Raw genomic sequence first — 57336 nt, 5'->3', positions numbered from 1 at the left:
GCGATTGTGTTTTCTATCCCTGCTTTGTCGCTGGCGGTTTCTGCCATGTTCATCTTATTGATGTCTGGCATGATCCTGTTCCAAACTAGCCAAATGGTTCACGGTGGGGAAACCAACTACATCATGGCAACCGTTAGCCTGTATGTCAGCCTTTTTAATCTGTTTACCAGCTTATTACAAATGTTGGGTATTTTTGGTGGTGACGATTAATCGTTGCTAACCGGTTCACCACAAAAAGCCCGGCTTACGCCGGGCTTTTTGTTTATGTCGCAAAACAATTTAAAGGTTCAAACGTTAAAAAATTTATCTTACCGCCTGAAATTGGCCTTAGGGCAGCAATTCCCATGTTTTTCTGTAAGTGGTTTCTTTTTTCCAGTCTTGCCAAACAAAGCCAGGTTGTACGATAGGTTTGGTGGGGATGAAGAAGGTTGCCAAATCGGCGGCGCCACTTAAGGTGCGTCCAATGGTGTGGAATAAGCCTGTGACAACACCAGCTGTTGCTGCGTAGGCAACACCGTCGGTTTTGCTGGTGACCATGACAGTTTTAGGCAGCTCACCAATACCAGTGGCGGAGTTCATAATGCCGTAACCGATTTTGGAGCCTAAACGTGAAGCGTAAGTGGTGGCGGAAGCGGTGTGAGGAACGCATAAACATAACGTTAAGGCGATCAACAGCTTTTTAAAAGTTGTTTGCATAGGACACTCCTAAAAATAAAATTATATAAAAATGCTATACATGATAATAACATACAATACATATTTTATATACATTCGAGCTTAGGGATTTGTATTGATGCTCTTATCACCCGTTAGTTTTGAAACGTCCAAAGCGCACTAACAGGCCAGGCAAAAGCAATAAATTCAATCCCGTTGATGATGCCAGTCCGCCGATAATAATCGCCGCCATCGGCCCCATAATTTCCCGACCTGGATTATCGCTGTTAAACGCAATCGGGAACATCGCCAAGGCCGTCACCAAGGCGGTCATCAAAATTGAAGGCAAGCGTTCTTGCGCGCCTTGGATTGCGGTTTGCGGATTCCAATGCAAACCTTCGACAGCCAATAAATGCTGGTAATGCGACAACAACATAATGCTGTTGCGGACGGTAATGCCAAATAAGGTGACAAAGCCCACAACCGACCCTACCGATACGCTGGCGCCAGTCAGCCAAACCGCCGCCACGCCGCCTAATAAAGCAAACGGCAGGTTCGCCAAGGTTAACAGCGCATGGCGCAAATTGCCGATTGCTATATAAATCAGCATCAGCACACCCGATCCCGCCAATAATGAATGGACAATCAGCGCGTGGCGGGTGTCGGCCTGTTCGATGGCGGCACCGGTAAATTCAGGATAGCTGTCGACAGGGAAGCTGACTTGTTTAAAGACATTTTCTTTCAGCGTCTGCATAAAGCCTTCCAAATCGCCTCCGGTTACTTGGCAGGTCACGGTCTGCAAGCGTTGCCCGCCTTGGTGCAAAATATTGTAACGGCCCGCGCTAAATTGCACGTCGGCGACTTGCTCCAGCTTGACCAAGCTGCCGTCAGGGCTGCGTAGCGGCAATTCTCCGATGGCTTCGGTGTGGTGTTTAAGTTCCGTGGGCAGGGTAACGGCAATATCGACCACTTTATTGCCTTGCAATTGTTTGCCAACCACGCGGGTTTCGTAGGCCGTTTGGATGGCGTCGGTCACTTGTCCTGGGCTAATGCCCCATAGGGCCAGTTGCTCAAGATTCAGATGGATTTGTAATAACGGCGTACTGGCGGGCGAGCGCACTTGCACCGCTTCCGTACCCGTCATCCCGCGCATGATATTGGCGATTTGCTCGGCTTTTTGGTCAAGGTCGTGCAAGTCATTGCCGTAGATGTTGACAACCACTGGCGCGGTGTAGCCGGAAATGGTTTCGTCAATGCGTTCGGTCAAAAAGGTGTTCACCTCAAAGCCCACGCCCGGAAATTGCGCCAGTTTGGCGCGTATCTGGTCTTTGATTTGCTGTTGTTTGTAACCTCCCATCGGTTTTAGCCGCACTTCATATTCACTGTAGTGGCTGCCGTAAGTATCCGCACCGCGCTCAGCCCGCCCCGCCCATTGCGATACCGATTCCACGCCCTCAATTGCCAGTACTTGCTCGGTAATCTTGCTGCCGATGCGCAACGATTCTTGCAGTGATGTGCCGGGCAGATTGCTGGTGTGGATCATGTAATGGCCTTCGCGCAATTCCGGCATGAATTGTTTGTTCAGTGCTGAAAAACTCAGTGTCCCTATCAGGCAGATTGCGCACGTGCCGAGCATTACCGCGTTCAGATACCGGAAAATCCATTGCAAGCATTGCTTATAAATAGGTTTTAGCCAACGGATCAGCGGCGGATCGCTAATATCTTCGCTTTGTTTGCCCAGCAATACCAAACACAAGGCAGGCGTTAAGGTTAAGGCGACCAGCAATGACACTAAAATCGCCAAAATATAAGACAGCCCCAGCGGCGCGAACAGGCGGCCTGCAACGCCGTCCAGCGTCAACAACGGTACAAAAACCAAGGCGACGATAAAGCTGGCGTACACCACTGAGCTGCGTACCTCAAGCGAGGCCTGATAAACCACTTGCGCGACCGGCAAGGCTTGCGGCAACAAACGGTTTTCACGCAGGCGGCGGAAAATATTTTCGGTGTCGATAATGGCGTCATCAACCACTTCGCCCAAGGCAATGGTCAAGCCGCCCAATACCATAATATTAAGGTTAGTGCCGGCTTCCAGCAAAACCAGCGTGGCGCCCATCAGCGACACCGGAATCGCCAGTGCCGAAATCAGAGCGGTGCGGAAATTGAACAAAAACAAAAACAAAATAATCAGCACAAACAGGCAACCGATCAGCAAATGTTCGCTTAAGTTGTCCAGCGAACGTTCAATGTAGTCGGCAGGGCGGAACAGGTGCGGATAAAAGTTGATGTCGGCGGCACGGAAAATGGGTGCAAATTCTTGCAAGGCTTGTTCGACTTGTTTGGAAACGGTCAATGTGTTCGCGCCCAATTGTCCGATCACCATCATCACAATGCCGGATTTGCCCATGATTTGCGCCGCGCCGATGGGCGGTTCGGGGGCGTAGCGGATGCTGGCGACTTCACCGAGCGTGAGGTTGCGCGTGCCATCGCCATTGGCGATCGGGATAATGGCTTGGGAAAATTGCTCCGGCGTTGCGGGGTAGCCTGTCACTTGTAAGGTGAAACGCTGGTTGGCATTTTCAATGAAGCCTCCCCCTTGTTGGTTGACGGCTTGCGTGGCAGCTTGGATGACATCGTCTAACGATAAATTAAAGCGGCGCAACTGCACCGGATCGACCTGAACCTGCAATTGTGCAATATCGCCACCAAACACGTTGACGTCCGCCACGCCCGGTACGGACAGCAAACGCGGTGCAATGGTCCAATCGACCAAGTTGCGTAACGCCAATAAATCTTTGTTATTGGCGTTTAAGCCTATCGTCAAAACCGTTGCCGATGAGGACGACAAGGGGATCGCCACGGGTATTGCGCCTTGCGGCAATTGCGCCGTCAAACGGGCCAAGCGTTCGCTGACCAACTGCCGGTTGCGGTAAATGTCACTGTTTTCGTCGAAATTTGCCGTGACTATCGACAAACCTTGGATCGATTCCGAGCGCAACGAACGCAAACCTACCAACCCGCTTACGGCGGATTCGATTTGTTTGCTGACCAAGATCTCCACTTGTTCGGGTGAAAGTCCGGGCGATTCGGTCTGGATGATGACCCGCTTGGGTGAAAACTCAGGAAAAATATCCAGTCCCGCTGTACTAAAACGATAAGTGCCGTACAGTAAAACCAAGCAAGCCAAGCCAATGACAATGCCGGCGTAACGGATGGAAAAACGGACGAGAGTGGCTAGCATGGGCGGGTCATTTAAAAATCCTAAAGACAGAAACCGCATATGGGGCAGGTTTCTGCTGTCCTTGTTTGAAAAAAGGGGAGGGCTGATAGTTTGCTAACTGACGTTACGCAGTAACGTGTTTTTCTCCCGTTTGCCGCGTCGAGTACCGCAGCATTTGTCGGGAACAGCCCGAAGGGGTGCGGCAAGGATGCCGCACGGCGGCAAATGGGCAGGAAGCCCATTGTGCCGTCCCCCGACAAATGCGAGGAGCGCAAGACATCAGCGGCAACAGGGCCGCATTTTCTTTGGGTACTTTCTTTTGGCGGTGCAAAAGAAAGTACCTCGCCTTCGGGTGCGAGAACCCGATGGGAAAAACTGTCGTGATAACGACTCATCATTATTTGTTTTTTATATCGCAGGATATGTCTGCGTAACATCAGTTGCTAAGACCGTTAAAATAATGCATTTCCAGTTAGAGTTTAAGCATTATCTTGGCTATGCTTGGAGTAGCTTTGCTTTTTTAAGCCTTTTTCCGCCAAGTTAACTTTCTGATGTTACGCCCCACCAGACCAAAAACGTATCATTTCAGGGTGGATAAAAAACAGAGCTATACACAGGTGGCGGTCAGCTAACCCATTTTCCACCACCTTACAGCCATTGCTCAATCAGGCAACGGCTCCACTGCAATCGACAACAGGAGCGACTGAGATGGTCTGGTTTGCCGAGCCACCTACTGAACCCCATTCTTCTACAGCCACGGTGTTGATTGCTGAAGTCAATACTAACCAACTCATGGCTAGAAATAATGCTGCAAAAAAGAGAGTTATTGGTGCTTGCGAAATTGTTAATGGTGCTGGTCAGTCAGTGAATGCTGTTGGTCAACCTTATATCCCGCGGGGTGAAATCTTTTTTGAAGGTACAGCATCTACCTATATGAGTTACTTTGAAAACCGAATTGTCCAGTTTAATAGCCAGGATAGCAAAACCACCATTACCCAGCCGCCCAAGCATGGTCGTTATGAGCAAGGTTATTATTATCCGGATAAAGGCTATTACGGCAGAGATGAAATCGTTGCCGAGGTGTCGAATGGCGATCTCGTGGTGGAAGTGCGCTACTTTATTGTCATATTGGAGGAATATGTTTCTTCTTCGGATGAGCCTTACAACACTTATTGCCTTGGCGATGGAGGGGTTTGGAAAATCTCCTAATTATCCTTATGTCTTTCGATAGTATCCTGGCAATTTTATCTGCATCATGGGGGTTGTTTTTATGTTGGAATTTATGCGCATAAAGATGGTATTTTACCTATTTGCACTGTTTTGGTTCTTTTTGGCTGTTTTCTGTTTTAATAATTGCTTGAATCTATTTGTTTTTATAAGAGGTATATTTTTTGCATACCAAAAAAAACGGTCATTTTCCTGCCATTTTAAGTCCTTTCACTTTTTCCACTGCTGGTAATTTTCTCTCTAAGTAATGACAATCAATCTTAGCCCCAGCCTTAAGAAGCTACTAGAAGATCGTGAGCGCATGCTGAGCGCTTTGATGAGTAATCTCAATGGCATGGTTTATTGTTGCCTGATCGACGCCTATTGGACAATGGTGTTCGTCAGCGATGGCTGTTATGGATTGACCGGTTACACGCCTGATGAATTGCTGTTCAATCAATCCGTTAATTATGAGGACTTAACCTACGACGACGACCGTGTTTGGGTGCGCGAGGGAATTGATAAGGCCATAGTAGCCAACCAGCATTTCGAATTGGAATACCGGATTGTCCATGCTGATGGCAGCATCCGCTGGGTGCATGAAAGCGGCTGCCCCATTTATAACGAGCATGGTGAATTGGAAGCGTTGGAAGGTTTTATCCATGATGTCACCGCCCGCAAACAGAGTGAGCAATTGGCAAGGGAAGCTGAAGAACGTTACCGCTCAATCTTTGAAAATGCCATCGAAGGCATTTACCAAACCAGCCCGTCAGGCCAATACCTGAACTTTAATCCGGCGCTTGCCAAAATATACGGTTATGACTCGCCCCAAGATTTGGTCAATGGCATACACGACATCCAGCGACAGCTGTATGTTGACCCGCACAAGCGCGTCGAGTTTATCGCCCTGATGACCGCTTATGGGCGGGTGCAGAATTTTGAGGCACAAGTTTTCCGCAAAGACGGCAGCATTATTTGGATTAGCGAAAACGCCCATGAGATCCGCAACGCCGATGGCCATTTGATGTTTTACGAAGGCACGGTGGAAGATATTTCCGAACGTAAAAATTACGAAAGCCAAATTGCTTATCAGGCCACGCACGACAGCTTGACCGGTTTGCCCAACCGCACCATGTTGTCCGATCGCTTGCAACAGTGCATGGGTTTTGCTGATCGGGATGGCAACAAAATGGCGGTGGCGTTTGTTGATCTTGACCAATTTAAGTTGATTAACGACAGCATGGGCCATCATATTGGCGACGAATTGTTGGTCACGATGGCAACGCGCTTAACATCTTGCGTGCGTGATTCCGATTCGGTGGTGCGTTTAGGGGGAGACGAATTTGTTTTGTTGCTGACCAGCCTTAAAAAAGTCGAAGACATTGCCCAAAGCATGCAACGCATTTTATCGGCGGTTGCGGAGCCTTGTGTGATTGAAGGCCGGGATTTTGTCGTCTCGTGCAGTATTGGCATCAGCATTTATCCCGATGACGGGATTGATCCGAATACGCTGCTTAAACATGCCGATTCCGCCATGTATAAAGCCAAGCAATCAGGCCGCAATAACTTCCAGTTTTACACGCGCGAGCTTAATAAAATCCTGATTAAGCGCATGGAGCTGGAATATCGCTTGCGCCGTGCCTTGGAGCAAGATGAGTTTTTGCTCTATTACCAACCCAAAGTGGTTTGCTCCACCGGTAAAATTTGCGGTGCCGAAGCGTTAATCCGTTGGCAACCCCAAAACAGCGCGATGATCCTGCCCAATAGCTTTATTGGTATCGCCGAAGAAACCGGCTTAATTGAAGAGATTGGCCACTGGGTGCTGGAAACCGCTTGCCGCAAAGCGGGTGAATTGCAAACTTTGCTGGGTAAGCCCCTGCCTATTGCCGTTAATGTCTCGACACGCCAGTTTAGACACCGTAATTTTGTCAACACCGTGCAATCCGTGCTGAACGAGACGGGGCTTGATCCGCAATGCTTGGAATTGGAAATCACCGAAAGCACCTTGGTGCAAGATACCCGCTCATTTATCAAAACGCTTCACGACCTTAAAGCCTTAGGCATTAAATTGGCGATGGACGATTTTGGTACAGGGTATTCCAGTATGGCGTATTTAAAAGACTTTCCCATCGACCGCTTGAAAATCGACAAAGTTTTTGTCGGCAATTTGGAAAACGAAGCCACCAATATCGCCATCCTGAAAGCGATTGTCGCTTTGGGCCATAGCTTGGATTTAAAAGTGATTGCCGAAGGCGTTGAAACAGCTTACCAGCAAGCTTTTTTACATGGCATTGGTTGTGATGAATTGCAAGGCTATTACTTTAGCAAGCCGTTGCCGGAATTGGACTTTATGCGTTGGCTATCTTAGCTGCGCCGCAATCTCTACGCTATTTCTTCATCGAGATATTGAACAGGTTCTTATTGCTGGCCTAAAACCTACAGACCAGCCGATAATAGCCTTTGTGATTTAGCCTATTCCAAGCGTAGATGCATAAGCCTATCTTTAAATTCTTCCAAGACGATATTTGGCTGTTGCAGGAGCAGAAATTGCCTGCACCCCATGCCTTCTTCATAAAATGCCTAAAAATCGCCTTATTATCACTGCAAGGTTTTGTGGGGGATTTGTGCGTGCTGCGCGCATCAGCGTTAACGTTGTACAGCATTTTGGCGATTGTGCCGGTGATTGCCATGCTGTTTGGCATTGCCAAAGGCTTTGGCTACGAAATAATTTTGCAGGAGCAATTGCTGGGGCATGTTCCCGCACAAGAAAAAACCATCTTGCAAATCATCAGCTTTGCGCAAAACTTGTTGGAGAGTACCAAAGGCGAGGTGATTGCCGGTATTGGTGTGGTGGTGCTGTTTTGGATCATCATCAGCCTGATTGGCAATATTGAAGAATCGTTTAATGCTATCTGGAAAATTGACAGCAACCGCCCGATGAGCCGTAAATTCAGCGATTACTTGTCGCTGATGCTGCTGGCGCCGGTGTTGCTGATTGCTTCTAGCAGCATGACGGTGTTTCTGAACACCAAGATAACGTGGCTGATAAACGTCATCCATTTACCGGCCTTCGGCACGGCAATCGTCCTAAAGCTGCTAAGCTTTACGCCTTTATTGCTGATGACCGGTTTGTTTGCCTTTACTTTTATTTTTATGCCCAACCATCGGGTCAGCTATCGGGCAGGTATTATTGCTGGCATCGTCACGGGTTTTTTATACGATTTGACGCAATGGGCGTATTTTGCCCTGCAAATTGGCGTATCTTCTTACAATGCCATTTACGGCAGTTTTGCGGCATTGCCGTTATTTGTCGTGTGGTTGCAAACCGGCTGGATGATTGTGCTGTTTGGCTGCCAAGTTTCATTTTTTCTGCAAAATTACCCCATCTACCGCAATAACAACCGCTTTGCCGACTTAAGCTTCGCCCTAAAAAAAGTGATTGCCCTGCAAACGCTGCATTTAATCATCAAGCAATTTATCGCCCAAGCCAAGCCATTAACGGCGGCGGAAATGGCAAGCCGTTTGCTGATCCCTATTGCCGCCATCCACTCGGTGCTGGCGGTTTTGCAGGCCTGTCACATTATTCTCGGATTCAAAAACGCCAACGGGCCGGACGAGGTTTACCAGCCTGCCGTCGATGTCAATATCTTGTCCGTGGTTTATGTCGTTAAGGCACTGGAATATCATGGGCAGAACCAATTGCCGGAAATTAAAGAAGAGCCTTTGTTTTTCAATAAATTAAACAATATGATGGGGATGATTGAACAATCTGGGGATAATGTCTTGCTGAAAGATATTTAGGTTTGGCAAGCTAAAAAGCTACTAAAAATCAAACAGTCGTTTAAGCTATGCGCGCATTTAAGGCGGCTGGGCGAATTCGGCCTGGCTTAATAAGCGGCCTTAACATCAGTTATTTATTAAAAATTCCGTCTTCATCATTTTGGAAATACGCTTCATGACAGAAATAAAAGACAAATCCATCCAGCTATTCCTTGACGAATTGGCAAGTAAAGCGCCAACGCCAGGCGGTGGTAGCGTGGCTGCGCTGATGGGTGCGCAAGGGGCTGCCTTGCTGGCAATGGTGTGCAACTTAACATTAGGTAAGCCGCAATACGCTGAAGTCGAAGCCCAAATGCAAGACCTGCTGGAAAAGGCCGAAATGCTTCGCAGTACCTTAACGGCAATGATAAAAGCCGATGTGGATGTGTTTGACCGGCTGATGGCAAGCTACGCCTTACCCAAAGCGACCGACGACGAAAAGCTTCAGCGCAGCGCAGCCATTCAAGCCGTGTTAAAAGACGCAACCGATGTGCCGCTTGCTTGCGCCCGTGCTTGCCATGAAGTGATCGAACTCAGCGAAACGGCTGCAAACCTTGGCTATCTGGGCGTTATCAGCGATGCTGGCGTGGCGGTGATGGCGGCCTACAGCGGATTAAAAAGCGCCGCGCTTAATGTTTACATCAATACAAGCAGCCTAAAAGACCGCGCTTTTGCGGAAGCCAAGTTAGCAGAATTGGAACAAATTATGGCGGGTGCGGAAGCAAAAAGTGAGTCTATTTTTCAATTGGTTAGAAGCAAGCTTTAATTTATTGCCCGCGCATTTTTAAAAATGTGTTGACGATATTAATAATTGTGACTATCATATGCAGCTCTTCAAGAGTGGTTGAGATTTTAACAAGCCATGAGTCGAAGATTGTCGGGATATAGCGCAGTCTGGTAGCGCGCCTGCTTTGGGAGCAGGATGTCGGGGGTTCGAATCCCTCTATCCCGACCATTTTGCGCTTGTAGCTCAGCCGGATAGAGCATCGGCCTTCTAAGCCGAGGGTCGCAGGTTCGAATCCTGCCAAGCGCGCCATTTCTTGAATCATCCGTAATGGTGAGCGTAGCTCAGTTGGTAGAGTGCAGGATTGTGATTCCTGTTGTCGCGGGTTCGAGCCCCGTCGTTCACCCCAATATTGTCAATCAGTTAGTTGTAATTCATTAGGCTTCCTTTTTTGAGTGTAGTAAATTTGTCTTAACAGGCCTATTTACATAAGACGAGTTTCTCGCATACGCATTCAGATGATCCCCAGATAGGTGTGCATATTTCATCACCATCGACAAATCAGCCCATCCTCCAAGTTCCTTCAGTACGTTAATTGGTGTACCATTTTGGACATGCCATCTCGCCTATGTGTGCCGTAAATCGTGCCAAGTAAAATCTTCAATTTCAGCCATTCAAGTGCGTTTTTGTATGCTTTCGTGTTGGCTTTAGTTCATTCTTAATAGTGTTTCCCTGAAAGCAGAAAACATGCGTTTGATGCTTTCCGATTTGCCCTCGAATAACTTCCAGTGAGTCATCATAAAGCTGTACGACAAAGGGTTTTTGCCTTTGGGATTGGTCGGAGCATAAATCTACGCGCCTGTGGTGCGCTCGACTTGTTAGCCATGATGTACGCGCAGCATATGTACTTAACGCTTGCCATAACCTCTATGATTCAGTTATCGACGCCATTAATAATGGCTAAATGGCCTATTTTTCCCTAACTGGCAGATATTTAGTGCTAAAGCCTGACGTCGGATATGTATGCATTTTCTAAATGCTGTTAACTATTTCATTACACTGGTATATAAATAAACGGTTGCTGTTTTTACAGATATAGCCGCTGCTCGAATTGCGTAAATGGCTTTCTGTGGCGGATTAAAACCATTGATTTCTGTTTTTGCATGTCTTGTTTGGATGTTTCCGTGCTTATTGCCTTGAATTAACGGATAGAGGAGCGTGGTTTTTTCCTCATTAAAAACCCTAAATATGGTATCTTTCCGCAACATTTGTTGGGCGTTTGCTTTGCGTTTAAAGCATGGCATGCGACCACCTGCTGAGTTATTGAAAGGAGAGCCTGTTTGGCAGATAAAATAATAAGGATTGCCACCCGACAAAGTCCTTTGGCTTTATGGCAAGCAGAGCACGTTGCGGCGCTTTTGGAGCAAACCTATCCTGGCCTTAAGACCGAGCTGGTGAAGATGGTGACCCGTGGCGACAAAATATTGGATGCCCCTTTAGCTAAAGTGGGCGGCAAGGGCTTATTCGTTAAAGAGTTGGAGCAAGGTTTATTGGAAGGTGCGGCTGATATTGCCGTGCATTCGATGAAGGATGTGCCGGTTGAGTTTCCTGATGGCCTGCATTTGTCGGTCATTTTAGAGCGGGAAGATCCGACCGATGCGTTTGTTTCCAACCGGTATGCGTCGTGGGAGGCCTTGCCTGCCCATGCCAAGATTGGTACATCCAGTTTACGTAGGCAGTGCCAGCTCAAAGAGAAGTTGCCCGATGCTGAGGTTATTCCTTTACGCGGCAACGTCAATACCCGGCTCGCCAAACTGGATGCGGGCGATTACGATGCCATTATTTTGGCGTCGGCGGGCTTGTTGCGTTTGGGTATGTCAACACGCATCAGCCAGCGTTTGTCGACCACCATCAGTTTGCCGGCGATAGGGCAGGGTGCCATCGGTATTGAATGCCGGAGCGATGATGATGCGGTCAATGCCTTGTTGGCGCCTTTGCATCATGCGGAAACAGGATTGTGTGTCATGGCCGAGCGGGCGATGAACGCCCGTCTGAACGGTGGCTGCCAGGTGCCGATTGCCGGTTTTGCGCAATGCCAAGACGGGCAGTTGTTTATGCGAGGATTGGTTGGTCATCCTGATGGCAGTGTTTTGTATCGTAGTGAAGGTTTTTGTGCGCCAGATCAAGGCGCGGCTTTAGGTGTCAGCCTTGCCGATGAATTATTGGCGCAAGGTGCCGATAAAGTGTTGCAGGCTTTGTACGCTGAATGATGTCAGCAAAACCTTTATGCGGTCGACGGATTTTAGTGACCCGTCCAGCACATCAAGCGGCAAGCTTGGTCGGCCTGATTGAGTCGGCAGGCGGCATAGCCGTCAAGTTGCCAGTTTTGGCGATTGTCGAAACCGATAATATTGACCAAATTCAACAAACCTTGGCGTCTGTTGCCCATTATCAGTGGCTTGTTTTTATTAGTGCCAATGCGGTAAATTTTGCACTCAAGGCGAATGGTGGCAAAATAGGCGGATTAAATCTGCCGCGCTGTGCTGCAATTGGCAGTGCAACGGCGCAAGCTATGAAGGCAGCGGGCTTGACGGTTGATCTTATGCCTGAACAGGGCGGCAATTCCGAAGCCCTGCTGGCTATGCCTGCGATGCAACAGGTGGCAGGGCAACGGTTTTTGCTTATCCGTGGTCAAGAGGGGCGAGAACATCTGGCAGAGGCTTTGCGTGTCAGAGGCGCAAGGGTTGATTACTTGTGCGTTTATCAGCGAATACTGCCAACTGATGCCGATGTAGGCCAAACCCAGTCATTGCTTGCCGAAGACAGGCTTGATGCCATCACCCTTACCAGTGGCGAGGCGCTTGAGAATCTTTTGGTCATGCTGGCGAGCAAAAATAATAACAACAAGCTGTTTTCAATACCCTTAATTGTGGTGAGTGATAGGATCAGGCAAATGGCTGCCGAAAAAGGCTTTACGGAAATTGCGGTGGCTAATGGCCCTTCAGATATGGCAATGTTTGAGGCAGTAACAATGTTAATGGGGAAATAGCGTGGCGGAAATAAATCAACAACAAGGATCGGAAGCGGGCGAACCCGTCAAAATTCGCCGATCACGCACAAGCATGTGGTTTGGCGTCATTACTTTGCTCACCATTGTTGCGGTTGCCGGTGCGGGTTATTACTTCTTCATGCAACTTAAGGATAGCCAAGAACGTTTGGGTGGTGAGGTAAAAGGTGATCTCTCCAATAAAGTGCATGATTACCAAGCCCAACTCAACGCCATTCAAAACCAGTTGGCAGCTTTGCAAGCCGAAATAGCCGGTAAAGATACCCATTACAACAAAACGGTTGCTGATTTTTCGGAGCTTCACAGCGAAAAATTAGAAAACACCCGCAAAGAGTTCACAGACTCTATTCGTTTTATTCAACGCCAATTAGGTAAAACTCGTGGCGATTGGTTAATGGCGGATGCAGAATATCTGTTAAGCGTTGCCAATGAAAGATTACATTTGATTGGCGATGTCAACACCACCCGCGAAGCTTTGGAAGCCGCCGACCAGCGTTTGCGTGAAAGCGGTGATGCAGGCGCTATCAAAGTTCGCGAACAGATCGCAAAAGAAATTGGGCTGCTACGTGGCGTATCTTTGCCAGACTTGGTGGGCTTGTATTCTGCAATTCAAACGTTGCAAAGCCGTGTTGATACATTGGATTTGTTGTTGCCTTATGCAGGCAAGCCGTTGACCCAATCTAACGAAATTCACGATCACGCTGACGCAGCTTCCGCTGAACATGAGCTGCTTGATTCCGCAATGTCGAAATTGCACGGTATTGTCACTATTCGTCATTCCGATCAGGCAGTTACTGAGATACTGACGCCAGAACAGGCACAATTTATCCGTGAACAATTGCGTGTTAAATTGGAGATGGTGAAGGTTTCTTTGGTGCAACAAAACGAATCGCTGTATTTATTGAGCATTTCCGATGCCAAAAATTGGCTGGATCAACATTTTGCCCATAATGAAGAAGCGAAATTGTTGCTTGAAGAGTTGAGCCGTTTTTCTCAAGTAAAAATCAATAGCCAATTCCCTGATATAAGTTTGTCTTTAAAAATGCTTAAAGACATTACTAAGTTAAGGCTGGAGGTTGATAAAGCGATTCAGCCGCCAAGCGCAGAATCCGTGACTTCAAATGCAAAACCATTGCCGGTTGAGGTGGTTCCTAAGGCGGTAGAGACACCTAAAGCTGCTGACCCTGTTAAAGTTGAGCCACCTAAGCCCGCCGAGGCACACCCATCAGAACATCCGGCACATCCAGGCTCCACGCCAGAAGCGGTCGACGTGCCGAAAAAACAATAATCCAAGAGCACCTAATGAAAAAAAAACTATATTACTATCCGGTTTATTTTCTTGTTCTCTTGGCAATAGTAAGCGGGATTGCTTACACGGTCAGTTATTGGATAGAGAGTTTTGGTAGCCCTGGATATGTCCTCATGGGAATTGGCCAGTGGTCTTTGGAAACGTCATTGTCGTTTTTTACTGCTGCCCAAATAGTCATTTTTTTCCTGGGCTATTACTTTTTCCGAACGTTGGGCGTGTTGGTGCGTTTGCCAAGTAGAATGAAGCTGCGTGGCAAAAATATTAAGTTCAACCGTTCACAAGAGGCTTTGATTGCCGGTTTGGTGGATTCTGCCGAAGGCAATTGGGAAAAAGCTGAAAGTGTCCTTATCAAGCATGCTTCCCACAGTGGTGCTCCTTTGTTGCATTATTTGACTGCGGCAAGGGCTGCGCAATCACGCGGGGCTTTTGACAAGCGTGATGAGTATCTACAAAAAGCTTCGGCGCAAGCACCTGACTCCAGTGTAGCGGTAGGCTTAACCCAAGCCGAATTGCATTTGTCTGGCAACCAATTCGACCAAGCTTTGGAGACGCTCAAAAAACTGCAGTCGATTAATCCAAGCCATGCCAGCGTCTTAAAGTTATTGCACCAAGCCTATAAACATATGGGCGATTGGGAAGCTTTACGCAGTTTGTTGCCATCACTTCATACCAATAAAGTGTTAATGGAAGCGGAAATAAAGCTATTGGAAACTGAAACGTTCAGTACTTTGTTAAAGCAAAAAGCAGAAACCGCCAATGCTCAGACCATTCGGGAGTTATGGTTGGAAATTCCTAATTACATTAAAAAAATGCCTGGTATTTCGGCGATATTTTTTGCCGCCATGATGAATGCTGGCTCAGGTGCTGATATTGAAGAAGAGTTGGCAACAGCTTTATCAACCAGTTGGGATCAAACCCTGTTGGCTTTGTATGGCACTTTGGAAGGCGCTAATATCGCCAAGCAACTGGAAATGGCAGAGCGGTGGTTAAGTGTGCATCCGCAAGATGCCGTGCTGTTGGCGGTATTAGGCAAATTAAGCTACCGTTCGGGCGATGTTGAAAAAACCGAAGGTTATTTGCTGAAAAGCATTGCGGTAGAACCTACGGTGCAAGCCTATCAGTTGTTGGGTGATTTGCGTTACGCCCAAGGCGATGCCGACCAGGCCAGCCAGTGTTTTAAAAGCGGCCTTGAAATTGCCTCCAATGAAATTGTCAGCCGCATTGACAGCATTTCATAAGCCCATCCCTTTCTTATCAACCTGCCGTTATTGGCATCTAAAAGTGAATTCCAATCGGTAATCATCCTTTTTTGCCGATTTAATTCCCGCCCCTGTTAAGGTATCAATCGCATCAATAAAAGCTTTGCCGGATTTGTCGATGCCTTGGTAAGAGATTTTCCTGTCTACCACCACAAACTGTTTTTTCTTGTTGCCACAAAAAGTTTTGGCATCTTCTATGGCACTTTGGTATGCGCCAGACTCACTATCGGCTTGGATAATACTTAAGAAATTGCCGTCGGCTAAGGGCAATACATTGGATGTCGTGGCGCAACCGCTAAAGGCAATCGTTGTGATCGACGCGCTTATAAATAAATTTTTGATTTTCATTTTGTTCTCGAGTGTTTACGGAATTTGTCTGCTAGGGGTTAATTGACATCTTAAAAACATTAAATGATAATGATTATCAATTATTTTTGTTTGCCAATATGCTTGGGGTAACTTGCTATGTCAAAGAATTTATTGATTATTATTATCGTCTTATTTTTGAAAAGTTTCAGTTCTAATGCATTTGCAGCTTTAACGGACGAACAAAATTTGGGCAAACGATTGTTCAGTGATGTCAATTTGTCTCTGAACCGTAATCAATCCTGTGCATCATGCCACTCGCTGGATAAATTGTCAGGAAAAGCGCCGGCATTTGTTGATCCGCTCAACGCCGTACAAGGTACGCCCGTCTCTTTGGGTTCGATAGAATTTGCAACGGGCCGTTTAAATGCCCCTAGTATTGCATATGCTGCGTTCACTCCTGAATTTCATTTGGAAGAAACGGATGGCTTGTATGTCGGCGGGCTGTTTTGGAATGGTCGGGCCAAAAATTTGGAAGACCAGGCCAAGAAACCCTTTTTAAACCGGGTGGAAATGGCGATGCCGAACAAGTGGTCAGTTGTTAGCCGGCTGAAAGAAGACGCGGCTTATGTCAGGTTGTTTTTGAAACTATACCAGCTTGATTTGGCTGGCATCCCCCACGTTAAAGACGGGCAATTCAAGCAGCAGACCCCGGTTGCAGTAGAAGAAGTTTTCCAGAAAATGGCACAGGCTATTGCCGCCTTTGAAAGGTCATCCCAGTTCAACAAATTCAATTCTAAATTTGATTTTGTTTTGGCGGGCAAGACGCGTTTTACTAAACAGGAAGAAGACGGCATGCACCTGTTCAACGGCAAGGGAGGTTGTTCTTTATGCCATTTAAGTAACGCCGAGAAAGACAGTAATGGCAATATAACCCCGCCATTGTTCACTGATTTTACTTATGACAATATCGGCTTGCCGCGAAATTTGAATATTCCTGATGATCCGAAACCTCATCTTGGCTTGGGCGAGCGGGATGAGATTAATGCAGTTGATCCCGACAAGTTGCAATGGGGCAAGCATAAAGTGATGACCTTAAGGAATATTGCCATTACACCGCCTTATGGACACAATGGCGTATTTGCCAGTCTCGAACAAATTACCCATTTCTACAATACCCGCGACACTTTAGGCCGTGTAGCCGACAATTTGGATGCAAACTTTGGTGTGACAGGTTGGCCTAAACCCGAATATCCGCGCAATGTAAACGGTGATGAACTTGGCAGCATCGGCCTGACCGATTCGGAAGAGCAAGCCATTGTCGCATTTATGAAAACTCTAACCGATGACTATCCGCAGTGGGGCAAAGACCCGTTGGTCCCGCCGAGGACGCCATCGCCGTTTGTGCTGCCTTAACCGTTCAGCAAATCAAGGGCGTCCACACGGATTGCCAGGCGCATCAGCTCAATATCGTTGGCGACCCCCAGTTTACGTTTAATCAAGTAATGGCTGTTGTTGACGGTTTTGGGGCTGATGTTAAGGGTGCCGGCAATTTTTTCAGGACTTTTACCAGTCAGCAAAAGGCTTAATATTTCAAATTCACGTACCGTCAAATCTTGCAAAGCTTGTTGTTCGTTGCCCAATTGCGCGATTGCCAAGGCGTGGGCAATGTCGGCGCTTAAGCAATGGCGGCCTGCGTAGACTTCTTGAATGGCGTGCAATAAGGCTTCGGGTTGGCTGCTTTTGGTGACGTAACCCAGCGCGCCAGCGCGGATGGCTTGCTGCGCCAAGGTAGGGTTCTGGTGCATGCTGAACACCAATAACTTGGCTTGATGGTTACGCTGCTTGATGCGTGCCAACAAATCAAGGCCGCTGCTGCCAGGTAAGCTGAGATCGGTGATGGTGACATCGGGTTGATGGCTTTTATAGGCCTGATAGGCTTCCGCACTATCGGCGGCTTCGGCAACAACCGTCATGTCCAGCTGTTTGCCCAGCAAGACACGGTAGCCGGCGCGGACAATGGCGTGGTCGTCCACCAGCAAGATGCGGATGCTCATTTGGGATGCTCCGCTTCGGGCAGCGGCAAACAGACTTTCAGGCACAAGCCATGCGGTTGCCGGATGTTTAAGGTGAAATTCCCCGCCAAAGCCTGCACGCGCTCGCGAATTCCCAATAAGCCAATGCCTGTTGTGGTCGTAAACGGCAGATGCTGGGATTGACCGTCATCTTCAATCTGCAAGCTGACGTGGTCATGGTTCATGGTCAGGATGATGTGGGCGTGTTGGGCGGCGGCGTGTTTGGCGATATTGGTCAAGGCTTCTTGGCTGATACGGAAGAGCGTGGTGGCTAACGTTTCCGGCAGTTTTGAGCTATCGCCGTGAAAGCTCAGCCGATAAGCCGTCTTACCGTGGCTATGGGCGTTCCAGCTGGCGACCAAGCTGTGCAGGCTGGCGGCAAGCCCAAGGCCGTCCAGTTCTGCCGGGCGTAGACGCTGTAATAAGCTTCGCATTGCCGTCAAAATATGTTGGTTGATATGGCTGATTTGCGTGGCTTCGGCAAGCAATGCCGGACACTGTTGTTGTGCGGTCTGGGAAATGGCGGCAACCAGCGCATTGCTTGCCGCCAAGCATTGCCCGAATTCATCATGGAGTTCGCGCGCCAAATAGCGCCGCTCTTCTTCCTGCAGGTTCAATAGCTGCAAGGCTAAGCGTTGGCGTTCTTCCAGTAATTGTTGTTGGCTGGTTGCCAATTGATTGATGGCGCTGGCAATGCCTCGCCATTCGTCCAAAGCAAAACTAGGTAGTCGGTACGATAATTCTCCCTGTTGCAATTGCTGCAGACCGGCAATGATTGTTTTTATGGGCTGCAAAGCTCGGCGAATACCCAAATAGACTAAACAACATACCCCAGCAACAGTGCTGATGGATAAACCCAATAAGCTGACAATTTCCGTCCAAGCTTGCGCTATCTGCAATTCTGCGCTCGGCGTGACGCTAAGCGTGCCTAAATTTTGGCCTTCACTGGTCAAGGTTTGCCGGATGGGTAAACCCGGTTGGAAAAGCCAAGTATAGAATTGGCTAAACGGTTCCGGCGGTTTGGTTGTGCTGGGGCTGCCATTGCATAAGCTGCGCGGATGTCCGCCATTGGCGGGGATAAAGTCCAAGCATATACCGGATGTGTGATGGGTTTGCTTCCACAAGCTAAAGTCAGGAAAGCTGCTGCTTTGGGCAAAACCTGCGCTCAATTGTAAATGTTGAAAACTCAGCTGTTTGCCCACGCTGTCGGCAATGCGCTGGCTATTTTGCCGAGTTTGTTGATCGCTTTGTTGCAGGACATACGCGGCATTTGCCAGCAGACATAAGGCGGCGGCAGCGATAATGCGGATCAGGATATGTTGCGGCAGGTTCATGGCGGCTTTATGGTCGGGGTGGCCATCATTCTAAGCGGCAAGCTAGGGCGCGCCAAGCCATTAACAAATTGTCGGGCAAATTGCCCGATGCTAAGGTCTGCTAACTGTCCGGGTTTTTTACCGCTTCCAACAGCAATGGGAAATTGCATAGAATGCCAAGTTTTTTCAGGACTGTTTTATAAACCGACCATGCCAAATTTAAGCGATTTTGCCGCCGTTATTTTCGACATGGACGGTTTGGTGTTGGATACTGAAAGCACCTACTGCTTGGCTTGGCAGCAGGCGGGTTCTGCATTGGGCTACAGCATCCCGGAACACTTTTGCTTGTCGATGGCGGGCTTGTCAGGAACGGCTATCGAAGGGCATTTGCTCAGCCATTTCGGTGAAAGTTTTGATTTGCCCGGCTTTCAACAGCTGAGCGGCAAGTTTTGGCACGCGCATGTCGGGCAGCACGGCATTGCCGTCAAGACTGGCGTGGACACATGGCTTGATGCGCTCAACAGACAAAAACTGCCGTTTGGATTGGCAACCAACAGCCGTGCCGCTAATGCGCGATTATGTTTGCAAATGGCGGGTTTGGCGGAGGCTTTCCAATTGATTGTCTGCCGCGATGATGTCGCCGCCCCCAAGCCCGCGCCAGATGTTTTTTTGGCGGCAGCCCGACATTTGCAAGTGGACATCCGCCAATGCTTGGTGTTGGAAGATTCTCACACTGGCTTGCTTGCCGCCAAACAAGCCGGTGCTTATGCCGCCTTTATCCCTTCTGTATGGCCCGCACAGCCTGAAAGCTTAACCTTATGCGATTTTATCAGCCCTGATCTTGAGCAACTCTTTGCCACTTTTGGCAGGTAAAGCTAGCCAGTTAGTTCGCATTAAAGGATGGCAATCGGCTATAATTTGGTAATTTCACACATCAGCAAAGCAATCATTTGAAAGTCCACTACTCAAAAGTTAATGTCATCGCCCCCGCCAGATTGCACATGGGCTTTATTGATTTGAGCGGCTCGCTAGGCCGCCATTTTGGCAGCATTGGCGTGGCACTTAACGAAATCAGCACGCGGTTGACCATTACACCGGCATCAGAATGCAAAGTTTCCGGGCCATCGGCAGAGCGTGGAAAATCGTGCTTGCAACAGCTTTGCAAAATGATGGGTGTGTCTGAGCAAGTCAACATCACCATTGAAGCCGCCATTCCTGAGCATGTTGGTTTGGGTTCGGGCACGCAGATGGCGTTGGCAGTGGGTTTGGCTTTGAATGGCCTCTATGGTTTGAATTTGTCCGTGCGTGACATTGCCGCCATGACCGAACGCGGGCAACGTTCCGGTATTGGTATTGGTGTGTTTGAGCAAGGCGGTTTGGTGGTCGATGGCGGGCGTGGTGCCAATACGGTAACACCGCCGGTGTTGTCGCATATGGATGTGCCGGAAGCCTGGCGGTTTATTTTGGTTTTGGACGCACGCGGGCAAGGCTTGCACGGACAGCAAGAAATCCAAGCTTTCAAACATCTGCCGCCATTTCCCCAGCAAGAAGCCGCGCATTTGTGCTATCGATTGTTAATGCAAGGCTTGCCCGCCATTGCCGAAAACGACATTGCCCGTTTTGGCGAAGTTATCACCTATCTGCAACGCTCGGTTGGCGAGCATTTCGCTTCTGCTCAAGGCGGCGTGTTCACCAGCTCTGAAGTCGCCGAAGCGATGGACTGGTTGGCAGCACAAGGCGCAACCGCCATCGGGCAAACCTCGTGGGGACCGACGGGCTTTTGCGCCTTAGATGGCGTTGACCAAGCAGAAGCCTTAACCGCGCTCGCTAGAGAGCAATTTGCCCACTACCACAATTTAAGCTTTGTCACCGCCAGTGCGCGTAATACCGGCGGCAGTGTTTGGGTGGTTGAAGAGTAGTGGTTTGCTAGTAAATGCAGGTTGGTGGTGAGGAACATCCCTCGATCCACATTTCTCGTCATTGCCCATTCGGGCAGAATGGCGGCGGATTTGGTAAGGCAAGCCGGTCATGATGTTTTGGTCATCGATTGCTTTGCCGATAGCGACACCCAAGCTATTGCCGAAGCTGTTATCCAAATCCCGTCACTGGCGTTGCCGATGTTGCAGGATGCTGTCGAAACGCTTGTCGAAAGCTATGTTGTCATCGATGTGATTTATGGCAGCGGCTTTGAAACTTACCCTGAAAGCCTCGATTACCTGCACAGCCGTTTTAATCTGATTGGCAATTCCCCGGAGACGTTTCGACGTTTGCTGGACAAACCGGCGTTTTTTGCATTGCTGGATACTTTGCAAATCCCTTATCCAGCGGTGAGCTTTGCACTGCCTGAGTTGACAGAAAAGTGGTTACTGAAGCCACAGAAAGGGCAGGGCGGAGTTGGTATCCGTTTTTATCAGGCCGACAGTATTGTTAACACTGGCGATTACTGGCAAAAACTCCAAAGCGGGTCGGCGCATTCGGTGTTGTTTTTGGCGGATGGCAAGCAAGCGCGAGTGATCGGTTTTAACCGGCAATGGACGCAAAGCTTGGAAAACCAGCCGTTTGCGTTTGCCGGCATCTGTACGGTGAGTGATGTATCGCTTGCCCAACAAGCGCAAGTGAATGCTTGGTTGGCTAAGCTGGTGCCTGCCTTATCACTCAAAGGTTTGAACAGTTTGGATTTTATCCAAGATGATCAATACCTGTATTTGTTGGAAATCAACCCGCGCCTGTCCGCCAGTGTGCAGCTGTATGTAGGTGATTGGTTCTGCTGGCACTGTTTGGCCTCAAAAGGCCAGTTGCCGGATGTGGATTTTAAGCCGTCAGGCCATGCTGCTTACCAAATCGTCTTTGCCGAACATGCTGTGCTAATCCCCGATTGTTTCCGATGGCCTGAAGGCTGCTGCGATTTGCCGCCTGCCGGCGCTTTAGTTCGCAAAGGCGAGCCGATTTGCAGTATCATTGCCCACCAAACATGCCCTGACCAGCTCAGGCAAACCTTACTGTCTACCCAACAACTTATTTTAAAAGGTCTTTATCCCTATGGAATATAAAGCTAGCGTTAATCAACTCAGCCAACCTTTGGTCAAGCAACTGATCGACCAGGCCGATAAACTGCGCCTTGGCGTGTCGCAGCTGGAAAATGGCTGCACTATTATTGATGCCGGTATTAACGTACCCGGCGGTTTGGAAGCAGGCCGTATCATTGCTGAAATCTGCATGGGTGGCATGGGAACGGTGTCGATTAACCACAGCACTTATACCAACAACTGGCCTTTATCGGTAACGGTTTACAGCAGCAATCCGGTTTTGAGCTGCTTGGGCAGCCAATACGCGGGCTGGAGTATGTCGCATGAAAAATATTACGCTTTAGGTTCAGGCCCAGCGCGGGCGATGGCGACCAAAATGAAAGAAGGCCAACGCGAACCCGTGGAAGAGTTGTATAAAGAATTGGCCTATCGCGATGAAGTCGGCGCGGCGGTGTTGGTGATTGAAAATGACGCGATTCCACCCGTAGAAATTGTCGAAAAAGTCGCGGCGGCTTGCCAAATCGAGCCTAGCCAATTGACCATCATCGTTACGCCAACCAGCAGTTTGGCGGGCGGCGTGCAAGTGGTGGCGCGGGTCTTGGAAGTGGCGATGCATAAAGCCCATGCTTTGCATTTCCCGCTGGAAAATATCATCGACGGCAGCGGCAGCGCGCCAATTTGCCCGCCGCATCCGAAATTTGTTAAAGCGATGGGACGCACGAATGACGCGATTTTATTTGCCGGTTTAGTGCATTTGTTCGTCAAAGGCAGTGACGAAGCGGCGGAAAAATTAGCCAACGAATTGCCCAGTTCGACTTCAAAAGACTACGGTAAACCGTTTGCTGACATCTTCAAACAATACGAATACGATTTCTTCAAAATCGATGCAATGCTGTTCAGCCCAGCCAGCGTAATCGTCACCGCCGTCGAATCCGGCAACAGCTTCCGCGCCGGCAAATTGGACAACGCTTTGCTTGACCAATCCTTTGGCGCATAAAACAGCACGTGCCACGGATAGCCATTTTTACTGATGACCCAGGCTGGCATGGCAAGCAATTGCAGCTGGCTTTTGCGGGCTTGGGTTTTGATAGCCAGTTTGTTTCCTTAACAGATTGCCAATTCCGCATTGGCGGCAACACGCCCGCTATTGTTATCCCTACTTTTGAACAGGCTTTGCCCGATGCGGCGTTTGTGCGCGGTGTGCCAGGCGGATCGCTGGAAGAGGTGGTGTTGTATCTGGATATTTTGCATGCTTTGAAAGCGGCAGGGATTCCAGTTTATAACGATGGCAAGGCCGTGGAGCGCAGCGTCGATAAGGGCATGACCAGCTTTTTACTGCAACACGCCGGATTGCCTACGCCGCCGACGTGGGTGTTGCGTGATCGCGAACAAGCTTTGGCGATTGCCGAGCAAGAATTAAACGCGGGTCATTTGCTGATTAGCAAACCGTTGTTTGGTTCGCAAGGCGAGGGCATCCGTCGGCTCGAAAAGATGACCGATTTGTTGTGGCTGACCGCCAGCCACGGCGTTTATTATCTGCAACGCTTTGTGCATTGCGCGGGCGAAGGCTTTTCGGATCATCGCGTGTTTGTCATCAACGGCAAAGCGGTGGCGGCGATGCGTCGGCGTGGTCAATCGTGGCTTAATAACGTTGCCCGTGGCGCAAGCTGCGAAAGTATTAGCATTCCTCCACAATTGGCGGATTTGGCGGTAAAGGCTGCGGCTGCTTTGGCAATGGATTATGCCGGTGTCGATATTATTGAAGATCAGCATGGACATTACAGTCTTATCGAAGTTAACAGCATTCCGGCATGGAAAGGCTTGCAAAGCGTTTGCGATGTCAATGTTGCCGAACTGTTGGCAAGTGATTTAATCAGCCGTTATTTATCAAAACCATGTTAACCCCAGCGCAGCTCAGCCAATTTTATCTGCAAGCTTGCGAGATTGAATTGCAAGCCTTCAAGCCCGGCAATGTCAGCGTTTATGCTGAAGGCCACGATATGACGGTGGCTGATTTCCGCATTAGCGCTGAAGTCAGTGTGCAGCCGCTATGCAACTTTGATATGGGATTGGGCGAGCGTATCTTCAATGCCGTCAAGGCGACCCGCGAAGCGGTGGGTTGCAATACTAATCTGGGGATTTTACTTCTTTGCGCGCCGTTGATTGAGGCTGCTTATTTGCTTAAATCAGCACAGACTTTGCGGCAATCGCTGCATCAGGTGTTGGCGAATACGAGCATTCATGATGCCGATTGGGTATTTAAGGCGATCGTTTTGGCGTCACCGGGCGGGTTGGGCAATGCCGAGCAGCAAGATGTCAATGCGGATGCATCGGTCACACTCACTGAAGCCATGCGCTTGGCGGCTGATAAGGATCGCATAGCTTTGCAATACCTTACCGGCTATCAAGATATTTTTGATTTATCCATGCCATCCTACTATAATAGTATGGATAAATGGGCAAGTAGGAATTGGGCTGCAGTCGCTGTTTATGCGGATTTGCTGGCTAAATTTCCTGACAGCCACATAGAAAGAAAATACGGTAGTGTCCATTCAAAATGGGTTGCCGAGACCATGCTTAAACTCAGTGACGAGTTAGCCAAAGCCGAATGCCCTGAACAGGTCATGCCATTGTTGTACCGCATTGACGAGGGCTTCAAATCTAAAGGCATCAACCCAGGTACTGCAGCCGATTTGACTGTAGCCACTGTGTTAGCCGTATTTATAGAAGGCGTTATTGCTGAAATTAGGTAATGTCTTTTCAGGGATTTGTGCAATACAAATAAGGAGATGCCGTAAGGTGTCACGATTAGTTTCAATTACTTCAACTCTCTAACAGAGGAATACATAAAATGGCAAAAATTACTAAAATGTGCGTTGGTGAATCTTTGGTTGGTGAAGGCAACGAAATTGCCCATATCGACTTAATCATCGGCCCAAGAGGTTCAGCTGCTGAAACTGCTTTCGCAACTGCTTTGACTAACAACAAAGACGGTTTCTCTACTTTGTTGGCTGTTGTTGCTCCAAACTTGATGGTTAAACCAGCCACTATTTTGTTCAACAAAGTAACTATCAAAGGTTCAAAACAAGCAGTTCAAATGTTTGGCCCAGCTCAACGCGCTGTAGCTATGGCTGTTGCTGATTGTGTTGAAGACGGCACTATCCCAGCTGACGAAGCTGATGACTTGTTTGTTTCTGTTGGTGTATTCATCCACTGGCAAGCTGAAGACGATGCAAAAATCGAATCTTTCAACTACGCTGCTACTAAAGAAGCATTGAAACGCGCTGTTGCGGGTTCACCAACTGCTGCTGAAGTTGTTGCTGGCAAAAAAGAAGCGAAACACCCATTCGCAGTAAACAACGAAGGTTAATTTTTAATTAACTGAGCTGTTAAAAATACCCCGCTAGTCGGGGTATTTTTTTGCCTAAAGTTTAGCGATTTCATCGCTTTTGACAGCCCCAGAATGCAGGGCGCTGGCAAGCAATGCGTGTTTGACACCTATTTTTTTTAAGGCCAATAAGTCCTCGATATTACGGACACCACCCGCTGCAACAAATTTTTTGTTGGGATAAGCTTGGCAATAGGTCGCCAGTTTTTCACAGTCTGCACCTTGATGGCTGCCGACACGGGCAAGCGTCATGATAATCACCGTTTCAGGCCAATGACGGCAGTCGGTAAATAAATCCGCCGCCCCCAGCGCTACGTCATTGCCGAAATCGAGCGATAACACAAATTGGTTTTTAAATTCAGCCAGTTCCGATAATTGGGTGTTGCTGAAGCACTCGCTACCCAGCACGGGCAGGTAATTGGTAGGATGTGCTTGGTAACGCTGATAACCGCAATCGACCCAAAAGGTGATGCCAGGAAACTTCGCCAACACTTCGCTGATTAAGGCACGGTGATCGCCTTGCCCGGTAATGGCGTTCAAATCGGCAAGATAAAACGTATCAAACGGATATAACTCTAAAAATGCAGCAAGCACCAGAAAAACATCAGCAGAAGCGCACAATGGCGTGTTGATGGGTTGGTACAAAGCCCGATTGCCGCAACGGGCATGGACGACCACGCCATCTTTTAAATCCAGCACTGGAATCACTTTCACACCAGCCAAGCCCCCTAAACGGTTAAAATAAAGCCATGAAAATTTTAGTGTTTGAGTATATCACCGGCGGTGGCTTTAATAAGCAAGACTTACCCGATAGTTTGGCAAGGGAAGGGTTGCTGATGCTGCGGGCGTTATTGGCTGATTTTGCGCGCCTGCCAACTGTTGAACCCTTGGTGATGCTGGATGTGCGCTTTGCCAAGCAGATTGACACAGAAAATTTAGGCGCCGTGTGGGTCGATGAACGTGACGATAGCCAAACTGTGTTTCTGCAGTTGGCGCAGCAATGCGATGCCGTTTGGCCGATTGCGCCTGAGTTTGACGGCATCTTGGCAAGCCTATGCGGAACTGTCGAGCAACTGGGCAAGCTTTTGCTGAATTCCTCGGCTGCCGGTGTTGCGCTTACCGCCAATAAACTAAGTACCTATCAACGCTTGCTTGACCATGCCATACCGACGGTCGCCACCCGCTTGTTTGATTCTCAAGTGAGCTATCCGGCGGGTGAATACGTCGTCAAGCCTATCGACGGCGTCGGTTGCCAAGACAGCTACGTTATCCACTGCCCGCAAGATTTCCAAAGGCTGGATCATTTGGGTGAAGGCTACATCATCCAACCCCATCTTTTGGGCGAAAAAACCAGCTTATCCGCCATTTTTAAGCAAGGCTGTGCTGATTGGCTCTGTGGCAACCGGCAAGTTTTTCAGGTCACCGACCACCAATACCACTTAATCCACATTGATGTGAATGTTGTAGCGAACGCCGAGCCTTACCAAAACTTGTTGAATAAGATCGCCCAAGCCTTTCCTGAGCTGTTCGGCTATGTCGGCATTGATCTGATCGAATCGGGCGACGATTGTCGAGTGCTGGAGATTAATCCCCGATTGACCACGTCCTATGTCGGCATTTACCCTGCAACCGGCATTAATGTTGCCGGGCAAGTCATTCATGCGTTAACGGCTATACCCAATATTAACGCCATCCGTAACCAAACGATAACAATTCAACTCAATCCATGACTATTCACAGCCTAGGCTGGGATATTGGCGGCGCCCATTTAAAAGCCGCTGTGTTAGATGCCGATGGCAAATTGCTTGCCAGCTACCAACAAGCTTGTCCTCTTTGGCAGGGCTTGGAAAAACTACAACAAGCGGTCGCCGCTATTCTGGCACAACTGCCCGAGCGGCCTTATCGCCACGCCATGACCATGACCGGCGAGCTGGTCGATTTGTTCGATAACCGCAATGAAGGCGTGGCGCAAATCCTACACACCATGCAAGCCTTATTGCCGGATGCTGAATGGTGGGTTTATGCTGGCAAGGATGGCTTGTTGCCGATAGGTCAGGTTGGTCAGCCCCATTATGCTGCGATTGCTTCCGCCAATTGGTTAGCGACCGCCAGCGTTGCCGCACAACGTTGTACAAACGGTTTGTTGGTTGATATTGGTAGCACCACGACTGACGTGTTGTTGTTTAAAAATAGTCAAGTACTGGCGGAAGGCTATAGTGATTACCAACGCCTAGTTTCCCGCGAATTGGTCTATACCGGCATTGTCAGGACACCGGTGATGGCGGTGGCGCAAAGTGTCCAAGATGACGATCAAGACGTGCCGTTGATGGCGGAATATTTTGCCACGATGGCTGATGTTTACCGGTTGACCGGCGAATTGAACGAAGCTCACGACCAAGCGGCGACTGCTGATGGCGGGGAAAAAACGATTCAAGCCAGTGCCAAGCGTTTGGCGCGTATGCTGGGATGCGATTTTTATCCAGAAGAACTGGGGCGCTGGCAAGACATCGCACAAAACCTGCGTCTACAGCAATTGCAAATGATAGAAACGGCCTGTGTGCAGCAATTGTCCAGAACCAGCCTACCGAAAGGCAGTGCTTTAATTGGCGCGGGTGTCGGGCGGTTCTTGCTGAAAAAATTAGCTATGCATCTGCGCTATCCTTACCAGGATTTTGCCGATTTATTTGAGAACGGGGAGGGGACGGAAGCATCGCTCAATGCGGCAGATTGCGCACCTGCGGTGGCGGTAGCCAGTTTGCTTTTAGGGAGTTTGCAATCAAACAGTGGTCAGTCAGACTCCGTTTGACGGGTAATGTTGGCGGTGACACCTGCCGCAGGGCAAGCTGGGTGTCACCGCCAAATACGGAATTTAAAGCGGTTTAGGCATTAAATTCTTTTGATGCTGCCTTCCATTTTTTTCAATTCCATTCTTGCCAATGCCAAGTTGGCACGGCTGCGCTCTAAAGCCACATAAAGGAAGATTTCACGGTTAGAAGCCAATGGGCGGATCAAATGGTATTGGGTGCCTAGGCTAATCAAAATGTCTTCAATAGTGTCGTCGCCTAAACCAATAGCGTCCATGGCTTTCAATTTGGCTTGGACCACTTCGGTGTTGGCTGCGGCGGCAATTTCAACCGGAAAATTGCCTGATACTACGGATTCAATCATCATGCCGCTGCCGGAGTCAACCAATGCTGCCGCCATAAAACCGTCTAATTTTTTCAAGGAATCAACTGTTGCCATTTTCTGTTCTCCAAAGGTTTAATAAAAATATTGCTGTAAATATGCCACATGCTTTTTTGTGATGTGCTGTGGAACTGGTGCTTATTATTCGCTAATGGAGGCGGCTTGAAAATCAGAGTACCCCTTGGCTTTTTGTAGGATATTGAAGGGCTTTGTAGGAAAAATCTTAACTTTATAACGGGTGGATTAGCTTTTCTGAGTTGTTTTTATTGCCTGTTAACAGTTGGTATTTTTTCGGAAAAATTTTTAATTAATTGATATATATAAATAATTTATAAAAATCGTTGTTTAATGGAAACATTGGCAACCCTTTGCTACATGGAATGTAGGGTTATATTTTTGTAACGATTAGCGATTCAAACCGCTGTGCTTGTAGGATAGGCCTGAAACACTATTTTCTTTTTTATTTCTTATTAATCATATGGTTGTTGTTTTCTATCAAGGGGAGTACAAGCAATTTTGTAAGACAAATCCTAGATAATGGCCAAATATCCTACAAAAAGGAAAGGTCAAGTCTGATTTTCAATGGTTTGGCCTTGGTTAATAATAGGTACAACAAATGCAAACCCACCCCATCAATTTAATAGTAGTGTTAGATCTGCTTTTTTTGGCTTCTCAGGTTGAATGGCTTGTAATTAACCGGTTAAGTGCTATTTTCCGGTAACTTAAAAAATTTAACAGGCACTTAAAATTAACCGGATCCAATAGACTTAAATCATGAAATTCCTAGTTATTGATGACAACGCTGCCGATCGGATACAAACAGTCCGCACCATTAACGATTGTTTTCCTCAAGCAGAGGTTTTTGAGGTGGATAGCTTCGAAAGCTATGAAACACTGCTTTCCCAAAGCCCATTTGATCTACTGATTGCCGAGTATCGACTGGGTTGGACGAATGGCCTGAAGTTATTTTTAGATGTTCACCAACGTTATGCCTTGCCAGTTATTATGCTGACGGGTTATGGCAATGAAATGCTCGCAGCCACCGCGATTAAAAGCGGCATCACCGATTATGTCGCTAAAGCCAATCTTGATTTGTTAGGTCCAGCCATCGGACAGGCTTTGCTTAGGCAAAGCAAAGCCAATGATGACAATTGGCAAAGCAACATTAGCCATTTCATAGGCGGTGCCAACGACATCAGCAACCATCATGAAATGGAGGTTTTGCTGGCGAGAAAAGAGGCTAAATTGCGCGCTATTTTCGATAATGTGTTTGATGGCATCTTTATTGTTGACGAAGATGGGCAGATTGAAAGCACTAACCCGTCAATAGAAAAAATCTTTGCTTATTCCGTCAATAGCTTAATCGGTCAGCATATCCAACTGCTGATTGGTGATCCTGATTGGAGCTGGTGTAATCTTTTCTCGAACCATCGGCCTGATGGTCAAGGCTCGAAGACGCTGTGTTCAGGGCTTGAAACCTATGGTTTGCGCCGAGATGGATCCAGTTTTCCCATGGACTTGACCATTATCGAAATCAACATTGACAGCCGCCATATGTTCGTCTGTACGGTGCATGATGTCAGTAAGCATAAGCAAGCGGAGGACGCCTTACGTAAGTTGGGCAGTCATTTGGAATTGGCAAGGGAGGAAGAGCGAGCCAGGATTGCACGTGAAATCCATGACGAATTGGGCAGCTTTCTGACGGTATTAAAAATGGACATGAGTTGGCTTATCAAGCAGTTGCCGCCCGATTCGACCCCATGCATCAAAAAAACCCAAAGCATCATCTGGCAGGTGGGCGATGCGATCCAAACAGTTCGGCGGATTATTACCGATTTACGGCCTAGCATCCTCGATCATTTAGGGTTGTTTGCCGCGATTGAATGGCATGTGGAAAAATTCCGCCAGCAGTCCGGTATCGAATGTCTATTGTCAATGCCTGAAATAGTGGCTGAAATTGATGAAAAACACGGTATGGCTATTTTTCGTATTATGCAAGAGGCGCTGACCAATGCCGTTTTGCATGCGATGGCTTCGGTCGTGTTTGTAAAGATTAGCGTCAAAGACGGAAATCTTGTTATGCGCATTGAAGACAATGGTTGTGGTATGACCAACGAACAAGTGGAAAACAGCGGCAGATACGGTATTAAAGGGATGCATGAGCGCGCCCGTTATTTTGGCGGCGAATTGAGTTTTTACGGGCGGCCTGGGCAGGGCGTTTTGTTGAGTTTACGAATGCCCATACAATCATCCTAAGTAGGTGTAGACAGTGATAAAGATATTAATGGCGGACGACCATGCAATTGTCCGCGCCGGACTCAAACAAATCCTTGCTGATGTTCCCGACATGAAAGTGTGTGGCGAGGCGTGTTCGGGTGACGAAGTCTTGAAGCTGATCCGAACCGATACCTGGGATGTGTTGCTGCTGGATATTGCCATGCCTGGCAAAAATGTTTTGGAATTGATAAAGCTGGCAAAACAGCAAAATCCAAACCAGCCGATTTTGATCTTAAGCATGTACCCTGAAGACCAATATGCTATCCGCATGTTGAAATCAGGCGCGGATGGTTATCTGACCAAAGAAAGCGCGCCCGACCAATTGGTGGCGGCTATCCGTAAAGTGGCTAAAGGCGGTAAGTACATTAGCGCCACAATGGCGGAAAAGTTGGTTGAAGAACTGAGTCCAGAACCCAAGCTAATGCTGCACACCACGTTAAGTGACCGTGAATACATGGTGCTTGTGGCGTTGGCAAAGGGTAAGCGTTTGACGGATATTGCCAATGAAATGTCGCTTAGCGTGAAAACCATCAGCACCTTCCGCACCCGTTTAATGGCGAAAATGGAAATGCACTCAACGGCAGAAATTGTTTATTACGCGCTTAAAAATGATTTGCTTGATTAAGCGCCTCATTCCCCATTTCTAAGTTGGATTGGAAATTTTCCTTAGCGCAAAAAAAACCTCCGGATGAATCCTGCATCAGCGGGAAACATCAAGAGGCTAAGGGGGCTTACGATGAAAAAAATGAAAAAGTACTTTGCAATGCTAACAACGAAATTATGACAAGGGCGTTTAAGAAATAATTCCCGATGGAATGTAAATTGTCCGATATTTTTTGTAAGAAATTGCTGCCGGATGTCTATTTCAACGCACCACCACAACTGCTGCCTTGTCCGGCTGTGCAGCCATAGCAATGCAAAGCGGTGGCAATGCGCATACCTTCCAATCCCTCCTCGTTCAGATCGCTGATATGCAAACGCGGTCCATCAGCCAAAGGCATTGCCAGCATTTGGTTAAAATCACAATCGTAAACATAGCCTTGCCAATCGACGCTGATGGCATTCAGGCACATCAAGCGTTCCAAATTGACGGATTGGAAGTTGTCTTTTAATAAGTGGATGTAGTCATGGAAACGGCCTTGGCTCAGCAAGGTGCTGCCAAAGCGTTGGATGGGCATGTTGGCGATGGCGTATAAACGGTTAAAGACAATGTCATAGTGGGTATACAAGTGGCTTTTGTAAGCCTGTTCCAGATGCTGCTGGTCTGGCGGCAAAAGCGCATCTTGCGGGTTGTAGACCAAATTAAGCACTAGCCCGCTGTCAGTTTGCCCATAGCCGAGTTGGTTCAGCCGTTTGAGCGCCGCTAAGCTGTCTTTAAAAACGCCCTTGCCGCGTTGTTTATCGACATTGTCTTCCAAATAACAAGGTAACGAGGCGACGATTTCCACTTGGTGGTTGGCTAAAAAAGCCGCCATTTCTGGGTAGCTGCTGTCTTCAAGAATCGTCAGGTTGCAGCGGTCAATGACTTTAACGCCCATGTTACGCGCAGCGGCGACCAAAAAAGTAAACTGCGGGTGCATTTCAGGCGCACCGCCGGTAAGGTCTAGGGTGTTGATGTGGGCTGTTTTCATAAACTGGAGCAGATGCTGCATCGTCTCGGCATCCATCAGTTCGGTGCGTTTAGGCCCAGCATTAACATGGCAATGCACGCAGCTGAGGTTGCACAAATAACCAAGATTGACTTGCAGGACTTCGAGCTGTTGCCGGTAGATGGGCGGGAAGTCACTGTTGCTAAGGTGTGGGCGGGTATCATGCATAGCGTTGTCTCGTCAGTGGCCTTTGTTAGCAACAAGCACCGGAACTGCCGGTTGGCGTTTGTGGGTCGCTGCTGCAATCGAACAGGCCAAAGTGCTGGGATTTGTCGCCCAACAATTGAAAGTGTTGGGCGTAACGGCTGCCGGACAACATGTCGGCGGTATTGCCACAGACCAGCAGCGGTCTGTGGCTGGCAAAATGATGGTGGTCGTCCAAATCGAACGCGTGGGGATGTTCGGGGATTGTGCCAAGGTAATAGGCGACTTGCCCAAAATCTTCGCAACGGTCTTCCAACGGCATTTTAAAGGCGCGTACCGTGACGGAGCGGAATTTGACCATGCCAATTTTGGCGGCAACTTCAGCATCTTCCAAGCTGATGTGTGATTGTTTAACCACACGCACATCGGGACAATCCAGCGCTTGCATCATGCGCCGGAAATCTTCCCAATACAAAGCGCCGCCCAAGCATTCGCCCAGCAGCAGAGGGTCTTGCTGCAAAGCGCTAGGGATACGGCGGTCGGCAAACACATCAGAAAAATACAATTCCCCGCCGGGTTTAAGCACCCGAAAAATTTCTGCCAACACTTTAGACTTATCGGGCGATAGGTTGACGACGCAGTTGGAGACCACCACATCGATACTGTTGTCGGCAATACCAAGCGCCGCCAGGTTTTCAATCTGTCCGTGCAGAAACTGCACGTTGGCAAAACCAAAACGCTCGGCATGCCAATCCAGATGGCGGGTCGCCACCGCCAATTGTTCGGGGGTCATATCAACACCAATAACCTTGCCGTTGGCACCGACCAGTTTGGATAGCAAATAGCAATCGCGCCCCGATCCACAGCCCAAATCCAAAACCGTTTGCCCCATCAATGCGGGTGGCAATGGCGAGCCGCAACCGTAAAAGCGCGCCAACACTTCGGGGTGCAAGTCTGAAAGCAGCTTTTTTAAATGCTCAGGCAGGGCATCAATGCTGCAACAGGCGCTTGTTTTTAAGTCGCTGCTGCTTTGCAAAACGTGTCCATAATATTGACGGATGCTGGCTAGGGTATCGTTGTCGTTAGACATGGGCTTCTCGGTAGGCAAAGAGGGTGGCTGATTATCCGGTATTCAGTGCTGTCACAATAAAATGCTTTAAAGTTTTTTGCACTATTAACCTCATATCCCAATATTAGGGTTAGTCAATAGTTTGGATGGTATTGATAGCTTACGCGAAGCCTTATGATTTAAAGCGAGGGGATAGAGCGGCTGTTTGAGCGCTAATACGCAGACGGCCTTGCCCTAGCAGGCAAGGCCGTCGTTGTGGATTTTTAAGATTCGCTGTTGTTCGAATCGCTGTTGGAGCTGCTTGACGCAGCGACAGGTTCTGGGCGAGGCGCTGGAGCTTCCTTGACGGGGGCTGGTGCTGGTGCTGGTTCGTGAGCAACAACAGGCGCTTGTTCCGTTTTAGGTGCCGCCGGTTTTTCACTGGCTTGCGCTGGCTGGGCTTCGTGATGACCCTGATAACTTGCGCCGCCACTTTCTGAGGCTTCCGGCGCATTGCTGCCATTTGATTCGCCACTTTCGCTAATTTCGCCATTTTCAGGCTTTTTGTAATTAGGGTTTCGTGGCCTTCTGCGGTTAGGGCCGCGTCTCAAATTACTTTTTCTGCCATTGTTCGCGTTTTTGTTGCCATCTTCAGCCACCGTTGCGGCTGGAATGTTGGCAGCTGCCGTTGGATCGGCTTCCATATGCGAATTTTCAGCAGGCGATTCAACAGGGCTTTGGCTTTCTTCAGGAACACTGGTTTCGGCCTTATTTGATGTTGGTGCGTTCGGGTCGATATTAGGTCTGACATTACGGCCTTGACCACGTGACTTGCGGTTGCCTGAGTCGCGGTTTCTCGACTTATTGCGGCTGTTACGGCTTTTATTGCCGTTGCCTTCCGTGGTGGGTTTGTTTTCTTCTTGAGCGGCGGGTTCTGCAGCCTCAACCACTTCAACTTCGGTACCTGGCTTGACCAACTTGTTCCAGAAACGCTTGATAAGGCTTAAAGCCTCGCTTTTGTTTTGGATAGGCGCGGGCGTATCGTGTAAAAACTCCTTAACCACGGCTTTTTCCAGTTTAGGTTTGACCTGTTGGGCAAACTCTGGAATGGTGATGTCTTCAGCCTTGATTTGCGAGTAGCTCGGCTTGCTGTCATCCGGTGCATCTTTTTCTTTGATGCGTTCGATGTCGTAAGCTGGGGTTTCCAAGTGTTTGCTAGGCAAGACAACAATGCCCACTTTCAGGCGGTTTTCGATGCTTTCGATGGCTGAGCGTTTTTCATTCAGCAAGAAAGTGGCACTTTCAATCGGCAAATGGGCGATGACTTTTTCGGTGCCTTTTTTCATCGCTTCTTCTTCGATGATACGCAACACCGACAAAGCGACCGATTCCACGTTACGGATCGTACCTTGGCCTTTGCAGCGCGGGCAGGGTAATTGTGTCGAATCACCTAATGACGGACGCATGCGCTGCCGTGACATTTCCAGCAAACCAAAGCGCGAGATGCGGCTGGTTTGGATGCGGGCGCGGTCAATTTTAAGCGCATCACGCAAGTGGTTTTCCACCGCACGTTGGTTTTTGTTGGACATCATGTCGATGAAGTCGATCACGAACAAACCGCCCAAGTCGCGCAAACGCAGCTGGCGGGCGATTTCTTCAGCCGCTTCCAGGTTGGTGTTGAGTGCGGTTTCTTCAATGTCGCTGCCCTTGGTGGCGCGTGCCGAGTTGATGTCGATGGAGGTGAGCGCTTCGGTATGGTCGATGACGATAGAACCGCCCGACGGCAGTTGCACTTCGCGTCCGTAAGCGACTTCAATTTGCGATTCGATTTGGTAGCGGTTGAACAGAGGCACAGCATCTTGGTAGAGCTTGGCCTTGGGCAAGAAATGCGGCATTACTTGCTTGAGGAAGCTTTGCACCAAGCGGAACGATTCTTCGTTGTCGATCAGGATTTCGTCGATGTTGCCGCGCAAATGGTCGCGCAAGGCACGGATGATGACGTTGCTTTCTTGGAATACCAAAAAAGGTGCTGATTGTTCTTGTGACGAGCGTTCGATAGCGTCCCATAATTGCATCAGATAGTTTAAGTCCCACTGCAATTCTTCGGCATTTTTGCCACAACCTGCCGTGCGGACGATCAGACCCATACCTTCGGGAATGTCCAAGCTGGCCATGACTTCGCGCAAATCATTGCGGGTTTCACCTTCAATGCGGCGGGAAATTCCACCGGCTTTTGGGTTATTCGGCATCAATACCAGATAGGTACCTGCCAAGCTAATGTAGGTAGTTAGTGCTGCGCCTTTGTTGCCGCGTTCTTCCTTTTCAATTTGGACAACAATTTCTTGGCCTTCTTTAATCAGGTCTTTGATGGCGGGGCGACGGCCTTCGTTGTCAGCGTTCTCTGGGGTTTGGCGGTACGCAGGGGAGATTTCCTTGAAAGGCAAAAAGCCGTGTTTTTCCGCGCCATAGTTGACAAAGGCGGCTTCTAGGCTGGGTTCTACGCGGGTAATGGTGCCTTTGTAGATGTTGGATTTCTTTTGTTCTTTGGAAGGGACTTCTATGTCAAAATCATACAATTTTTGACCATCTACCAAGGCGACCCGCAGTTCTTCAGCCTGCGAGGCGTTGATAAGCATTCTTTTCATTCAATTATCCTTGTTGTGTCCTGCTCCATTGTCAGATTTTACTGGTAAGACGGGTTGATCCTAGGTTACATGTTAAATCAATATCTTTCGCTCAAAACGCCTGTTAGGGTGAGTGTTGGACCATCCTGTCCATCATCTTGCGGCGTGTTTGGTAATAGGCGTAGTAAATTGGCTTGCATTGACAAACTTAAGTCAAATTCGGTCTTGAAGGTAAATTCTGTTTTAAACAGGAGATTAAAATTCGCACGTCTTGGGTCGAGCGAGTAACCCGAAAAATCTTGCAATGAAGTTTAAAAATACGCGGGCGCGTTGCGCTTCAGCGGCTTCATTGGGTAGCTCTAAGGCTGCTTTTGTTCTTTAAATCAGCAGAGCATAGTATGTTTTTTTTCAAAACATGACTAATATAGCAACCTTATTCCCCGACATCAATTTAAACACACAATAAGCCCCACAATACTGGTATTATTCAAAAAAATGAGCATAGAAGAGCCGAGCGCAGCCGTTAAAGTCACTCACGTAGAAATTACCGAGGAGCAGAGCGAGCAACGCTTGGATAATTTTCTCATCGCCCGGTTGAAGGGCGTTCCTAAAAGCCATATTTACCGGATTGTCCGCAAAGGCGAAGTACGGGTCAACAAAGGTCGTGTCGATGTTAAATACCGTTTGGCGGTCGGTGATATTGTCCGGGTGCCGCCGGTTAGGGTTGCCGAACGCACGGAAGAGTCTTATGTGTCCCAAGGCTTAAAAGAAGCGCTTGAACTGGGCATTTTGTTTGAAGACGATGCCTTTATGGTCATTAATAAACCCGCAGGCTTTGCTGTCCACGGCGGCAGCGGTGTCAGTTCTGGCGTGATTGAAGGCTTAAGGCTGATCCGTCCTGAAGCCCGTTTTTTGGAACTGGTGCATCGGCTTGACAAAGACACGTCTGGTTGTCTGATTATCGCCAAAAAACGCAGTGCTTTGCGTTTGTTGCATGAGCAGTTCCGCGATGACCGCATCCAAAAAACCTATCTGGCTTTGCTGTCCGGGCAATGGGCGAAAAAGCAGCAAGTGGTTAACGCGCCGTTGTTGAAAAATATCAGCCAAGGTGGCGAGCGCATGGTGGTGATTAGCCCGTCAGGTAAGACCGCGGAAACTTTGTTTAAACGTCTGCAAGTCTATAAAGCCGCCACGTTGGTCGAAGCCTCGCCAAAAACAGGCCGTACCCATCAAATCAGGGTTCATGCCGCCAGCCTAGGCCATCCCATCATTGGCGACGACCGCTACGGGTTTGAAGATGCCAATAAACTGTTCCGCCAGAAGGGTTACAAACGTATGTTTTTACATGCCAAAACCCTAAAGTTCCAGCATCCGGTCAGTCAGGCCATGCTCAGCATTTCCGCACCCTTACCTAAACAACTTGACGACTTGTTAAAACATGAAGAACCGCTTTGATTTAATCATTTTTGATTGGGATGGCACTTTAATCGATTCCATTGATTGGATCGCCACATGTTTACAAAAGGCAGGGGAAGTTTGCCAATGCGGCATACCCGATTACCAAGCTGCAAAAGATGTGATTGGCTTAAGCATCCACAAGGCCATGCAAGCCCTGTTCCCAGGGCAAGATGACGCGATGATCGAGCGTCTGGTGGCTTGTTATAGCCGCGAATATTTTTCCAAAACTATCAGCCCCGAAGATTTGTTTCCGGGTGTCTACGAGATGCTGGGGCAATTGCGCAGCGAGGGCTTCCAATTGGCGGTGGCGACAGGCAAGACCCGTGCCGGTTTGGATGAAGCCTTGGCACATACCGGTACAGGGCATTTGTTTGAAGTAACCCGATGTGCTGACGAGACTGCATCCAAGCCCGATCCCAGAATGCTGCATGAAATTATGGCGCATGTCGGTGTAGACAAAAGCCGCACGCTCATGATTGGTGATTCCATCCATGATTTACAAATGGCGCAAAATGCCCAGATTGCCTCAATTGGCTTGTCTTGCGGCGCCCATGCGGAAGACTTTTTGCAACAATACAGCCCTTTATGCTGTCTACAGCAGCCCACGCAATTACTTGATATTATTGATAACGGTTAATTATGCAAAATTCACAAGACCATCAAAACCCAAGCGACCCTAAAGCCGACGGCTGGGAACGCGAGATCATCGAAAAATTGGCAATGGCTGCCATCAATGAACAAACCAAAGCCAGGCGTTGGGGCATCTTTTTCAAATGCCTGATGTTTGTCTATTTGCTGGTTGTTTTTGGCATGGCTTTTTATCCAAAGATAAAAAAAGACATGGGCGTTGATAGTCAACTGCATACCGCTGTCATTGATATCGTCGGCCCGATTGCTGAAGACAAGCCCGCCAATGCCACCGACATCATCAAAAGCCTGCGCGAAGCCGTTAAGGATGACACCACCAAAGGCATTATCCTGCACGCCAACTCGCCGGGTGGCAGCCCTGTGCAATCGGCTTATGTTTACGAAGAAATCCGTAAGATCAAAAAAGAACACCCCACATTGCCGATTTTTACGGTTGTCAGTGATATTTGCGCCTCGGGTTGTTATTACATTGCTTCCGCCAGCGACAAAATTTTTGTCAATCCTGCCAGTTTGATTGGTTCCATCGGTGTCTTAATGGATGGTTTTGGCTTTGTTGATGTCATGCAAAAGTTAGGCGTCGAGCGGCGTTTGTTAACCGCGGGCGCGCATAAAGCCATGCTGGATCCGTTCTCGCCCCCTAAGCAAGATGAAACCGACTATATGAAAGGCTTGCTTAATGAAGTCCATCAGCAATTCATTAAGGCTGTTAAAGACGGGCGTGGCGACCGGTTGAAAGAAAGCCCTGACACTTTTTCCGGTTTGGTCTGGACGGGTGAAGCTGGCGTTAAGTTGGGTGTGGCGGATGCTTTTGCCAACGAAGACCAAGTCGCCAAAGACATTATAGGGGCGGAAAAATTGGTCGATTATACTCGCCAAGAAGCCCTAATAGATAAGCTGGCCGGCAAATTGGGCGCATCGTTCGGACAGGCTTTTACCAGCGTGGTCCATCAGCCAGCATTCAGGTAGGATTCAGTCGGTATTCAGGCTTGGACTTTAAGCTAGTAGGCTCATATTTTCAAAAGCTTGGGTTTTGGATAACGGTAGAAGATATGCTCTTAAACCCTGCTTGATTTTTCGGATAACCGATGAAGCGTTCCATAAAAGCAGCAATACTTGCTTTGATCCTAAGCCATAATGGTTTGGCTAACGATGTTGGCCCTATTAGCTTAGACCAAGCGACCAAACAAGTTATAGAAAAAGGCTATCGGGTGTTGGCGGCTCATACAGAAGAGATTGATAATAAAACGATCTACCTGATAAAAGTGCTGACACCCGAAGGGCTTATCCGCTATATCCAAATCGATGCCGAAACCGGCGAACTGCTTAACTAAGCTTACCCAATATACTCATGCGCATCCTTATTGTTGAAGACGAAGTCACCCTTTGTAGCCAAATCCAACACTTTTTGTCCGACAAAGGTTTTGCTGTCGATACCGCCCATACAGGTGCGGATGGCTTTTATATGGCAAAAGAGTACCCGATTGATGCGGCGGTCATTGATTTGGGATTGCCTGACTTTTCGGGTATCGAGTTGATTAAACGTCTGCGCAAAAACAAGGTGGTTGTCCCCATCCTGATTTTAACTGCACGAAGCCGTTGGCAAGAAAAAGTGGAAGGATTAGAGGCAGGTGCCGATGATTATTTGGTCAAGCCTTTCCATTATGAGGAATTGATCGCCAGGATCAATGCCTTGATACGGCGCTCGGCAGGGCAGGCACATCCGGTTTTAACGCACGGAAATATTGAGTTGGACACCGTTGCACAAGAAGTGTTTGTGTCCGGCGAAAAGCTTGATTTGACCGCTTATGAATATAAAGTCTTGGAATATTTGATGTTCCGAAAAGGTGAACTGATTTCCAAATCCGTATTGACCGCGCATATTTATGACGAAGATTTTGATCGGGACAGTAATGTCATTGAAGTGTTTATTGGGCGCTTAAGAAAGAAGCTAGACCCGGATGGAAGCCGGAAGCCCATCGAAACCTTGCGCGGGCGTGGCTACCGTATTGCTGCTGACGACTAAGCCGATTGGTCATCTGTGCGTTATAAATCCTTAAGTTTCCGTCTTTTAGCCACTGAAGGCTTAGTCTTGGCTGCCTTTTTTGCCTTGGCGTCTCTTGCGCTGGAACAAAGTTTTTTAAGTAGTGCAGAGCAATCGCTTAGGGAGCGCCTGCAAATTCAAATTTACTCTTTACTGTCAGTTGCCGAAATGAATAATGCCGGCGACCTGAAAATGCCCGAAAGCTTTCATGAGCCCCGTTTCGCCAATCCGGGTTCGGGTTTGTACGGTTTTGTTCGCGGCAACAAAAACAAATTGTTGTGGCGCTCGCCTTCTGCAATAGGTTTGGATGATATAGAGCCGCCAGAATTGTTGCCAGGCACATCAGAATTTATGTTCGACAAACATCACCGCTATGTTTTGCATTATGCCGTCATGTGGCAAAGTGTTTCGGGAACGGAGCGCCAATATGTATTTTCGGTTGCTGAAGATGGCGGATATGTCAATTATCAAGTGAGGCAGCTCCAAGAAAACCTAGAGTTTTGGCTGATTATTATTGGCCTGATGTTGGTGGGTATTCAATTTGCCCTTTTGCGTTGGAGTTTAAAGCCGTTGCGAAGTATCGTCCAAGACTTGGAAGCGATTGAAAATGGCGAAAAATCCTATCTGGATGGGCAATATGCTACCGAATTGGAAGGTTTGGCAGGTAATCTGAATGCTTTCATCAGCAGCGAACGCGCCCATCTTGAACGTTACCGCAATAATTTGGCGGATTTGGCACACAGCCTAAAAACCCCTTTGGCAATTTTGCGCGGTTGTGCCGAATCGTTTGTCGGCAACCAAGAAACGGTGCAAGAACAGATTTCCAGAATGAATGAAATCGTTGAATACCAACTGCAAAAAGCGGCTGCCAAAGGCGACCATAAAGCCAATAAAGCGTTGGATGTGTCTTTGATTATCCATAAAATTGCCGCTTCCCTGAATAAAGTCTACAGCGTAAAAAACATCAATTTTGATTTAAACATACCTGAGCAAAGTGTGGCTTATTGTGAACAAGGTGATTTTTACGAAATCGTAGGCAATTTGATGGATAACGCCGGAAAGTGGTGTAAGCAAACAGTCAAAGTCACCGTGACCTTAAACCAGCGTAGAGCCAGGAAGAGCTATTCGCTGTTGTTGGAAATAGAAGACGATGGTCCAGGTATTCCAGTGGAAAAATTTAATGAGATTTTAAAACGCGGTGTACGCGCTGATGAAAATATCCATGGTCATGGTATTGGCATGAGCGTGGTTTATGAATTGGTCGGCTTGCTTGGTGGACAACTTGAAGGCGGTAAAAGCCACGCTTTAGGTGGAATGCGTTGGAGTGTCTACTTGCCGTAGGCTAGAAAGGTATGAACTGGTTGGGGGCTTATTCCCAACCTATTATTCATTTAAGCGGCGGCCTGTTGCTCAAGCTTGGCAATAGCCGCTTTCGATAATTCGCTTAAGCCTGTGCCACCTTGTTGGTAGTGGCTGATGATTTCCTTACGCATTCTAGGTTCCCATGCTCTCAGCAAATGCTTAGTCACACCTTCTGCAGCCAGTTCTTTGTCGGGTTCTGCGTTAAAAAAATCACTAATATCATTAGCCATTTTAATGAGTCTGTCAGTTTTGTTCATGTGGCTTTTATTAAGTTAAAGAATAGTAGGATGGGTCAAACGTTGTGGATGGGTGTAGACGACGTGCTGGTCGCCACGGGCAAAACCAATTAAGGTGACACCGGCTTCATCGGCTAAGCGGATTGCCAAGCCTGTCGGTGCGGAAATGGCAGCCAAAAAACTGATGCCAACGGAGGCGGTTTTTTGCACCATTTCATAGCTGGCCCGGCTGGTGACAACAATAAAGCCTTCACTTAAATTTTCACCATGGCGCATCAGCCATCCAATCAATTTGTCCAGTGCGTTATGTCTACCCACATCCTCACGCAATTGGATGATGCCTTTACCGGGTACTGCCCAAGCGGCAGCATGCACTGAACCTGTCAGTTGGTTGAGTTTCTGGTGTTGTTGCAGACCCTTTAAGGCGGTAAATAAATCCATTGCGCTTAAAATTAGCCTGCTGCTGACGTGATCGGGTTGGCGAATGGCTTGCTTTAATGTGCTTGCCCCGCACAGCCCGCAACCTGTTCGACCTGTTAGATTGCGGCCTTTATCTGCCATACATTGAAACCGTTCATCTGGAATTTTCAATTGCACTTCAATGCCGTTCGAACGGTTATAAACACGTGCAGAAAGCAGTTCTTGAGGCGTTTTAATAATGCCTTCCGTTAGGCTAAACCCCAACGCAAATTCTTCCAAATTAGTGGGAGATGCCAGCATAACAACATGAGGCATGCCGTTATAAATTAAAGATACAGGAACTTCTTCCGCAATATAGTCAAGCTGAATGGAGCGTTGGCCATCTTGCCAACGCTCCACGGTGCTTTGCTGGTAACTTGGCCAACCTAAGTCGGCCGCTAACGAGTGCATAATTGCAGCATCGTTAGCCATTCGCAATGCCTTGTTCCAGTAAGTCCAATTGGTTTTCGGAGAATTTATGGTATTCCTGTTGCCATTCTGACGATTGGCTGACTTTGGTGACTTGCACTGCGGTCACTTTGTATTCAGGGCAGTTGGTCGCCCAGTCCGAGTTGTCGGTAGTGATCACATTCGCACCCGATTCAGGGAAATGGAATGTTGTGTAAACCACGCCTGGCTGTACGCGCTCACTCACTAATGCACGTAAAACCGTTTCACCAGCACGGCTCTTAATGCCGACCCAATCATCGGTTTGTAAACCACGGTCTTCTGCATCGTGCGGATGGATTTCCAAACGGTCTTCCGAGTGCCATAGGTTGTTGGCTGTACGGCGGGTTTGTGCGCCGACATTGTATTGCGACAAAATCCGGCCTGTGGTTAGTATCAGCGGGAATTTCTGGCTGGTGCGTTCAGCGGTGGCTACGAATTCGGTTAGCATAAATAAGCCTTTGCCGTTGTCACGCATGAACTCTTGTTCGTGCATGATAGGTGTGCCGGTTGGCGCTTCTTCGTTGCAAGGCCACTGTACGCTGCCCAATTGGTCGATTTTTTCGTAGCTGACACCCGTAAAGGAAGGGGTCAAGCTGGCGATTTCTGCCATGATTTCCGATGGATCGCTGTAGTTCATCGGATAACCCATTGCGTTTGACAGCATTTGGGTAATTTCCCAATCGGCATAGCCCGCTAATGGGGTCATGACTTTTCTGACCGGTGAAATACGGCGTTCTGCGTTGGTAAACGTGCCATTTTTCTCCAAGAAAGAAGAACCTGGCAAGAATACATGCGCAAATTTAGCGGTTTCGTTCAAGAACATGTCTTGAACAATCACACATTCCATTGAGCGTAAAGCTGCGTGGACGTGTTGTATATCTGGGTCGGACTGCGCAATGTCTTCGCCCTCTACGTAGAGACCCATGAAGGTTTTATCCATCGCCGAGTCAAACATATTAGGGATGCGCAAGCCTGGTTCTGGGCTTAGCTGTGCTTGCCAGGCCTTTTCAAACAATGTTCTAGTTTCTGTATCAGAGACATGGCGGTAGCCAGGGTATTCATGTGGGAATGAACCCATGTCACAAGAACCTTGGACGTTGTTTTGACCACGCAATGGGTTAACGCCCACACCTTCACGACCTAAATTGCCGGTTGCCATCGCTAAGTTGGCAATGCCGATAACCATGGTTGAGCCTTGGCTATGTTCGGTAACGCCTAAGCCATAGTAAATCGCACCATTTTTAGCGGTGGCATAAAGTCTGGCGGCGGCTCTAACTTCTGCGGCGGGTACGCCAGTGACGGCTTCGCTGTTTTCAGGCGAATGGCGATCTTCAGAGATGAAGGTTTTCCATTTTTCAAAGGAGGCTACATCACAACGTGCGATTGCAAAAGCTTCGTCCATCAAGTTTTCTGTGACGACGACGTGTGCCAAAGCATTGATAAGAGCAACGTTGGTGCTAGGGCGCAATTTCAAATGGTGTGACGCTTGTACGTGCGGTGTTTTTACCAAATCAATTTCGCGCGGGTCAACGACAATCAGCTTTGCGCCTTGGCGTAAGCGTTTTTTCATCATTGAACCAAATACAGGGTGACCGTCGGTAGGGTTGGCGCCAATGACCATAATGACATCAGCTTTCATGACTGAATCAAAATCTTGGGTACCGGATGATTCACCAAAGGTTTGTTTCAAGCCATAACCCGTGGGTGAATGGCAAACGCGGGCACAGGTGTCGACGTTGTTGTTGCCAAAGCCAGCCCGGATCAGCTTTTGTACCAAATAGGTTTCTTCGTTGGTGCAGCGTGAAGAGGTGATGCCGCCAATGGAATCTTTGCCGTATTTGGCTTGGATGCGTTTAAATTCAGATGCCGCATGGTTGATTGCTTCTTCCCAGCTGACTTCTTGCCAAGCATCTTTAATGCTGGCGCGGATCATCGGTTTGGTGATGCGGTCTTTATGGGTGGCGTAACCAAAGGCGAAACGGCCTTTGACGCAAGAATGTCCGTGGTTGGCTTTGCCATCTTTATGCGGAACCATGCGGATAACTTGTTCGCCTTTCATTTCGGCACGGAATGAACAGCCGACGCCACAGTAAGCGCAAGTGGTGACGATTGCATGTTCAGGTGTGCCGTGGTCGATAACGGATTTTTCCATCAAAGTGGCGGTTGGACAGGCTTGAACGCAAGCGCCGCAGGAAACGCACTCGGAGTCCATGAACGGTTGGTTTTGGCTGGGTGAAACTTTTGAATCGAAGCCTCGGCCATCAATTGTCAAGGCAAAAGTACCTTGGGTCTCTTCGCAAGCGCGAACGCAGCGCGAGCAGACGATGCATTTGCTGGGGTCGAACGTGAAGTACGGATTGCTTTCGTCTTTGACAGCATCCAAATGGGTTTCGACAGGATTATAGCGGACTTCACGCAATCCTACCGCACCTGCCATATCCTGCAATTCGCAGTCGCTATTGGCAGAACAGGTCAAGCAATCCAGTGGATGGTCTGAAATGTACAGCTCCATAATGCCACGACGGACATCCGCCAAACGCGGGTTTTGGGTGGTGACTTTCAGGCCTTCGCCGACTGGGGTGGTGCATGATGCAGGCATACCGCGCCCGCCTTCAATTTGGACGACGCAAAGGCGGCATGAGCCGAATGGATTGATGCTGTCGGTGGCGCACAGTTTGGGTATGTCGATACCCACGCTGGCAGCAGCGCGCATAATCGATGTACCTACCGGGGCGGTGACTTTAAAGCCATCAATTTCAAGTGTGACAGACTCGCTTGAAGTGCTGGCGGGAGTACCAAAATCTGGGTCTTTATTCATGCTCATGGGAATTTCCTCTTATCAATTATGCTGCATCTGCTTTGTCGGCAATCCCAAAATCTTCTGGGAAATGGTTCAAAGCACTGAGGACAGGGTAGGGTGTCATGCCGCCTAATGCACAAAGCGAGCCGTTGAGTAAGGTGTTGCAGAGGTCGCGCAGCAGGACAATATTTTTGTCGAGATTGCGGCCATTAATAATTTCATCCATCACTTCATAGCCACGGGTAGAGCCAATACGGCAAGGTGTGCATTTGCCGCAAGATTCGATAGCACAGAATTCCATGCTGTATTTCGCCATTTCCGCCATATCAACTGTGTCGTCAAAAACGACGACACCACCGTGACCGAGTACCGTCCAATTGGCAGCGAAGGCTTCGTAATCTAAAGGGGTATCAAATTGCGATTCAGGCAAATAAGCCCCCAGCGGGCCGCCAACTTGAACGGCTTTGATCGGTCTGCCGGTGGCAGAGCCGCCGCCGAAGTCGTAAAGCAATTCACGCAAGGTCAAGCCAAAGGCCATTTCAACCAAGCCGCCGTGTTTGATGTTGCCTGCCAATTGCAAAGGTAAAGTGCCACGTGAGCGTCCCATGCCGAAATCGCGGTAGTATTCGCCGCCTTTGTCGAGAATGATGGGGACTGAGGCTAAAGAGATAACGTTGTTGACGACTGTGGGTTTGCCGAACAAGCCACTGATGGCGGGAAGAGGTGGCTTAAAGCGAACCAATCCGCGTTTGCCTTCCAAACTTTCCATTAGCGAGGTTTCTTCGCCGCAAATATAAGCGCCAGCACCCAAACGGACTTCCAAGTGGAACGCTTTGCCGCTGCCTTGGATGTCGTTACCTAAATAGCCGGCTTCGTAGGCTTTGGCAATCGCTGTGTTCAGGGCGAGATGGGCGTGGGGATATTCAACGCGCAGGTAGATGTAGCCTTGGGTTGCGCCAACGGCGATACCGGCGATGGTCATGCCTTCAACGAGGACAAACGGGTCGCCTTCCATCACCATGCGGTCAGAAAAGGTGCCGGAGTCGCCTTCATCGGCGTTACAGATGATGTATTTTTGTTCGGAAGGTGTGTTTAAAACAGTGTTCCATTTGATACCTGTTGGGAACGCTGCACCGCCACGACCACGTAAACCAGAATCGGTCACGTTTTTAACGATGTCCGCTTGGCTCATTGCCAAAGCATTTTTAAGGCCTTTATAGCCATCATTGGCCAAGTAATCGTCCAAGCTGACCGGATCGGTTTTGCCGATGCGGGCAAATGTCAGGCGCTGTTGTTTCTTTAGATAAGGGATTTCTTCAACAATGCCTAAAGACAGGTCGTGTGTACCACCTTGCAAGAAATTGGCGTCAAACAAACTTGCAACATCGCTGACTTGTACGGGGCCGTAGCCAATACGACCTTCAGCAGTAGCCACTTCGACCAAGGGTTCTAGCCAGAACATGCCGTGCGAGCCGTTACGGATCAAGGTAATGTCAATGCCACGATGGTTGGCTTCGGAGGCGATTGCTGCAGCGACACGGTCTGCACCGAGTGAGACGGCACTGGAATCGTTAGGAACATAAACGACGAAACTCATGCTGTTTTCTCCAATTCTGCGATGGTTGAGTCGAACACATCGGTTGACACGCGTCCAAAAATATCGTTCCCGATTTGCATGGCAGGCGAGCAGGCGCAATTGCCTAAACAATAAACGGCTTCAAGGGTGAATTTGCCATCAGGAGTGGTTTCGTGAAAATCAATACCTAGTTTAGCTTTGGCGTGTTCTTCAAGGGCTTTGCTGCCCATGGCCTGGCAAGATTCTGCGCGGCATAGGTTGATAGTATGTTGCCCTGGTGGAGTATCACGAAAATAATGATAAAAACTGATGACGCCGTGAACTTCAGCGCGGGATAAGTTCAACGCCTTAGCAATATCAGGGACACTGTCTGCCGGGATATAACCAATTGCGTCTTGTACGCCATGGAGAATGGGTAGCAGCGCGCCAGGCTTATCTTTGAGTGCGGAAGTGATTTCTTGCACAATTGCTTGTGTATTGCCAGTGTCTATCATTAGTGTCTCGCCGTGAAAAGTCCGTGCATGAAGATAGCAATCGTCCGTAATGGCTATGTAACCGAAATATTACGTAAGGATAACATAAGAACTTTTAACTGTAAAAACGCTAGGATCAAGGCATGGGCGATAATTTCCCTATTAATTTCCTAAGGAAATTAGTGGTGTGCTGGTATTTGGGTTACCAGATCACACCCAATTTTGGGGTTGTGCAAGAAACAGTAAATTAATTGGCTATGTTTGTGAAATTAGCTACAGCCCAAGTGCTCGCCATAAGCATTGGTCTGGTTGGGAAGAATTGCCCTAGTGTTAGGGGGAGGTAGGTGATTTCACACAGACTGGTCGGCAAAACCCTTATTTTTTAAATAAAACAAAGTTTTTTAAAAATTTAGATTGTTGAATTAAAAGAATATTTCTATTTTTGGCATTGTGTGTGCGTAAGAGGTTATGCCCAAGGTTCGGGTAACTTTAATGACGAATGCTAATAATGAGAAATAAAATGAAATTACACAAACACTTAAAACAATTAGGCGTGGCAGTACTGGTAGGCCAAGCATTGATGATTCCGGCAATTGCCGCAGTCAATTGTCGGGTCTTATCTGCGGATCGGCTTTTTGATGGTGAGAATTTACTTACAAACACCGCCGTTTTGGTGAAAGGCCAAAAAATTGTGCAACTGGGTACAAAAGCAGATTTGGCGGCATTGTGCAGCCGAGTGCTAGATATGGGCAATGCAACCCTTTTACCGGGTTTTATCGAATCACATGCCCATATCACCTTCCAAAACGTTAGAAAAGATATTGTGCTGCGGCACGGTGTCACCACGGTTCAAGACACAGGAGGTCCGTTGCAAGCGCCTGAAAGCGGGCGTGCAGCTTTGCGTTTGCTGAGTGTCGGGCCGATTATCCAAGCACCTAGCGGTTACCCGTTAAATATTTTTGGGGGTACGGGCGGTTATGACCAAATTGGTTATCCGGTCGCTAGCAGTACCGAAGCGCAAACAGTCGTCCAGCACTTGGTCGATGGCGGTGCTACGGCTATTAAGATAGCGCTTGAACCGGGTGGGGAAACGGGGGCGCCATGGATGATGTCGCATGGCGGCAATCCTGTACCCGCCACGCCTTGGGCTATCTTGCCCCAAGACATTGTTGATGCCATCGTTGATGAAGCCCATCATCCACAAAATGGCAGACCCGCGCGGCGGGTGATTGCCCATGTCGGTGAAAACACAGGTTTTGAGCGCGCACTGGCTGCGGGCGTGGATGAATTTGCCCATATGCCCTGTGCGCCGATTGATGAAAGCCTGTTAAGCCAAGCCGCGAACACGGCAGGCTTAACTTTTGTGACGACCGTCGATACCTTGTCATCTTGTGTGGACACAACCACACACCAAGGCATCCATTCCAACACTGCACAGCTGGCTGCCAAAATTGCCGATTGTGAAAGTGCCACTCCGGGCAATTGCGCGCAAATCCTGTACGGTTCCGAAATTGGACATGACAACGTGCCTTGGGGGGTTAACGGTGAAGAAATGCATATGATGTTGATGCTGACGAGCGGCGCATCGATTGACTTTATGGACGTGCTTAATGTCTTTAAAGCGGCAACGTCTAAAGCCGGAAAGCATTTGGGGATTGATAAGCTGGGTACGCTGACGCCAGGGGCGCCTGCCGATATTATTGCCGTCAAAGGCAATCCGTTCGAAAAGTTTAAACTACTGGAGTATCCGGATTATGTGATGTCGAGCGGGCAACCGGTAGTCAATAAATTTAAGTAGGGCAGCACAAAAAAATAAAGCCGGTTCTAAAGCAATTTAGAGCCGGCTTTTTTCGTGGTGGGTAACAGCAACTACTTGCTGATCTTCAGTGCTAAAAACGCAGGGCTACCTTGGCGTTGGATCAGCAACGCAATGGATTTGCCAATCGGCAAGCCTTTGGCCACTTTGTTAAAGTCGGCGGCATTGCGGATGGTTTCGTTTTGGATGCGCAGGATCACATCGCCACGTTGGATGCCTGCTTCGGCGGCGGGGCCTTTGCCGACTTCTTGTACCAATACACCGCCGTTGGGTACTTGCAAAGCGTCGCGTTGATCGTCGCTGATGTCCGTCACTTTTAAAGCCAACTTATTGTCAGGTTTGGCTTCCGGTTTGGTTTCGGCGACTTTTTCGTCCTGATCCGGCAACAAGCCAATTTTGAAATCGATGGTTTTGGTTTCGCCTTGGCGGATGATTTTTAGCGTGGCATTGTCGTTGATGGGTGTGACACCGACCATAGGCGGCAAATCGCCGGATTTGTCGATAACCTGGCCATTGAATTCGATAATGACGTCGCCAATTTTCAACTGCGCTTTTTCTGCCGGACTGCCGGGAATGATTTTGGAAACCAAGGCGCCTTGCGGTTTTTGCATACCGAACGATTCCGCCAATTCACGAGTGACATCTTGGATCTGTACCCCTAACCAGCCGTGCGAAGCTTTGCCTTTGGTTTTGATTTGTTCAACCACATTCATCACCACATCCATGGGAATGGCGAATGACAAGCCCATAAAACCGCCGGTACGGCTGTAAATTTGCGAATTGATGCCGATGACTTTGCCATCCATATTAAACAGCGGTCCGCCGGAATTGCCAGGGTTGATCGCCACGTCAGTTTGGATGAAAGGTACATAATTGCCACCAGGCAGGCTGCGGCCTTTGGCGCTGACAATGCCGGCAGTGACGGATTGCTCAAAACCAAACGGTGAGCCAATCGCCAATACCCATTCGCCCACTTGCAATTGGTTGGGGTTGCCGATGTTGACCGATGGCAGGCCCGTTGCTGCAACTTTTAATAAGGCCACGTCAGTGCGCGCATCGGAACCGATCAGCTTGGCGACCAGTTCGCGGCGGTCGGAGAATTTAACGACAATTTCGTCCGCATCTTTAACGACATGGTGGTTGGTCAATACATAGCCGTCGGCTGAAATGACAAAACCTGATCCCAATGATTGTTGTTCACCACCGCCAAAATCACCGCCTTCAGGGTTGTTGAAAAAGCGTTTGAACAGCTCTTCCATTTCGGGTGTCATGCCTTCAGGCATTTGCTGTTCTTTACTAATGGCTTCGGGGGCGGGTTGGGCTTTTTGTGTGGTGCTGATGTTAACCACGGCAATGCCATTGGCTTTGACCATTTCGGTAAAATCCGGCAATTGCGCGGCTACTGTCTGCATGAACAGAGTGGCGGCTAGAAAAATGCAACCATTCAGGGTTTTAAACATAACATCTCCAGTTTATTCATTGATGATTTATGGCCCAATGAGAGCCTATAAGGCAGGCTTAGTGGCTTGCTTTGTATTTTAAGGTGCAGCGGGTTTGAGCCTGATGCCTTCGGCAATGAGTTTGATGGTGGGTTCCGGAACTTCGCCCATGACAGTCAATTCATAATCGCCGAGCGATTGGCTAAAAAAGTTGATGGTGCCGATGGCCTGGATGGCAGAGGGAGTGTTGCCGCTAGGCTGGCTGGGTTTATCGTTGCGGTGTTCCAAATAGACCGAGACGGATGACAGGCCGTCACCCAAAATCAAATGTTCTACGGGCTGTGGCGAGTTGTGCATGGCACGGCGGGTAAAATACAGTTGTTGAAAGCCGGCAGGTACTTGGTTGACGGTGAAGGCGGCATCACTAAAATCGGTATGCTCGGCAGGTGGTTGTTTGGCGTCTTTGTTCGCCGTATCTGCAAAATCCAGCTTGTCTTTGATGTCAAGATCAGTAAAAACCAGCTCTTCCAGGACATTGCCCGATGCGTTAAACACCACGGCTTTCAACGGCAAAAAATGATCTTTTTCCAACCAAAGCTTTCTGGAATAGCGTAATGAGTCCTTGGCTTTAAGTTCGATGACATACGTGGGCAGCATGGCGATGTTTTCTTGGCTAACCAGTTGGATGTCGTAAAGCGGGGTGAGGGTGTTGATGTCTTGTGGAAGGTCAAGCAGAAAGGAATGTTCGAAGGGGCGATGGTCAATGATTTTATGTCGGGTGGCCTTGTAGAGACAGCTCACTTCGCCTGAATCGCGGATAATTTCCCGCAGTGGCGAATTGAGTGACAGCAGCCGCTCTTGCTCTAAGCCGCTTTTGTTGGCGTGGAAGTATTGCATCGGTTCCAGTTTTCCGTTCCGCAAAAAAGCAACAGTCCCTTGATAATTAAGGCTATGCATGGCCTGCGCCATTTTGGCGAGGCTTTGTTTGCCGTCGGGTAGGCTTTCTTCTGCCGATACAGTGTTTGAGGCGATGAGTAAGGAGAGGAGAAAACGCTTAATGTCGATCATTGTTGGTTATAAGCCGTTACTCGGGTAAATGGTTTTAATTCGGCTTCACTGGTGGCATACACGCTGCTGTTGTGGGCTTGCAGGTATTCGTTGATACGGGCGTTGAGCGACGGGGTTGGCAGGGCTTCTGTTTCGGGGGCGATGGTGGCTTGCTTGGTTTGGCTGGAGGCGACTTGTAGGGCTTGTCGGTTTTCAATAGGTTGCAGGGTAGGGGTGTTCAGGCCGCGTTCGACAAGCACCGCACAGACGGCAACCGAGGCAGCCAAAGCCCATTGTTTATAATGGGGTTTGATAATTATTTTGCTTTTCGCTTTCGGAGAGAAGTAAACCGGTTCTTGTTCGATTTGCTGGCTGATGCGGGCGGAAAAGTCCGTGCTGATGTCAATGAAGACATCGGTTTTTAAAGCGTGGCTAATGGCTTCGTAGCGGTTAAGCTTTTGGGTAAGTTCCGGCGTGGTACGCATTTTTTGCAATAAACCAATCGCTTCGTCGCGATCCAGATCGTCATCAAGAAATTGAGAAATTTTTTGGTTTAACTCTTCATTCATCGAAAATCACCGTGTTTAATCAAGCAAAGGGCTTAGTTTATTATCAATGGCTTCACGCGCCCTAAAGATACGCGATCTGACCGTTCCTACCGGACAAGACATGGCTTCGGCAATTTCTTCGTAGCTCATGCCTTCAAATTCCCGCAACATAATTGCCGTCCGCATTTCTTCGGGCAAATTGTCAATCGCCGACTTAATGACCGCGACGATTTCATCATTCATCAGCAACCCTTCAGGCGTTTCAATGCCCTGCAGTTGGGGTGCATTCTCAATTTGTTCGGCTTCTTGGATGTCCACTTCGTACTGCGAACTGCGCCGTGTTCTGGCGACCAAATGGTTTTTTGCCGTGTTGATGGCAATACGGTACAGCCAAGTATAAAAAGCCGAGTCGCCGCGAAAATTACCTAAGGCGCGATAAGCCTTTATAAAAGTTTCTTGGGCGACATCCTGCGCCTCGCTTGGGTCTTTAACGTAGCGGTTAACCAGTTGGATGATTTTATGTTGGTATTTTAGCACCAGCATATCGAAGGCTTTTTTGTCGCCCCGTTGCACCCGCAATACCAGTTCTTCGTCGAGTTGCTCGTTAGTCCTTGTTTGACTGTTCACTACGGCTCTTTATGTTGGAATGGACAGGATAAAATTTGATAAGTTCGAATCGACATATTTTTGACACAAAAATTGCTATCAATCCGTAAAAATCGTTATTATCCCTAAACGCTGGGCATTAAGCCACCACACAGCATGATTGATTATCCATTTTGTAGATATTATGACTGATTCAAAAATTTACGACGTTTTGGTTATTGGCAGTGGTGGGGCTGGTTTGGGATTGGCCCTCAAGCTGGCTGAACATCCGTTACGGATTGCCGTGCTGTCCAAATTTGCCTTGACTGCGGGCAGCACCTACTACGCACAAGGTGGCATTTCCGCTGTCTTTGATGCCGAAGATTCCGTCGAGTCGCATATTGAAGACACTTTAGATGCCGGTGCGGGTTTGTGCAATCCTGAAATCGTCAGGCTAACCGTAACCCACGGTAAAAGCTCGATAGATTGGCTTCAACAACAAGGTGTTGCCTTTACGGAAGAATTTACCACAACTGGCGAAAAAGTGTTGCATTTGAACCGCGAAGGCGGTCATTCGCACCGCCGGATTGTCCATACCGCTGATGCGACCGGTAAGGCCGTGTCATTGTCGTTGATTGAACGGGCGCAGGAGCATGCCAATATCGAATTGTTCGAAAACCACAACGTCGTCGAGCTAGTAACGGCAGACAATGGCGAAGGCGGCAAAAAAATTGTCGGTGCTTATGTGCTGGACTCGCAACAACAACAGGTTAAAGCCATGACCGCCCGCGTGGTGGTATTGGCAACCGGTGGTGCCAGCAAAGTCTATCTGTACAGCACCAACCCGCAAAGTGCGACCGGCGATGGCATTGCCTTGGCATGGCGCGCCGGTTGTCGGGTCAGCAATATGGAATTTATGCAATTCCATCCGACGTGCCTGTTCCATCCCAATGCCAAATCGTTTTTGATTAGCGAAGCCGTCAGAGGCGAAGGCGGTAAGTTGATTTTGCCGGATGGCTCGCCGTTTATGCAACGTTTTGATGCCCGTTGCGAATTGGCACCGCGTGATATTGTTGCCCGTGCCATCGACCACGAAATCAAAAAACGCGGCATTGATTGCGTGTATTTGGATATTAGCCACAAGTCCGAAGCCTTTATCCTCGAACATTTCCCCACCATTCACAAAAAATGCCTGAAATACGGCATCGACATCACCAAGCAGCCGATTCCGGTCGTGCCTTCGGCACATTACACCTGCGGCGGCGTTTTGACCGATAGCTATGCGCGCACAGACATAACCAACTTGTATGCCATCGGCGAAGTCGCAAGTACTGGCTTGCATGGCGCCAACCGTATGGCCAGCAATTCATTATTGGAGTGTTTGGTGTTTGCCGAGCGTGCCAGCATCGATATTTTGGAGCGTTTGCCCGGCATTTCTGCACCGCCAGCCATCCCTGAGTGGGATGAGTCGCTGGTCATCGACTCCGACGAAGAAGTGGTGGTTGCCCATAACTGGGACGAGTTGCGCCGCTTTATGTGGGATTACGTGGGCATTGTCAGAAGCGACAAACGCTTGTACCGCGCCTTAAGCCGCGTGGAATTGCTGAAAAGTGAAATTGCCGAGTACTACGGCAATTTCCGTGTCACCAGCGATTTGTTGGAATTGCGTAATTTGGTGATCGTCGCCGAGCTGATTATCCGCTGTGCGTTGTTGCGTAAGGAAAGTAGGGGGCTGCATTACACCCTTGATTATCCTGATCTGGACAATAGCAGACCACCGCAAAACAGTATTTTGACGCCTGAAATCTAAGCGTATCAGGCTAGTTTCCCACCAAAGCGGACTGCAGGGATTTTGCCGCTTTTTCACAATGGGCTGCTGAGGCTTTGGCTTTTAGTTGCAAAGCCAAGCCTATGCGCAAGCCATCGCTTTCTTGGGTTGCATATTCATTCAGTGGTTTGCAGGCTTGCTGCATGCGTTGTTCGGCTTGCACGATGGTGTCCGCCTGTTCGGTGTCGCTGGCTACTCTCATCATCACCTCGCTGGTCAGGCTGTTTTGCAGGCGGAAAACATTTTCGACGTATTGCGCTAAAGGTTGGTCGACGGCTTCCCCTGTTGTTTCAGGGCGTATTTGGCTACAGGAAATTAAAGCGACCGAAAACAGGCTTAAAACGGTGGGTTTAAGTGTTGGCATGGGCGTTCCCACTGGCAAGATGTTGTTTGGGTTTTGAAGCGATTGTCCTGGAAAGCAGGGCGTTGCATGAAGCGCCATGCCCGCCTTATTTTTTAAAATTCAAGCGGACTCGGTGTATACTTCGCCAACTCGAAACAATAATAATTCAACAAAACGGGGCCACACTGATGACTGAAAAGACCGTAAGCAAGTACTTGCTCAATCTTGAAAAACACTTTGCTCATGATAACCCCGTCTTATTGAAAGCATCAAAAGTTTTCCACGAATTGGATCAAATTGAGTTTGATCTTGGCCTTATCGAAAGCGACGAAACCACCGCAGCAAAAAGTTCTTGGTGGCCTATCATCACCTTGATTGGTGGCAATTCCACGGCAAAATCGCGATTTATCAATACTTTTCTAGGTACCGAGCATTTGTTGTCGGGCATCCAGGCGTCCAGCTACAAATTTACCGTCCTGTTACATAATAGCCAAACCAACACCGCTACGTTGCCGGGTTCGGCCTTGGATGTTGATATCCGTTATCCGTTTTACCAAATTGGTCGCAAAATTGAGCAGCAGCAAAAAAGCGAAGGCAAGCGCATCAATTCCTACTTGGAGTTAAAAACCCTCAACAGCGCGGCAGTGAAAGGCAAATTGTTTATTGATGCGCCCAACATGGCAGCTGCGCCGCTCACGCCTGTTACGTCCATGCTGACCCGTCATGTGGTTGAGCATTCTGATTTGGTGCTGATTTTTGCCGATGTGTTCGACACCAGCGCGCCTTTGGTCGATGAGTTGGTTGCCACTTTGCGCGAACACCAAGACACCAATAAATTCACTTTTTTAATTGAAGAGCCGCCGGCGTTTATGACGCCGATCAACCGTAGCGAAGTGATCTCCAATTGGCAGCGCAAGCTGGCGGGGTTGGGCATCAACTCCGGTCAATACATTGTTTTGCCTAACCAGCAAAACAACAAGCTACAAGACCAAAACTACCTTGCCGAAATTGAAATGCGTCTTGCCAATGTGGGTCATGACCGATCCTACCGTGTGTTGGATGCCTTAGAAAAAAACATTGAAGACATCGAGCAGATCATCATTCCTGAAGTCGGCAAAACTTTGGTGACGTGGAAAGAGCGGGTGAATATCTCCAGCTTGTTGGTGTTGACGTTTATCTTGTCGCTGGCGGTGTTTGCGGAAATCCAAATTGGCGGCATTTTAGATTTGTTGCTTGACCCTATTGTCGGTCCGGTTTCCCTTGTCGCTTTACTGGGGCTGATGGTGCCTGTGCATTTGTTTGGCAGCCGCTTGCAAGCGAAATTGATGGTTGCCAAGCTGAAAGAGCGCCAAAAAGAGTTGGAGCTGATGGAAGACTTGACGGGTTTGTTTGATAAAAGCCAAACCGTTTTGCGTATGTTGCTGCCGATGACCGAGCCTGCGGGCTGGAATAAAAAAACCAAAATGCGTTTGCATAAATTAGATGAAAAAGCCAAAAGCCTGGTGCAAGCCTTAAACGACAGTTTTGGCAGTTACGACGATGCGCCCACCGTTTCAGATTTTGACGATTTTAAAGATTATCCCTAATTGATTTTAATTTTGTGCAAGCGAATGCCTGCACAGCCAAGCTTAAAGGATGCCATCACCTAAAACTAAAAACACCGAGCGCGCTTCGCTCCAAAAATTATGGCTATTTTTAAACATTATTTGCCGTTGTGCTGGTTTAGAAAAAATCCTTACGCCCTTGAGGATTCGTTGGGCTTTTTGAAAAAAAATCTGGTTTATTTTTTTATTGTGCAGTTTTTTCTGCAAGCCAATATGACTGACGATCCGGGCGAATCGTTTGTTGAAGTTATCTTGGAAATCATCGTTTCCCTCCTGTTTATTGGCCTGATGTTGCTGCTGAACGGCACTTCCTATGCTTTCATCAGAAT

At 48.5% G+C, this 57336-nt stretch carries 52 protein-coding genes and 3 tRNA genes (2 of these 55 only partly in view); 34 read left to right on the top strand and 21 right to left on the bottom strand.

The window, feature by feature from the left end:
* Positions 1–210, top strand: the 3' end of a protein-coding gene (locus ACYQ1O_RS15970) for a Bax inhibitor-1/YccA family protein (protein WP_459993166.1). The gene continues 459 nt to the left of window position 1, outside the view; only the last 210 of its 669 coding nucleotides appear in the window; the start codon falls outside the window, past its left edge; the stop codon is at positions 208–210.
* Between the two features lie 117 nt (positions 211–327).
* Here ACYQ1O_RS15970 and ACYQ1O_RS15965 read toward each other — a convergent pair whose 3' ends face one another.
* Together ACYQ1O_RS15965 and ACYQ1O_RS15960 are read right to left on the bottom strand one after the other, a co-directional pair.
* Complete coding sequence (locus ACYQ1O_RS15965) at positions 328–696, bottom strand: exosortase system-associated protein, TIGR04073 family (protein WP_459993164.1); 369 nt, start codon at positions 694–696, stop codon at positions 328–330.
* A gap of 106 nt (positions 697–802) precedes the next feature.
* On the bottom strand, positions 803–3895 hold the full coding sequence (locus tag ACYQ1O_RS15960) for an efflux RND transporter permease subunit (protein WP_459993162.1): 3093 nt from the start codon (positions 3893–3895) through the stop codon (positions 803–805).
* A 687-nt stretch (positions 3896–4582) separates the two neighbouring features.
* On the opposite strand from ACYQ1O_RS15960, the gene ACYQ1O_RS15955 reads away from it, so the two are divergent.
* The 7 genes from ACYQ1O_RS15955 to ACYQ1O_RS15925 all read left to right on the top strand — a co-directional run bounded on the left by ACYQ1O_RS15955 (position 4583) and on the right by ACYQ1O_RS15925 (position 10032).
* Positions 4583–5083 carry a hypothetical protein gene (locus ACYQ1O_RS15955; protein WP_459993161.1) on the top strand — a complete coding sequence of 167 codons (501 nt, stop codon included), beginning with the start codon at positions 4583–4585 and terminating at the stop codon, positions 5081–5083.
* Positions 5084–5348: 265 nt separating this feature from the next.
* Positions 5349–7448 carry a putative bifunctional diguanylate cyclase/phosphodiesterase gene (locus tag ACYQ1O_RS15950; protein ID WP_459993159.1) on the top strand — a complete coding sequence of 700 codons (2100 nt, stop codon included), beginning with the start codon at positions 5349–5351 and terminating at the stop codon, positions 7446–7448.
* 119 nt (positions 7449–7567) lie between these two features.
* Positions 7568–8881: a YihY/virulence factor BrkB family protein gene (locus ACYQ1O_RS15945; protein ID WP_459993158.1), complete on the top strand. Its 1314-nt coding sequence runs from the start codon at positions 7568–7570 to the stop codon at positions 8879–8881.
* Positions 8882–9035: 154 nt separating this feature from the next.
* Complete coding sequence (gene fchA / locus ACYQ1O_RS15940) at positions 9036–9665, top strand: methenyltetrahydrofolate cyclohydrolase (protein ID WP_459993156.1); 630 nt, start codon at positions 9036–9038, stop codon at positions 9663–9665.
* Positions 9666–9777: 112 nt separating this feature from the next.
* Positions 9778–9854 (top strand) — tRNA-Pro (locus tag ACYQ1O_RS15935).
* Positions 9855–9858: 4 nt separating this feature from the next.
* Positions 9859–9935, top strand: a tRNA-Arg gene (locus ACYQ1O_RS15930).
* Between the two features lie 21 nt (positions 9936–9956).
* A tRNA-His gene (locus ACYQ1O_RS15925) sits at positions 9957–10032 on the top strand.
* Positions 10033–10669: 637 nt separating this feature from the next.
* Here the strand turns inward: ACYQ1O_RS15925 and ACYQ1O_RS15920 are convergent.
* The gene (locus ACYQ1O_RS15920; protein ID WP_459993154.1) at positions 10670–10927 is read right to left on the bottom strand and encodes a hypothetical protein; all 258 of its coding nucleotides are present in this window, start codon (positions 10925–10927) and stop codon (positions 10670–10672) included.
* 36 nt (positions 10928–10963) lie between these two features.
* Between ACYQ1O_RS15920 and hemC the strand changes: the two genes are divergently transcribed.
* The 4 genes from hemC to ACYQ1O_RS15900 are packed head-to-tail and all read left to right on the top strand — an operon-like array spanning position 10964 to position 15237.
* Complete coding sequence (gene hemC, locus ACYQ1O_RS15915) at positions 10964–11893, top strand: hydroxymethylbilane synthase (protein WP_459993152.1); 930 nt, start codon at positions 10964–10966, stop codon at positions 11891–11893.
* Positions 11890–12672 (top strand): uroporphyrinogen-III synthase, encoded by a 783-nt coding sequence (locus tag ACYQ1O_RS15910; protein WP_459993151.1) that lies wholly within the window; start codon positions 11890–11892, stop codon positions 12670–12672. The genes hemC and ACYQ1O_RS15910 overlap by 4 nt, the downstream gene beginning before the upstream one ends.
* Before the next feature lies 1 nt (position 12673).
* The gene (locus ACYQ1O_RS15905; RefSeq protein ID WP_459993150.1) at positions 12674–13978 is read left to right on the top strand and encodes a uroporphyrinogen-III C-methyltransferase; all 1305 of its coding nucleotides are present in this window, start codon (positions 12674–12676) and stop codon (positions 13976–13978) included.
* A 14-nt stretch (positions 13979–13992) separates the two neighbouring features.
* Positions 13993–15237 (top strand): heme biosynthesis HemY N-terminal domain-containing protein, encoded by a 1245-nt coding sequence (locus ACYQ1O_RS15900; protein ID WP_459993148.1) that lies wholly within the window; start codon positions 13993–13995, stop codon positions 15235–15237.
* Positions 15238–15264: 27 nt separating this feature from the next.
* Here ACYQ1O_RS15900 and ACYQ1O_RS15895 read toward each other — a convergent pair whose 3' ends face one another.
* Positions 15265–15606, bottom strand: coding sequence for a hypothetical protein (locus tag ACYQ1O_RS15895; RefSeq protein WP_459993146.1), 342 nt, complete (start codon positions 15604–15606; stop codon positions 15265–15267).
* Positions 15607–15723: 117 nt separating this feature from the next.
* On the opposite strand from ACYQ1O_RS15895, the gene ACYQ1O_RS15890 reads away from it, so the two are divergent.
* On the top strand, positions 15724–16980 hold the full coding sequence (locus ACYQ1O_RS15890; RefSeq protein WP_459993145.1) for a cytochrome-c peroxidase: 1257 nt from the start codon (positions 15724–15726) through the stop codon (positions 16978–16980).
* Here ACYQ1O_RS15890 and ACYQ1O_RS15885 read toward each other — a convergent pair.
* The gene (locus tag ACYQ1O_RS15885) at positions 16977–17621 is read right to left on the bottom strand and encodes a response regulator (protein WP_459993144.1); all 645 of its coding nucleotides are present in this window, start codon (positions 17619–17621) and stop codon (positions 16977–16979) included. The two genes, ACYQ1O_RS15890 and ACYQ1O_RS15885, sit on opposite strands and share 4 nt — an antisense overlap.
* A complete protein-coding gene (locus tag ACYQ1O_RS15880; protein ID WP_459993143.1) occupies positions 17618–18973 on the bottom strand; it encodes a histidine kinase in 1356 nt (451 codons plus the stop codon). The genes ACYQ1O_RS15885 and ACYQ1O_RS15880 overlap by 4 nt, the downstream gene beginning before the upstream one ends.
* Before the next feature lie 189 nt (positions 18974–19162).
* Here ACYQ1O_RS15880 and ACYQ1O_RS15875 point away from each other — a divergent pair, with 189 nt between their 5' ends.
* The 7 genes from ACYQ1O_RS15875 (at position 19163) to fae (ending at position 25348) form a co-directional block, all read left to right on the top strand.
* A complete protein-coding gene (locus ACYQ1O_RS15875) occupies positions 19163–19825 on the top strand; it encodes an HAD family hydrolase (RefSeq protein WP_459993142.1) in 663 nt (220 codons plus the stop codon).
* Between the two features lie 77 nt (positions 19826–19902).
* Positions 19903–20871: a beta-ribofuranosylaminobenzene 5'-phosphate synthase family protein gene (locus ACYQ1O_RS15870; protein ID WP_459993141.1), complete on the top strand. Its 969-nt coding sequence runs from the start codon at positions 19903–19905 to the stop codon at positions 20869–20871.
* Between the two features lie 27 nt (positions 20872–20898).
* Complete coding sequence (locus ACYQ1O_RS15865) at positions 20899–22002, top strand: ATP-grasp domain-containing protein (protein WP_459993140.1); 1104 nt, start codon at positions 20899–20901, stop codon at positions 22000–22002.
* Positions 21992–22975, top strand: coding sequence for a methenyltetrahydromethanopterin cyclohydrolase (gene mch / locus ACYQ1O_RS15860; protein WP_459993139.1), 984 nt, complete (start codon positions 21992–21994; stop codon positions 22973–22975). Before ACYQ1O_RS15865 ends, mch begins: the two co-directional genes overlap by 11 nt.
* A gap of 8 nt (positions 22976–22983) precedes the next feature.
* Complete coding sequence (locus ACYQ1O_RS15855; protein ID WP_459993137.1) at positions 22984–23880, top strand: ATP-grasp domain-containing protein; 897 nt, start codon at positions 22984–22986, stop codon at positions 23878–23880.
* The gene (locus tag ACYQ1O_RS15850; protein WP_459993136.1) at positions 23874–24731 is read left to right on the top strand and encodes a triphosphoribosyl-dephospho-CoA synthase; all 858 of its coding nucleotides are present in this window, start codon (positions 23874–23876) and stop codon (positions 24729–24731) included. The genes ACYQ1O_RS15855 and ACYQ1O_RS15850 overlap by 7 nt, the downstream gene beginning before the upstream one ends.
* A gap of 98 nt (positions 24732–24829) precedes the next feature.
* Positions 24830–25348 carry a formaldehyde-activating enzyme gene (fae, locus tag ACYQ1O_RS15845; protein WP_459993135.1) on the top strand — a complete coding sequence of 173 codons (519 nt, stop codon included), beginning with the start codon at positions 24830–24832 and terminating at the stop codon, positions 25346–25348.
* Positions 25349–25402: 54 nt separating this feature from the next.
* On the opposite strand, the gene ACYQ1O_RS15840 is transcribed toward fae, so the two are convergent.
* Complete coding sequence (locus tag ACYQ1O_RS15840) at positions 25403–26080, bottom strand: HisA/HisF-related TIM barrel protein (RefSeq protein ID WP_459993134.1); 678 nt, start codon at positions 26078–26080, stop codon at positions 25403–25405.
* 35 nt (positions 26081–26115) lie between these two features.
* On the opposite strand from ACYQ1O_RS15840, the gene ACYQ1O_RS15835 reads away from it, so the two are divergent.
* Positions 26116–27096, top strand: coding sequence for an ATP-grasp domain-containing protein (locus ACYQ1O_RS15835; RefSeq protein WP_459993133.1), 981 nt, complete (start codon positions 26116–26118; stop codon positions 27094–27096).
* The gene (locus ACYQ1O_RS15830) at positions 27093–28172 is read left to right on the top strand and encodes a hydantoinase/oxoprolinase family protein (RefSeq protein WP_459993132.1); all 1080 of its coding nucleotides are present in this window, start codon (positions 27093–27095) and stop codon (positions 28170–28172) included. Before ACYQ1O_RS15835 ends, ACYQ1O_RS15830 begins: the two co-directional genes overlap by 4 nt.
* 80 nt (positions 28173–28252) lie before the next feature.
* Here the strand turns inward: ACYQ1O_RS15830 and ACYQ1O_RS15825 are convergent, their stop codons facing one another.
* The gene (locus tag ACYQ1O_RS15825; protein WP_459993131.1) at positions 28253–28609 is read right to left on the bottom strand and encodes a hypothetical protein; all 357 of its coding nucleotides are present in this window, start codon (positions 28607–28609) and stop codon (positions 28253–28255) included.
* A 717-nt stretch (positions 28610–29326) separates the two neighbouring features.
* On the opposite strand from ACYQ1O_RS15825, the gene ACYQ1O_RS15820 reads away from it, so the two are divergent.
* Positions 29327–30808, top strand: a complete 1482-nt coding sequence (locus tag ACYQ1O_RS15820; protein ID WP_459993130.1) for a sensor histidine kinase — start codon at positions 29327–29329, stop codon at positions 30806–30808.
* 13 nt (positions 30809–30821) lie between these two features.
* Complete coding sequence (locus tag ACYQ1O_RS15815; protein WP_459993129.1) at positions 30822–31454, top strand: response regulator; 633 nt, start codon at positions 30822–30824, stop codon at positions 31452–31454.
* Between the two features lie 235 nt (positions 31455–31689).
* Here the strand turns inward: ACYQ1O_RS15815 and arsS are convergent, their stop codons facing one another.
* From arsS to ACYQ1O_RS15800, 3 genes are all read right to left on the bottom strand, one after another.
* Positions 31690–32646: an arsenosugar biosynthesis radical SAM (seleno)protein ArsS gene (gene arsS, locus ACYQ1O_RS15810; RefSeq protein WP_459993128.1), complete on the bottom strand. Its 957-nt coding sequence runs from the start codon at positions 32644–32646 to the stop codon at positions 31690–31692.
* Between the two features lie 25 nt (positions 32647–32671).
* Positions 32672–33712, bottom strand: coding sequence for a methyltransferase domain-containing protein (locus ACYQ1O_RS15805; RefSeq protein ID WP_459993127.1), 1041 nt, complete (start codon positions 33710–33712; stop codon positions 32672–32674).
* 242 nt (positions 33713–33954) lie between these two features.
* Entirely contained in the window at positions 33955–36315 is a 2361-nt protein-coding gene (locus tag ACYQ1O_RS15800; RefSeq protein ID WP_459993126.1) for an Rne/Rng family ribonuclease, read from the bottom strand.
* Between the two features lie 474 nt (positions 36316–36789).
* Here ACYQ1O_RS15800 and rluC point away from each other — a divergent pair, with 474 nt between their 5' ends.
* From rluC to ACYQ1O_RS15770, 6 genes are all read left to right on the top strand, one after another.
* Positions 36790–37749 carry a 23S rRNA pseudouridine(955/2504/2580) synthase RluC gene (rluC, locus tag ACYQ1O_RS15795; protein WP_459993125.1) on the top strand — a complete coding sequence of 320 codons (960 nt, stop codon included), beginning with the start codon at positions 36790–36792 and terminating at the stop codon, positions 37747–37749.
* Positions 37733–38389, top strand: coding sequence for an HAD family hydrolase (locus ACYQ1O_RS15790; protein WP_459993124.1), 657 nt, complete (start codon positions 37733–37735; stop codon positions 38387–38389). Before rluC ends, ACYQ1O_RS15790 begins: the two co-directional genes overlap by 17 nt.
* A 2-nt stretch (positions 38390–38391) precedes the next feature.
* On the top strand, positions 38392–39366 hold the full coding sequence (locus ACYQ1O_RS15785) for a S49 family peptidase (RefSeq protein ID WP_459993123.1): 975 nt from the start codon (positions 38392–38394) through the stop codon (positions 39364–39366).
* Between the two features lie 119 nt (positions 39367–39485).
* Complete coding sequence (locus ACYQ1O_RS15780; protein WP_459993122.1) at positions 39486–39731, top strand: PepSY domain-containing protein; 246 nt, start codon at positions 39486–39488, stop codon at positions 39729–39731.
* 17 nt (positions 39732–39748) lie between these two features.
* A complete protein-coding gene (locus tag ACYQ1O_RS15775; protein ID WP_459993121.1) occupies positions 39749–40423 on the top strand; it encodes a response regulator transcription factor in 675 nt (224 codons plus the stop codon).
* A gap of 15 nt (positions 40424–40438) precedes the next feature.
* A complete protein-coding gene (locus ACYQ1O_RS15770) occupies positions 40439–41782 on the top strand; it encodes an ATP-binding protein (protein WP_459993120.1) in 1344 nt (447 codons plus the stop codon).
* Positions 41783–41832: 50 nt separating this feature from the next.
* On the opposite strand, the gene ACYQ1O_RS15765 is transcribed toward ACYQ1O_RS15770, so the two are convergent.
* The 5 genes from ACYQ1O_RS15765 to ACYQ1O_RS15745 are packed head-to-tail and all read right to left on the bottom strand — an operon-like array spanning position 41833 to position 47818.
* Positions 41833–42033 carry a formate dehydrogenase subunit delta gene (locus ACYQ1O_RS15765; protein ID WP_459993119.1) on the bottom strand — a complete coding sequence of 67 codons (201 nt, stop codon included), beginning with the start codon at positions 42031–42033 and terminating at the stop codon, positions 41833–41835.
* Between the two features lie 42 nt (positions 42034–42075).
* On the bottom strand, positions 42076–42930 hold the full coding sequence (fdhD, locus tag ACYQ1O_RS15760) for a formate dehydrogenase accessory sulfurtransferase FdhD (protein WP_459993118.1): 855 nt from the start codon (positions 42928–42930) through the stop codon (positions 42076–42078).
* The gene (gene fdhF, locus ACYQ1O_RS15755) at positions 42923–45772 is read right to left on the bottom strand and encodes a formate dehydrogenase subunit alpha (RefSeq protein ID WP_459993117.1); all 2850 of its coding nucleotides are present in this window, start codon (positions 45770–45772) and stop codon (positions 42923–42925) included. The genes fdhD and fdhF overlap by 8 nt, the downstream gene beginning before the upstream one ends.
* A gap of 19 nt (positions 45773–45791) precedes the next feature.
* Positions 45792–47345, bottom strand: a complete 1554-nt coding sequence (locus tag ACYQ1O_RS15750) for a formate dehydrogenase beta subunit (protein ID WP_459993116.1) — start codon at positions 47343–47345, stop codon at positions 45792–45794.
* Complete coding sequence (locus ACYQ1O_RS15745; protein ID WP_459993115.1) at positions 47342–47818, bottom strand: formate dehydrogenase subunit gamma; 477 nt, start codon at positions 47816–47818, stop codon at positions 47342–47344. Before ACYQ1O_RS15745 ends, ACYQ1O_RS15750 begins: the two co-directional genes overlap by 4 nt.
* A 499-nt stretch (positions 47819–48317) precedes the next feature.
* Between ACYQ1O_RS15745 and ACYQ1O_RS15740 the strand changes: the two genes are divergently transcribed.
* Positions 48318–49595, top strand: a complete 1278-nt coding sequence (locus tag ACYQ1O_RS15740) for an amidohydrolase family protein (protein ID WP_459993114.1) — start codon at positions 48318–48320, stop codon at positions 49593–49595.
* A gap of 71 nt (positions 49596–49666) precedes the next feature.
* On the opposite strand, the gene ACYQ1O_RS15735 is transcribed toward ACYQ1O_RS15740, so the two are convergent.
* The 4 genes from ACYQ1O_RS15735 to rpoE form a co-directional block, all read right to left on the bottom strand.
* Positions 49667–51073 carry a DegQ family serine endoprotease gene (locus ACYQ1O_RS15735; protein ID WP_459993113.1) on the bottom strand — a complete coding sequence of 469 codons (1407 nt, stop codon included), beginning with the start codon at positions 51071–51073 and terminating at the stop codon, positions 49667–49669.
* A 78-nt stretch (positions 51074–51151) separates the two neighbouring features.
* A complete protein-coding gene (locus tag ACYQ1O_RS15730; RefSeq protein WP_459993112.1) occupies positions 51152–52120 on the bottom strand; it encodes a MucB/RseB C-terminal domain-containing protein in 969 nt (322 codons plus the stop codon).
* Positions 52117–52668 (bottom strand): sigma-E factor negative regulatory protein, encoded by a 552-nt coding sequence (locus ACYQ1O_RS15725; RefSeq protein WP_459993111.1) that lies wholly within the window; start codon positions 52666–52668, stop codon positions 52117–52119. Before ACYQ1O_RS15725 ends, ACYQ1O_RS15730 begins: the two co-directional genes overlap by 4 nt.
* A gap of 15 nt (positions 52669–52683) precedes the next feature.
* Positions 52684–53274 carry an RNA polymerase sigma factor RpoE gene (gene rpoE / locus ACYQ1O_RS15720; protein WP_459993110.1) on the bottom strand — a complete coding sequence of 197 codons (591 nt, stop codon included), beginning with the start codon at positions 53272–53274 and terminating at the stop codon, positions 52684–52686.
* 163 nt (positions 53275–53437) lie between these two features.
* Here rpoE and nadB point away from each other — a divergent pair, with 163 nt between their 5' ends.
* Entirely contained in the window at positions 53438–55042 is a 1605-nt protein-coding gene (nadB, locus tag ACYQ1O_RS15715) for an L-aspartate oxidase (protein WP_459993109.1), read from the top strand.
* Positions 55043–55052: 10 nt separating this feature from the next.
* Here the strand turns inward: nadB and ACYQ1O_RS15710 are convergent, their stop codons facing one another.
* On the bottom strand, positions 55053–55424 hold the full coding sequence (locus ACYQ1O_RS15710) for a hypothetical protein (protein ID WP_459993106.1): 372 nt from the start codon (positions 55422–55424) through the stop codon (positions 55053–55055).
* Positions 55425–55591: 167 nt separating this feature from the next.
* On the opposite strand from ACYQ1O_RS15710, the gene ACYQ1O_RS15705 reads away from it, so the two are divergent.
* Together ACYQ1O_RS15705 and ACYQ1O_RS15700 are read left to right on the top strand one after the other, a co-directional pair.
* Complete coding sequence (locus ACYQ1O_RS15705) at positions 55592–56989, top strand: P-loop NTPase family protein (protein ID WP_459993105.1); 1398 nt, start codon at positions 55592–55594, stop codon at positions 56987–56989.
* Between the two features lie 99 nt (positions 56990–57088).
* Positions 57089–57336, top strand: the 5' end (the start) of a protein-coding gene (locus ACYQ1O_RS15700; RefSeq protein WP_459993104.1) for a hypothetical protein. 250 nt of this gene lie beyond the right edge of the window; 248 of the gene's 498 nt are visible here — the first part of the coding sequence; it begins with the start codon at positions 57089–57091; its stop codon lies off the right edge, out of view.

It is taken from the genome of Methylosoma difficile, assembly GCF_054657615.1.
This window is presented reverse-complemented; position numbering and strand designations above follow the sequence as displayed.

What these genes read in the sequence shown, in the direction of transcription:
- ACYQ1O_RS15765 (WP_459993119.1), bottom strand. Translation starts at nt 42,033, where the DNA reads ATGGCTAATGATATTAGTGATTTTTTTAACGCAGAACCCGACAAAGAA.
- ACYQ1O_RS15785 (WP_459993123.1), top strand. Translation starts at nt 38,392, where the DNA reads ATGCAAAATTCACAAGACCATCAAAACCCAAGCGACCCTAAAGCCGAC.
- ACYQ1O_RS15955 (WP_459993161.1), top strand. Translation starts at nt 4,583, where the DNA reads ATGGTCTGGTTTGCCGAGCCACCTACTGAACCCCATTCTTCTACAGCC.
- fae (WP_459993135.1), top strand. Translation starts at nt 24,830, where the DNA reads ATGGCAAAAATTACTAAAATGTGCGTTGGTGAATCTTTGGTTGGTGAA.
- ACYQ1O_RS15960 (WP_459993162.1), bottom strand. Translation starts at nt 3,895, where the DNA reads ATGCTAGCCACTCTCGTCCGTTTTTCCATCCGTTACGCCGGCATTGTC.
- ACYQ1O_RS15775 (WP_459993121.1), top strand. Translation starts at nt 39,749, where the DNA reads ATGCGCATCCTTATTGTTGAAGACGAAGTCACCCTTTGTAGCCAAATC.
- ACYQ1O_RS15705 (WP_459993105.1), top strand. Translation starts at nt 55,592, where the DNA reads ATGACTGAAAAGACCGTAAGCAAGTACTTGCTCAATCTTGAAAAACAC.
- ACYQ1O_RS15890 (WP_459993145.1), top strand. Translation starts at nt 15,724, where the DNA reads ATGTCAAAGAATTTATTGATTATTATTATCGTCTTATTTTTGAAAAGT.
- ACYQ1O_RS15820 (WP_459993130.1), top strand. Translation starts at nt 29,327, where the DNA reads ATGAAATTCCTAGTTATTGATGACAACGCTGCCGATCGGATACAAACA.
- fdhD (WP_459993118.1), bottom strand. Translation starts at nt 42,930, where the DNA reads ATGGCTAACGATGCTGCAATTATGCACTCGTTAGCGGCCGACTTAGGT.
- ACYQ1O_RS15885 (WP_459993144.1), bottom strand. Translation starts at nt 17,621, where the DNA reads ATGAGCATCCGCATCTTGCTGGTGGACGACCACGCCATTGTCCGCGCC.
- ACYQ1O_RS15710 (WP_459993106.1), bottom strand. Translation starts at nt 55,424, where the DNA reads ATGCCAACACTTAAACCCACCGTTTTAAGCCTGTTTTCGGTCGCTTTA.
- ACYQ1O_RS15825 (WP_459993131.1), bottom strand. Translation starts at nt 28,609, where the DNA reads ATGGCAACAGTTGATTCCTTGAAAAAATTAGACGGTTTTATGGCGGCA.
- ACYQ1O_RS15800 (WP_459993126.1), bottom strand. Translation starts at nt 36,315, where the DNA reads ATGAAAAGAATGCTTATCAACGCCTCGCAGGCTGAAGAACTGCGGGTC.
- rluC (WP_459993125.1), top strand. Translation starts at nt 36,790, where the DNA reads ATGAGCATAGAAGAGCCGAGCGCAGCCGTTAAAGTCACTCACGTAGAA.
- ACYQ1O_RS15735 (WP_459993113.1), bottom strand. Translation starts at nt 51,073, where the DNA reads ATGTTTAAAACCCTGAATGGTTGCATTTTTCTAGCCGCCACTCTGTTC.
- ACYQ1O_RS15740 (WP_459993114.1), top strand. Translation starts at nt 48,318, where the DNA reads ATGAAATTACACAAACACTTAAAACAATTAGGCGTGGCAGTACTGGTA.
- arsS (WP_459993128.1), bottom strand. Translation starts at nt 32,646, where the DNA reads ATGCATGATACCCGCCCACACCTTAGCAACAGTGACTTCCCGCCCATC.
- mch (WP_459993139.1), top strand. Translation starts at nt 21,992, where the DNA reads ATGGAATATAAAGCTAGCGTTAATCAACTCAGCCAACCTTTGGTCAAG.
- ACYQ1O_RS15750 (WP_459993116.1), bottom strand. Translation starts at nt 47,345, where the DNA reads ATGAGTTTCGTCGTTTATGTTCCTAACGATTCCAGTGCCGTCTCACTC.
- ACYQ1O_RS15780 (WP_459993122.1), top strand. Translation starts at nt 39,486, where the DNA reads ATGAAGCGTTCCATAAAAGCAGCAATACTTGCTTTGATCCTAAGCCAT.
- ACYQ1O_RS15805 (WP_459993127.1), bottom strand. Translation starts at nt 33,712, where the DNA reads ATGTCTAACGACAACGATACCCTAGCCAGCATCCGTCAATATTATGGA.
- ACYQ1O_RS15880 (WP_459993143.1), bottom strand. Translation starts at nt 18,973, where the DNA reads ATGAACCTGCCGCAACATATCCTGATCCGCATTATCGCTGCCGCCGCC.
- ACYQ1O_RS15895 (WP_459993146.1), bottom strand. Translation starts at nt 15,606, where the DNA reads ATGAAAATCAAAAATTTATTTATAAGCGCGTCGATCACAACGATTGCC.
- nadB (WP_459993109.1), top strand. Translation starts at nt 53,438, where the DNA reads ATGACTGATTCAAAAATTTACGACGTTTTGGTTATTGGCAGTGGTGGG.
- ACYQ1O_RS15965 (WP_459993164.1), bottom strand. Translation starts at nt 696, where the DNA reads ATGCAAACAACTTTTAAAAAGCTGTTGATCGCCTTAACGTTATGTTTA.
- fdhF (WP_459993117.1), bottom strand. Translation starts at nt 45,772, where the DNA reads ATGAGCATGAATAAAGACCCAGATTTTGGTACTCCCGCCAGCACTTCA.
- ACYQ1O_RS15730 (WP_459993112.1), bottom strand. Translation starts at nt 52,120, where the DNA reads ATGATCGACATTAAGCGTTTTCTCCTCTCCTTACTCATCGCCTCAAAC.
- ACYQ1O_RS15920 (WP_459993154.1), bottom strand. Translation starts at nt 10,927, where the DNA reads ATGCCATGCTTTAAACGCAAAGCAAACGCCCAACAAATGTTGCGGAAA.
- ACYQ1O_RS15835 (WP_459993133.1), top strand. Translation starts at nt 26,116, where the DNA reads ATGAAAATTTTAGTGTTTGAGTATATCACCGGCGGTGGCTTTAATAAG.
- ACYQ1O_RS15790 (WP_459993124.1), top strand. Translation starts at nt 37,733, where the DNA reads ATGAAGAACCGCTTTGATTTAATCATTTTTGATTGGGATGGCACTTTA.
- ACYQ1O_RS15745 (WP_459993115.1), bottom strand. Translation starts at nt 47,818, where the DNA reads ATGATAGACACTGGCAATACACAAGCAATTGTGCAAGAAATCACTTCC.
- ACYQ1O_RS15910 (WP_459993151.1), top strand. Translation starts at nt 11,890, where the DNA reads ATGATGTCAGCAAAACCTTTATGCGGTCGACGGATTTTAGTGACCCGT.
- ACYQ1O_RS15850 (WP_459993136.1), top strand. Translation starts at nt 23,874, where the DNA reads ATGTTAACCCCAGCGCAGCTCAGCCAATTTTATCTGCAAGCTTGCGAG.
- ACYQ1O_RS15950 (WP_459993159.1), top strand. Translation starts at nt 5,349, where the DNA reads ATGACAATCAATCTTAGCCCCAGCCTTAAGAAGCTACTAGAAGATCGT.
- ACYQ1O_RS15830 (WP_459993132.1), top strand. Translation starts at nt 27,093, where the DNA reads ATGACTATTCACAGCCTAGGCTGGGATATTGGCGGCGCCCATTTAAAA.
- fchA (WP_459993156.1), top strand. Translation starts at nt 9,036, where the DNA reads ATGACAGAAATAAAAGACAAATCCATCCAGCTATTCCTTGACGAATTG.
- ACYQ1O_RS15875 (WP_459993142.1), top strand. Translation starts at nt 19,163, where the DNA reads ATGCCAAATTTAAGCGATTTTGCCGCCGTTATTTTCGACATGGACGGT.
- ACYQ1O_RS15725 (WP_459993111.1), bottom strand. Translation starts at nt 52,668, where the DNA reads ATGAATGAAGAGTTAAACCAAAAAATTTCTCAATTTCTTGATGACGAT.
- ACYQ1O_RS15900 (WP_459993148.1), top strand. Translation starts at nt 13,993, where the DNA reads ATGAAAAAAAAACTATATTACTATCCGGTTTATTTTCTTGTTCTCTTG.
- ACYQ1O_RS15945 (WP_459993158.1), top strand. Translation starts at nt 7,568, where the DNA reads ATGCATAAGCCTATCTTTAAATTCTTCCAAGACGATATTTGGCTGTTG.